Annotated in this window: 50 protein-coding genes (2 of these 50 only partly in view); 31 read left to right on the top strand and 19 right to left on the bottom strand. The window is 37.5% G+C overall.

What is annotated here, in order from left to right; all coding sequences use genetic code 11:
- The 4 genes from ACMAYL_RS03760 to ACMAYL_RS03745 all read left to right on the top strand — a co-directional run.
- On the top strand, positions 1-1,481 hold the 3' portion of the coding sequence (locus ACMAYL_RS03760) for a DUF885 domain-containing protein (RefSeq protein ID WP_412469703.1). The gene continues 262 nt to the left of window position 1, outside the view; the window shows 1,481 of its 1,743 coding nt (coding positions 263-1,743); its start codon lies off the left edge, out of view; it ends in the stop codon at positions 1,479-1,481.
- A 73-nt stretch (positions 1,482-1,554) separates the two neighbouring features.
- Positions 1,555-2,868, top strand: a complete 1,314-nt coding sequence (locus ACMAYL_RS03755; RefSeq protein WP_412470760.1) for a cytochrome-c peroxidase — start codon at positions 1,555-1,557, stop codon at positions 2,866-2,868.
- 109 nt (positions 2,869-2,977) lie between these two features.
- A complete protein-coding gene (locus tag ACMAYL_RS03750; protein ID WP_103216863.1) occupies positions 2,978-4,255 on the top strand; it encodes a hypothetical protein in 1,278 nt (425 codons plus the stop codon).
- Positions 4,255-4,686: a hypothetical protein gene (locus tag ACMAYL_RS03745; RefSeq protein ID WP_103216864.1), complete on the top strand. Its 432-nt coding sequence runs from the start codon at positions 4,255-4,257 to the stop codon at positions 4,684-4,686. The genes ACMAYL_RS03750 and ACMAYL_RS03745 overlap by 1 nt, the downstream gene beginning before the upstream one ends.
- On the opposite strand, the gene ACMAYL_RS03740 is transcribed toward ACMAYL_RS03745, so the two are convergent.
- The gene (locus ACMAYL_RS03740) at positions 4,678-5,553 is read right to left on the bottom strand and encodes an arginase family protein (RefSeq protein WP_412469701.1); all 876 of its coding nucleotides are present in this window, start codon (positions 5,551-5,553) and stop codon (positions 4,678-4,680) included. The genes ACMAYL_RS03745 and ACMAYL_RS03740 overlap by 9 nt on opposite strands.
- A gap of 23 nt (positions 5,554-5,576) precedes the next feature.
- On the opposite strand from ACMAYL_RS03740, the gene ACMAYL_RS03735 reads away from it, so the two are divergent.
- Complete coding sequence (locus ACMAYL_RS03735; RefSeq protein ID WP_412470759.1) at positions 5,577-6,920, top strand: DUF4339 domain-containing protein; 1,344 nt, start codon at positions 5,577-5,579, stop codon at positions 6,918-6,920.
- Here ACMAYL_RS03735 and ACMAYL_RS03730 read toward each other — a convergent pair.
- Positions 6,912-7,754, bottom strand: a complete 843-nt coding sequence (locus ACMAYL_RS03730; protein WP_412462763.1) for an MBL fold metallo-hydrolase — start codon at positions 7,752-7,754, stop codon at positions 6,912-6,914. The genes ACMAYL_RS03735 and ACMAYL_RS03730 overlap by 9 nt on opposite strands.
- Before the next feature lie 205 nt (positions 7,755-7,959).
- On the opposite strand from ACMAYL_RS03730, the gene sucC reads away from it, so the two are divergent.
- The 8 genes from sucC (at position 7,960) to ACMAYL_RS03690 (ending at position 14,919) form a co-directional block, all read left to right on the top strand.
- Complete coding sequence (gene sucC, locus ACMAYL_RS03725; RefSeq protein WP_103216868.1) at positions 7,960-9,132, top strand: ADP-forming succinate--CoA ligase subunit beta; 1,173 nt, start codon at positions 7,960-7,962, stop codon at positions 9,130-9,132.
- Positions 9,132-10,007, top strand: a complete 876-nt coding sequence (sucD, locus tag ACMAYL_RS03720) for a succinate--CoA ligase subunit alpha (protein ID WP_021266725.1) — start codon at positions 9,132-9,134, stop codon at positions 10,005-10,007. The genes sucC and sucD overlap by 1 nt, the downstream gene beginning before the upstream one ends.
- 42 nt (positions 10,008-10,049) lie before the next feature.
- A complete protein-coding gene (gene ndk / locus ACMAYL_RS03715) occupies positions 10,050-10,478 on the top strand; it encodes a nucleoside-diphosphate kinase (RefSeq protein WP_103216869.1) in 429 nt (142 codons plus the stop codon).
- 97 nt (positions 10,479-10,575) lie between these two features.
- Positions 10,576-11,055 carry a hypothetical protein gene (locus tag ACMAYL_RS03710; protein ID WP_103216870.1) on the top strand — a complete coding sequence of 160 codons (480 nt, stop codon included), beginning with the start codon at positions 10,576-10,578 and terminating at the stop codon, positions 11,053-11,055.
- A complete protein-coding gene (locus ACMAYL_RS03705; protein WP_393099566.1) occupies positions 11,048-12,403 on the top strand; it encodes a sensor histidine kinase in 1,356 nt (451 codons plus the stop codon). The genes ACMAYL_RS03710 and ACMAYL_RS03705 overlap by 8 nt, the downstream gene beginning before the upstream one ends.
- 60 nt (positions 12,404-12,463) lie before the next feature.
- On the top strand, positions 12,464-12,943 hold the full coding sequence (locus ACMAYL_RS03700) for a hypothetical protein (protein ID WP_412470758.1): 480 nt from the start codon (positions 12,464-12,466) through the stop codon (positions 12,941-12,943).
- Complete coding sequence (locus tag ACMAYL_RS03695; RefSeq protein WP_412469699.1) at positions 12,918-14,309, top strand: sensor histidine kinase; 1,392 nt, start codon at positions 12,918-12,920, stop codon at positions 14,307-14,309. Before ACMAYL_RS03700 ends, ACMAYL_RS03695 begins: the two co-directional genes overlap by 26 nt.
- Before the next feature lie 136 nt (positions 14,310-14,445).
- Complete coding sequence (locus tag ACMAYL_RS03690; protein WP_233189682.1) at positions 14,446-14,919, top strand: CarD family transcriptional regulator; 474 nt, start codon at positions 14,446-14,448, stop codon at positions 14,917-14,919.
- Positions 14,920-15,015: 96 nt separating this feature from the next.
- On the opposite strand, the gene ACMAYL_RS03685 is transcribed toward ACMAYL_RS03690, so the two are convergent.
- Positions 15,016-16,494 carry an N-acyl amino acid synthase FeeM domain-containing protein gene (locus ACMAYL_RS03685; RefSeq protein ID WP_412470757.1) on the bottom strand — a complete coding sequence of 493 codons (1,479 nt, stop codon included), beginning with the start codon at positions 16,492-16,494 and terminating at the stop codon, positions 15,016-15,018.
- A 31-nt stretch (positions 16,495-16,525) separates the two neighbouring features.
- On the bottom strand, positions 16,526-17,137 hold the full coding sequence (locus ACMAYL_RS03680) for a TetR/AcrR family transcriptional regulator (protein WP_412470756.1): 612 nt from the start codon (positions 17,135-17,137) through the stop codon (positions 16,526-16,528).
- Between the two features lie 134 nt (positions 17,138-17,271).
- On the opposite strand from ACMAYL_RS03680, the gene uvrB reads away from it, so the two are divergent.
- Positions 17,272-19,269, top strand: a complete 1,998-nt coding sequence (gene uvrB, locus ACMAYL_RS03675; RefSeq protein ID WP_103216877.1) for an excinuclease ABC subunit UvrB — start codon at positions 17,272-17,274, stop codon at positions 19,267-19,269.
- Here the strand turns inward: uvrB and ACMAYL_RS03670 are convergent.
- Entirely contained in the window at positions 19,232-19,744 is a 513-nt protein-coding gene (locus ACMAYL_RS03670) for a M48 family metalloprotease (RefSeq protein ID WP_103216878.1), read from the bottom strand. The two genes, uvrB and ACMAYL_RS03670, sit on opposite strands and share 38 nt — an antisense overlap.
- A 115-nt stretch (positions 19,745-19,859) precedes the next feature.
- On the opposite strand from ACMAYL_RS03670, the gene ACMAYL_RS03665 reads away from it, so the two are divergent.
- Together ACMAYL_RS03665 and ACMAYL_RS03660 are read left to right on the top strand one after the other, a co-directional pair.
- Complete coding sequence (locus ACMAYL_RS03665) at positions 19,860-20,255, top strand: hypothetical protein (protein WP_103216879.1); 396 nt, start codon at positions 19,860-19,862, stop codon at positions 20,253-20,255.
- Positions 20,233-21,372 (top strand): metallophosphoesterase, encoded by a 1,140-nt coding sequence (locus ACMAYL_RS03660; protein ID WP_412462757.1) that lies wholly within the window; start codon positions 20,233-20,235, stop codon positions 21,370-21,372. Before ACMAYL_RS03665 ends, ACMAYL_RS03660 begins: the two co-directional genes overlap by 23 nt.
- Positions 21,373-21,382: 10 nt before the next feature.
- Here the strand turns inward: ACMAYL_RS03660 and ACMAYL_RS03655 are convergent, their stop codons facing one another.
- Both ACMAYL_RS03655 and ACMAYL_RS03650 read right to left on the bottom strand, forming a co-directional pair.
- Positions 21,383-22,396, bottom strand: coding sequence for an HD domain-containing phosphohydrolase (locus ACMAYL_RS03655; RefSeq protein WP_412469696.1), 1,014 nt, complete (start codon positions 22,394-22,396; stop codon positions 21,383-21,385).
- The gene (locus ACMAYL_RS03650; protein WP_412470755.1) at positions 22,393-24,909 is read right to left on the bottom strand and encodes a cell envelope integrity protein TolA; all 2,517 of its coding nucleotides are present in this window, start codon (positions 24,907-24,909) and stop codon (positions 22,393-22,395) included. The genes ACMAYL_RS03655 and ACMAYL_RS03650 overlap by 4 nt, the downstream gene beginning before the upstream one ends.
- 287 nt (positions 24,910-25,196) lie before the next feature.
- Between ACMAYL_RS03650 and ACMAYL_RS03645 the strand changes: the two genes are divergently transcribed.
- Positions 25,197-26,030 carry a flagellin gene (locus ACMAYL_RS03645; RefSeq protein ID WP_103216883.1) on the top strand — a complete coding sequence of 278 codons (834 nt, stop codon included), beginning with the start codon at positions 25,197-25,199 and terminating at the stop codon, positions 26,028-26,030.
- Positions 26,031-26,363: 333 nt separating this feature from the next.
- On the opposite strand, the gene ACMAYL_RS03640 is transcribed toward ACMAYL_RS03645, so the two are convergent.
- Positions 26,364-26,708 carry a hypothetical protein gene (locus ACMAYL_RS03640; RefSeq protein ID WP_103216884.1) on the bottom strand — a complete coding sequence of 115 codons (345 nt, stop codon included), beginning with the start codon at positions 26,706-26,708 and terminating at the stop codon, positions 26,364-26,366.
- A gap of 89 nt (positions 26,709-26,797) precedes the next feature.
- Positions 26,798-27,205 (bottom strand): DUF523 domain-containing protein, encoded by a 408-nt coding sequence (locus ACMAYL_RS03635; protein WP_103216885.1) that lies wholly within the window; start codon positions 27,203-27,205, stop codon positions 26,798-26,800.
- Positions 27,206-27,339: 134 nt separating this feature from the next.
- Here ACMAYL_RS03635 and ACMAYL_RS03630 point away from each other — a divergent pair, with 134 nt between their 5' ends.
- Positions 27,340-28,524 carry a hypothetical protein gene (locus tag ACMAYL_RS03630; protein ID WP_103216886.1) on the top strand — a complete coding sequence of 395 codons (1,185 nt, stop codon included), beginning with the start codon at positions 27,340-27,342 and terminating at the stop codon, positions 28,522-28,524.
- Between the two features lie 35 nt (positions 28,525-28,559).
- Here ACMAYL_RS03630 and ACMAYL_RS03625 read toward each other — a convergent pair whose 3' ends face one another.
- Genes ACMAYL_RS03625 through ACMAYL_RS03590 form a run of 8 tightly spaced genes read right to left on the bottom strand, consistent with a single transcriptional unit; the run spans position 28,560 to position 35,507 of the window.
- Positions 28,560-30,050, bottom strand: coding sequence for an aldehyde dehydrogenase family protein (locus ACMAYL_RS03625; RefSeq protein ID WP_412470754.1), 1,491 nt, complete (start codon positions 30,048-30,050; stop codon positions 28,560-28,562).
- Between the two features lie 8 nt (positions 30,051-30,058).
- The gene (locus ACMAYL_RS03620) at positions 30,059-31,270 is read right to left on the bottom strand and encodes a thiolase family protein (RefSeq protein WP_412470753.1); all 1,212 of its coding nucleotides are present in this window, start codon (positions 31,268-31,270) and stop codon (positions 30,059-30,061) included.
- Entirely contained in the window at positions 31,267-31,926 is a 660-nt protein-coding gene (locus ACMAYL_RS03615) for a 3-hydroxyacyl-CoA dehydrogenase family protein (protein WP_158246785.1), read from the bottom strand. The genes ACMAYL_RS03620 and ACMAYL_RS03615 overlap by 4 nt, the downstream gene beginning before the upstream one ends.
- Positions 31,919-32,782 (bottom strand): 3-hydroxyacyl-CoA dehydrogenase NAD-binding domain-containing protein, encoded by an 864-nt coding sequence (locus ACMAYL_RS03610; RefSeq protein ID WP_103216890.1) that lies wholly within the window; start codon positions 32,780-32,782, stop codon positions 31,919-31,921. Before ACMAYL_RS03610 ends, ACMAYL_RS03615 begins: the two co-directional genes overlap by 8 nt.
- 4 nt (positions 32,783-32,786) lie before the next feature.
- Positions 32,787-33,599 (bottom strand): Phenylacetic acid catabolic protein, encoded by an 813-nt coding sequence (locus tag ACMAYL_RS03605; RefSeq protein ID WP_103216891.1) that lies wholly within the window; start codon positions 33,597-33,599, stop codon positions 32,787-32,789.
- A gap of 12 nt (positions 33,600-33,611) precedes the next feature.
- On the bottom strand, positions 33,612-34,400 hold the full coding sequence (locus ACMAYL_RS03600) for an enoyl-CoA hydratase/isomerase family protein (RefSeq protein WP_103216892.1): 789 nt from the start codon (positions 34,398-34,400) through the stop codon (positions 33,612-33,614).
- A gap of 1 nt (position 34,401) precedes the next feature.
- Entirely contained in the window at positions 34,402-35,181 is a 780-nt protein-coding gene (locus tag ACMAYL_RS03595; RefSeq protein ID WP_103216893.1) for an enoyl-CoA hydratase-related protein, read from the bottom strand.
- A 14-nt stretch (positions 35,182-35,195) separates the two neighbouring features.
- The gene (locus ACMAYL_RS03590) at positions 35,196-35,507 is read right to left on the bottom strand and encodes an EthD family reductase (protein ID WP_103216894.1); all 312 of its coding nucleotides are present in this window, start codon (positions 35,505-35,507) and stop codon (positions 35,196-35,198) included.
- A 273-nt stretch (positions 35,508-35,780) separates the two neighbouring features.
- Between ACMAYL_RS03590 and ACMAYL_RS03585 the strand changes: the two genes are divergently transcribed.
- Complete coding sequence (locus tag ACMAYL_RS03585; RefSeq protein ID WP_103216895.1) at positions 35,781-36,140, top strand: hypothetical protein; 360 nt, start codon at positions 35,781-35,783, stop codon at positions 36,138-36,140.
- Between the two features lie 7 nt (positions 36,141-36,147).
- Here the strand turns inward: ACMAYL_RS03585 and hppD are convergent, their stop codons facing one another.
- The gene (gene hppD / locus ACMAYL_RS03580) at positions 36,148-37,221 is read right to left on the bottom strand and encodes a 4-hydroxyphenylpyruvate dioxygenase (protein ID WP_103216896.1); all 1,074 of its coding nucleotides are present in this window, start codon (positions 37,219-37,221) and stop codon (positions 36,148-36,150) included.
- 93 nt (positions 37,222-37,314) lie between these two features.
- Here hppD and ACMAYL_RS03575 point away from each other — a divergent pair, with 93 nt between their 5' ends.
- The 12 genes from ACMAYL_RS03575 (at position 37,315) to ACMAYL_RS03520 (ending at position 55,814) form a co-directional block, all read left to right on the top strand.
- Positions 37,315-37,830, top strand: coding sequence for a TonB family protein (locus ACMAYL_RS03575; RefSeq protein WP_158246786.1), 516 nt, complete (start codon positions 37,315-37,317; stop codon positions 37,828-37,830).
- Positions 37,831-37,900: 70 nt separating this feature from the next.
- On the top strand, positions 37,901-41,338 hold the full coding sequence (locus ACMAYL_RS03570) for a thiamine pyrophosphate-dependent enzyme (protein WP_412470752.1): 3,438 nt from the start codon (positions 37,901-37,903) through the stop codon (positions 41,336-41,338).
- The gene (locus ACMAYL_RS03565; RefSeq protein ID WP_412470751.1) at positions 41,335-42,672 is read left to right on the top strand and encodes an NUDIX domain-containing protein; all 1,338 of its coding nucleotides are present in this window, start codon (positions 41,335-41,337) and stop codon (positions 42,670-42,672) included. Before ACMAYL_RS03570 ends, ACMAYL_RS03565 begins: the two co-directional genes overlap by 4 nt.
- A 256-nt stretch (positions 42,673-42,928) precedes the next feature.
- A complete protein-coding gene (locus ACMAYL_RS03560; protein WP_412470750.1) occupies positions 42,929-45,931 on the top strand; it encodes a hypothetical protein in 3,003 nt (1,000 codons plus the stop codon).
- A gap of 338 nt (positions 45,932-46,269) precedes the next feature.
- Positions 46,270-48,921 carry a hypothetical protein gene (locus ACMAYL_RS03555; RefSeq protein WP_412470749.1) on the top strand — a complete coding sequence of 884 codons (2,652 nt, stop codon included), beginning with the start codon at positions 46,270-46,272 and terminating at the stop codon, positions 48,919-48,921.
- A 113-nt stretch (positions 48,922-49,034) separates the two neighbouring features.
- On the top strand, positions 49,035-50,654 hold the full coding sequence (locus tag ACMAYL_RS03550; RefSeq protein WP_103216902.1) for a carboxyl transferase domain-containing protein: 1,620 nt from the start codon (positions 49,035-49,037) through the stop codon (positions 50,652-50,654).
- 22 nt (positions 50,655-50,676) lie between these two features.
- Positions 50,677-51,468 (top strand): enoyl-CoA hydratase-related protein, encoded by a 792-nt coding sequence (locus ACMAYL_RS03545; RefSeq protein WP_392991527.1) that lies wholly within the window; start codon positions 50,677-50,679, stop codon positions 51,466-51,468.
- Positions 51,469-51,475: 7 nt separating this feature from the next.
- Complete coding sequence (locus tag ACMAYL_RS03540) at positions 51,476-53,389, top strand: acetyl/propionyl/methylcrotonyl-CoA carboxylase subunit alpha (protein WP_392991529.1); 1,914 nt, start codon at positions 51,476-51,478, stop codon at positions 53,387-53,389.
- A gap of 12 nt (positions 53,390-53,401) precedes the next feature.
- Positions 53,402-54,307 (top strand): hydroxymethylglutaryl-CoA lyase, encoded by a 906-nt coding sequence (locus ACMAYL_RS03535; RefSeq protein ID WP_103216905.1) that lies wholly within the window; start codon positions 53,402-53,404, stop codon positions 54,305-54,307.
- Entirely contained in the window at positions 54,307-55,122 is an 816-nt protein-coding gene (locus ACMAYL_RS03530; protein WP_103216906.1) for an enoyl-CoA hydratase-related protein, read from the top strand. Before ACMAYL_RS03535 ends, ACMAYL_RS03530 begins: the two co-directional genes overlap by 1 nt.
- 85 nt (positions 55,123-55,207) lie before the next feature.
- The gene (locus tag ACMAYL_RS03525) at positions 55,208-55,489 is read left to right on the top strand and encodes a hypothetical protein (RefSeq protein ID WP_412470748.1); all 282 of its coding nucleotides are present in this window, start codon (positions 55,208-55,210) and stop codon (positions 55,487-55,489) included.
- Entirely contained in the window at positions 55,476-55,814 is a 339-nt protein-coding gene (locus ACMAYL_RS03520) for a hypothetical protein (RefSeq protein ID WP_412462746.1), read from the top strand. The genes ACMAYL_RS03525 and ACMAYL_RS03520 overlap by 14 nt, the downstream gene beginning before the upstream one ends.
- Here the strand turns inward: ACMAYL_RS03520 and ACMAYL_RS03515 are convergent.
- Positions 55,795-57,671: the 3' portion of an ATP-dependent helicase gene (locus ACMAYL_RS03515; RefSeq protein WP_412470747.1), read on the bottom strand. 169 nt of this gene lie beyond the right edge of the window; only the last 1,877 of its 2,046 coding nucleotides appear in the window; the start codon falls outside the window, past its right edge; it ends in the stop codon at positions 55,795-55,797. The genes ACMAYL_RS03520 and ACMAYL_RS03515 overlap by 20 nt on opposite strands.

The raw sequence follows: 57,671 nt of genomic DNA, 5'->3' as shown, positions 1-57,671 counted from the left end.
AGGAAACAGAATTAGGTAATCTTAAAGTTGACTATGAAATTCTTTTAAGTGTTATCAAGAGAATGAAGAATCGAGTTGATACTTCAAGACGCTTAGGTGTTATCGCTGCTTCTAATGTTTCAGAATCAATCTACCAATCACTTTTTGGATTAATTAATCCTCAATCTCCAAAGCAAAGAAAGCAAGCAGGAGTTGATCGCTTTAAATATTATATGTCTGAAGAAGGTAAGAATTCTTATGTTATGGGGATGCTTAGTGAAGAAAAGCGCTATCTTGCTCTTTATAAAGATAAGATTTATCCGTTTGTTGGGGAGATCACAAAGAACTTAGAAAATTCTGCTGCCTATGTTGCTGGTGTAAAGCAATTACTAGAATTAAGTGGCCGTACAGACTGGCACAAAGAATATGAATTATTTCAAAAGCAAATCCTTGAGTATGATGCATTTATAAGAAATGAAATTCTTCCACACGCAAGACAAAATCCAAATTTACCAAAAGAACTATATCAAGTTGCTCTAGGTGATGCAGGAGTTGATATTAGTGCGGATGAACTCATTAAAATTGGAAAGAAAGATTTTGATGAGCTTTATAAAGAATACCAGAATTTAGCATCTCTAATTGCGAAGAAGAATAATCTTATAAAAGACGATCCTCTTTCAGTGATTACATTCTTAAAGAAGAAGCAGGTAACAAAACTTGATGATGTTAAAAAGCTTTATGAAAATGCAGCAGATAAGTTAGAAAAAATTATTGCAGATAATGATCTTGTTTCGCTACCAAAGCAGAAATTAGTGATTCGTATGGCCGGGGATGCAGAATCGAGAGCGCAACCTGTTCCTCACTTAAATCCTCCACCATTAATTGGAAACGATGGAAGTATTAAACCTGAGTTTGTAGTACCAACGTCTTCAACAGGAAGTCTTCCTTTTGATGACTTCTCTTATGAAAGTGCTGCAACTATTCTAACTGCACACGAGGGCAGACCTGGGCATGATTTACAATTTAGTCGTATGCTTGAAGAAAAGAATTCTCTAATTCGTGCTCGTTATGCAATGAACTCTGTGAATGTTGAGGGATGGGCATTATACGCGGAAGATCTTGTTTATGATTACCTAACTTTAGAAGAGAAGTTTGCAGGCCTTGAAATGAGGCTTTGGCGTATCGCTCGTTATTTTCTAGACCCTAGTGTTCAATTAGGCTTGGCAACTGAAGCTGATGTTGTGGAGGTTTTTCATAATAAGCTAGGGGTTTCAAAGCAGATGGCCGCCCTTGAGTTTCAGCGATATGCGTTTAGATCTCCGGGGCAAGCTACTGCTTACTACCACGGATTAAAAAAGATTAGAGGACTAAAGGCGTTGATTGAAAAGAATTACGGAAAAGTTAAGCTTAAGTGCTTTAATGACACGCTTTTATCTTTTGGACTCATGCCACACGATTTAATTCTTCTTTTTAAAGATAAGTTTAAGTCGTGCAAGATTTAGGAAGTTTAAAGTTTGACGTATCAAACACTCTTTTCTAGTATTTTGAAAATTAATTTTTTGGGACACACACAAAATGAAAAAATTATTTATCCTCACAATGGTTCTGGGCGCGTTTGCGGCCCAGGGCGATCAACTTGATATTAAGCTAAAGCGCTATATTGAGCGTTTTTCTATGAAGGCCGTTGAGAAGCCAACAGGAAAGAATCCACAAATTTTTAAATTAGGAAAAGAGCTCTTTAATGAGAAAGAGATTTCTGGAAATCGCAATATTAGCTGTGCCGATTGCCATATGCCTGAATTTGGCAGTGGTGATAAGCTTCCTGTGGGAATTGGTGAAGGTGGAAAGTGGCAAGCAGGTGAGCGCTTAATTGCTAAAGGCCATGCTATTCCACGAAATTCACAACCTCTTTATAACTTAGGTGATAAGAATATCGAATTTATGTTCTGGGATGGAAGAGTTCACTATCGTAAAGATTGGGATGTTTACACAACTCCAGTTGAAGCCTTAAATGGTGATTATCCTGAACGATGGGATATTACTGAAAATCTTGGAAGTGCCCTTGCTGCGCAAGCTCTTTTTCCAATTACTTCTCATGAAGAAATGAGAGGAGTTAAGGGAAGCAATGACATTGCCAACGCCGTAAATGAAGAAGCAGTTTGGAAGATCGTTATGGGAAGACTTTTAAAGATGCCTAAGTATCAAAAGTTGTTCAAAGAAGCCTATCCAAGGACTCCAAAAGCTGAACTTAATATTGGCCACTTTGGTCAGGCCATTGCCCATTTTGAAACACATGAATTTGCAGTATATGAAACGGCGTGGGATGAGTACTTAAATGGTAATCGCTTTGCTCTTAATCAAAAGGCCAAGCGTGGTGCAGTTGTATTCTTTGAAACTGGAAGCTGTATTGGATGTCATACAGGGACACTTCTTGGTGCGAATATGTTTGCAGCAGTAGCTTCGCCGCAGATAGGGCCAGGTAAGAATGATCCGAGAAGAAATGATGAAGGGCGATTTCTTGTAACCAAGCGAGAAAGTGATCGCTATAAATTTAGAGTTCCGCCTTTAAGAAATATTGCATTAACCGCTCCTTACTTTCATTCGGGCGCATATGGGAGCCTTGAGGAAGTTGTTGAACATTACCGAACAGGTGTTACGGCAATTGATCAATATGACAGCTCTTGGTTACTAAGCACTTTTAAGAAGAATTTTGGAAAGAATCTGTTTGTTGAAACAAATCAATATATGCTCTTTAAAAAGAAAGATGCAGCAGACATGATCCTTAAAGATCAATTGATTCGTATCAATGACTCGCAAAAAAGCGATTTAGTCTACTTTTTGAAGTACGGATTAACTGATAAGAAAGATCTCCAGAGAATTATGCCTTAAATAATTGGTAGCGAAATTTGTATAAACAAGCAGATTTCGCCCATATTTCATTAATATCTTCGCAACGTGTTACAATAACTATTGTCGCGTTAAACTTATGGGGAAGTTGATGAAAAAGTTGATTTTATTTTTAAGCATAGTCGCAATTTCAAGCACTTATGCTCTTGTAACAGATGAGAATTACGAAGGAGTGACGGATGTTCAATTCGATGTTGTCCGTTCATTTGATATTCTTGATCCTGAAACAGGTTACTCCCACCGAATTGATGCCCCAAAGAGAGGAAGTGATAAGAGTATAAAGGTTCGTATTGTTGGTCAAAATAATTGGGCCTATCGAATTAAACTTGAAGTCGACGGAGTTGAGCAAGATAAGACTTATCATGTAACGAAACGATATCTTAAAGAGGCCCTTGATATGGCAACGGCCTACAACTATATCCGCTTAAACCGTACTATTGATGAAGTAGGGAATCCTCCAATTGAGCCTTGTGAAGGTAGTGATATTTTATCTGAAAACCGTCCTGTTTATGTTGGCGAAATTTTTGAAGAGCCTAAGAATATTATTACAAGTAATCAAAAGTGGAAGGCCGGTTGCGAGGTCTTAGAAAACCGTAATTCATTAACTTCAAGCGATAGCAATACTAAGTCAAAGCTTGGACAATGTATTAGGAGTATCCAAAACTCAATTACACGTCAGGGTTCTTTAAAAAATCGTGGGCAAATATTTAAAAACCTCTACCGTTATTTAAGACCGGAAGAGCAGCACTTTGCCGCTATGATCTTTACTGCTCAAGGTGAAGCTGGAATCCTTGTTCGTGATATCAATGGTGGTGAAAGACACCCTGAAGAAATGATGATGATCATGAAGGTTATTGATAATCGTGTTCGTAACTCGAATGAAGATGCATCTCGTGCTGGTAAAGAAGGTAGTACGACTGCTCTCGATATTGCTTTAGATCCATGGCAATTCTCGATGTATAACCATAATGAAGATAATTGGAGACAAATGATGCTTCCTGGTCGAAATCAAGAGTTTGATACGGCCATTGATGCTTATATGAAATTTGGAACGGCCAATTTTAAGCCAAAGCCAGATGTTGATCATGTTTACCATTACCATGCAAACTGGATGCTTCCAACGAATGATGCTTGGGGAGATAACTTTAGAGCAAATCAAGATAATTGGGAGTTAAATGTTCAAGTTGATGGAAATCTTCTAAGACAGCCAAACCCAATGTATAATGAAAACAATGCAAGTGATCGTAAGAAGATTGCGAAAAGTTGGAAAAGACAACGCCATATTTTTTATAAACCAATCGATACAGATGGAAAGATCGTTGATGGCGACGATTGGCATTGGACTGTAAAGAAACCGTTTAGGTCATAATGAAAAAGATACTATTAATTACAACATTTCTATTTCAAACAATTGTTAGCGCTGGTGTTAGTGACTGGTCAATTGTAAATATTAAAGGTGACTTCTGGCTTAAGAAAAAAGATTCGAAAACACTTAAGGCAAAAATCACAAAACGTACTGGAAAAAGTAAAGTTACTGAGACTAAGTCTGTTGGTGATAATTATGAATTGATAATTTATTACGCAGGTTCAGCGGGTACTTTCCAGTTAATAGATATTTACTACGCTGTCATCTTTGATAAGAAGAAAAATCAATTTATTGGAGACTACCCTTGGGAATATAAAGCTCAAGAGGGATCTAAGAAAGTTGATAATCCAAAATGGGATATTTCAAAGAAGGTCATTAAAATCAATGACCCACAAACTGACTTGAAGAAAACTATCCAATTAAGATCAAACTAAGAAATCATAAATGAGTGAGGCGAGGGCGCGTGCGTCCTTTGCCGATAACTCGTCAAATAACGGATTGTATTCGTAAATTCCTAAAATCTGTTTTTTACTCGCTGTATACTCTTTATATTGAGAAACAAGCTTTCTTAAAAACTCAAGAGGGATTCCGTCGTGATTTACAGCGCTCACACTTTGCATATCACTAGCTGCAATAGCGTCTGCATCGATACTAAAGAGAATATCACCATCATGTGTTTCGTAGATCTCTTTCATAAAGCTAGTGTCGCTAAAAGTAAGAGATAACTCTTTGAGCTTTTTCGTATCGATAATATCCATCTTCATACCTTCATAATTTTGAGGCACGTTTGCATATTGATGAATTCCAATTTGCAAAATTTTGACTTCTTTCTGATTGGCCACTTGGCGAAATGGAGTCCCTGAATGATAGACATCATCACTTCTTGTATCAAGGTGGGCATCAATATTGATTAGAAGTGGATTCTTTAGTTCAACACCCATGGCAAGAGGATAGACATGGTCGTGGCCTCCACCAAGGTGAACTAATTTCTTTGCTTTTATCTTCTTTATTTTCTCGATTGATTGGGCCTGCATTTTATCAAAGTCCAACTGTCCTTGGTTGGCGATACTTATTATCCCAAGCTCACTGAGGCTATTATGATCGGCAAATTTCTTTAGCTGAGAAAGGATTACTTTTGGCCCGTGAGAGGCGCCGCGGCGGCCACCGTTTCTCACAACACCAAGGTCGTTCTCACTTAGTAGAAGAGCTTGCTGTGAATTAAAGTCATCAATTTTAAAGCGAGTGGCAATAGATTGTGATTTTCTTTTGTTAAGATTGTCATCTATTTCTTTCCAGCCCATGTAACTTCCTTTAAAGTATAACTATGCAAAAAAATTGGTATATTAATCAGTCCGGCAAAAATAAGGGACCATTCAACGCTCAAGATATTATCGACTTTTATGATAAAGGTCTAATTAAATCCTATCAACTTTGCTGGCGCAAAGGGGCCAAGAATTGGAAGCCTGTCTTTGCAGTCATTCAAGTTGCCCGTAATGAGGCCCAATCTTATTATGAGTCTAAGGTTTTAGATGAAGATCATGATCTTCCTGAGATTCCTATACACGAAGCGAAGTTCTTTGATGACTACAATGAGGATGATACTCCACCTCCTTTAGAGGAAGAGATTGAAGATGAGGACGATTTCGAACGTGAGTTAGAAGATAGTAGCGAGAAACTTGATGTCGCAGCAGACATTAAGTTACCTAGTAAGTTTCCAATTTATACAACAGTTATTGCAAGTTTTATCATCACAGTTGTTGTGGTTATCAGTTTCTACATGGCCGCAGGCCCTAGAGTGAAAGAAGTTGAGTTAAAAAATATCTCTATTAGTGCACTAAATGAATTTAAGAAGCCTGTTAGTGCAAATGATGTACATTTAATTGTTAATAAGGATATGTCTGCTCTTTATATAAAGCTTCCATTTAAAAGGAGAGTAAGTGTTGAGCTCATTCTTCATCGAAAACCTGATGAGCTACATCGTGGGGATGTTCTTGTAAAGGCCCATAATATTGGTGAAGGCGGAATTATTGAGTTTAAGGATCTAACATTAGAGGAAGGACAAAACTTCATACCTGGTTCTTATGCTGTAACTTTCATTTACGATTATCTTGGACTATTGGATAATATTAAGAGCAAATTTGGGACTGGTTCAAACCGTGAAGTTTTAGAAAAGAAAGTATTCCTTGTTCCTGAAACACGTGAAAAATATATTGCACAAATTACAAAAGTTGAGAAAAAGAAGACTGTTGCTTCAAAAAAGAATATTGCTGCAATTAATGAAAAGCTTAGAACACTAGAGGCCCTCATTTCTTCGATGTCAATTCACTATCGTCTTTCTCTTAGTCAGGTTAGTGGATGGTTGGCCCATAAAGAATTTAAGCAACGATATGCAAAGAATATTGCACCTTTGTTACAGAGTATTATTTTATCGAATTATGATCTTAATGATGCAAGACTTTCTAGTGAAGAGAGGAAACTTGAAAATGAAATACACTCTTTGGGTAAAGATATAAGTGCTTGGAGTGTGAAGCTTACTGATAAGCTGTCTCGCTATGGAATGCTAAATAAGAAAAAGCGTCTCTACCTAAGAAAGTTTATGGATGATGACCGCGTGATTTTTCAGTCTTCAAAGAATGATATTCAAGCAGAAATTCAAAAGCTACTCTAAGTCTACTGGAATATACTTTCCGCGCTCATTTTGCGTAATCTTTGCACTGGCATATTTAGGGTCATGTTCAAAAATTACGCGAAGATCTTTTTCTACAATCATCTTTAGAAATTCAATCTTATCAACAGTCGTCTGCCCAGGAGCAATGTCATAGCCCATTACCCAAGGCACGTGAACGTGATTTGATGTTGGGATTAGATCGGCAAGATAGATATATTCATTTGTATATGGGTGTATAAGGTGAGGAGTATGGCCATAAGAGCACTTAAAACGAAGGCTATCATTACTTAATTTTAAAATTTCACCTTCTTTTCCAGTGAGCCAGTGAACACGTCCAGCTTTATCAAACCTTTCAATTGTTTCTTTAAAGTATTGCTTATGAAAAGAGCCACTATCTCTTAACGTTGGATTAAGTGCATATTCCCAGTGATCTTTGTGAAGGTGAATCGTAGCGTTTGGAAAGACCGGTGCAAATTCACCATTTTCATCTTTATATACCATCCCACCAACATGGTCGAAGTGTAGGTGAGAGATCACAAGGTCTGTCACATCTGCACAATCAATTCCCTTGTCGGCAAGTGCCTTCTTTAAAGGAGAGTGTTCTTGGCGAACATCGAATTGCTCATCAAACTTTTCACCGTGATAATCGCCAATTCCCGTATCTGTTATAATGATGCGATCTTGGTCCTTGATGATCCAAAGTCTTAGGTCGAGGTCAATGCGGTTGTCATTATCCGCAGGATGAACCTTGTTCCATAATGGTTTTGGAATAATGCCGAACATGGCACCACCGTCTAATCTAAATTTACCAGGGCTAATAAGTATGTTTTCCATGTCATAATTGTGCGAAAGTTTAGAAATTGCTACAAGACTGTAAGCGTTATATTGTGAATAAATCTTCAGTTCTAAATCTTAATCATTTAATGCACAAAAAACTTGGGGAAAATGACACGACTCACCTAGAAAGATATGGTCTTGCCCTCTATTATAAGCCAGTAAAATCATGAATATTTCATAGACAAAAAACTTAGGAGTTTTAATGAACGTACATGAGTACCAGGCCAAGGGTTTAATGAGAGATATGGGCCTGAAGGTTCTTAGAGGTGAAGTAGCGAAGACTGTTGATGAAGCAGTTGCTGCTGCAGAAAAATTAGGTGGAAATATTTGGGTTGTTAAGGCTCAAATTCACGCAGGTGGGCGTGGTAAAGCAGGTGGTGTTAAGCTTGCAAAGTCAATCGAAGAAGTTCGCTTACACGCTGACGATATTCTAGGTAAGACTCTTGTTACTCACCAAACTGGTCCAGAAGGAAAGAAAGTACACACACTATTCATCGAAGAAGGATGTGACATCGAGCATGAGTACTATGCTGGTGTTGTTCTAGACCGTGCAACTGGTAAAGTTACAATGATGGCCTCTGAAGAAGGTGGAGTTGAAATTGAAGAAGTTGCTCACAATACTCCAGAGAAAATTATTAAAGTAGCAATCGATCCAGCAGCTGGGTTCACTCCATTTGTTGCTAGAAAGCTTGCATACGGAATTGGTCTTAAGACAAAAGAAGAAGTGAAGGAAGCTTCAATTTTCTTTAAAGGTCTTTACGATCTATACATGAAGTATGACTGTTCAATTGCAGAGATCAACCCATTAGTAAAAACTAAGCAAGGTGATATCTTAGCACTAGACGCAAAGTTAAACTTTGATTCAAACGCTCTTTTCAAGCATCCAGAGGTTCAAGAACTAAGAGATCCAACTGAAGAAAGTGATAAAGAACTTGCAGCAAGTGAATTTGGTGCAGCATATATTGAGCTTGATGGAAATATTGGTTGTCTAGTAAACGGTGCAGGTCTTGCAATGGGGACAATGGACATCATTAAGCTACACGGTGGTGAGCCAGCTAACTTCCTTGACGTTGGTGGATCAGCAACAAAAGAAACTGTTCAAAAAGCATTCTCTCTAATTCTTCAAGATGAGAACGTAAAAGCAATTCTAGTTAATATCTTTGGTGGGATCATGAAATGTGACATTATCGCTGAAGGTGTTGTTGCAGCTGCAAAAGAACTAGAACTTACAGTTCCATTAGTAGTACGTCTAGAAGGAACAAACGTTGCTCTAGGTAAGAAAATATTAAATGAATCAGATCTTGCAATTATCGCTGCTGAAGATCTAGCTGATGCTGCAAAGAAAGCAGTTGAAGCAGCAAAAGGGGAGGCGTAATGGCCATTCTTATTAATCGTGATACAAAACTAATCACTGTTGGTTTTACAGGTAAGCAAGGTACTTTCCATTCACTACAATCAAGAGATTACGGTACTAACTTTGTTGGTGGTGTAACTCCAGGTAAAGGTGGAACAGTTCACGAAGGTTTCCCTGTTTTCAATACAATCAAAGAAGCTATGAATAAGACGGAAGCGAATGCGGCCATGATTATGGTTCCACCTCCGTTCGCAGCTGACTCAATCCTTGAAGCAATCGATGCAGAAATGCCACTTATCATTGCTATCACTGAAGGGATTCCTATCCTAGATATGGTTAAGGTAAAAGCAGCTCTTAAAGGTTCAAAATCAAGACTAATTGGTCCTAACTGTCCAGGTGTTATCACTCCAGGTGAGTGTAAGATCGGAATTATGCCAGGTCACATCCACATGCCAGGTCGTGTTGGTGTTATCTCTCGTTCAGGAACTCTTACTTATGAAGCTGTTTACCAATTAACTCAAAGAGATATCGGACAATCAACTTGTGTTGGTATCGGTGGTGACCCAGTAAACGGAACTAACTTCATCGACGTACTAGAGCTTTTCGAAAAAGATCCAGATACAGATGCTGTTATCATGATCGGTGAGATCGGTGGTTCTGCAGAAACAGATGCAGGTCGTTGGATTCAAAAGAACATGAGTAAACCAGTTGTTTCTTTCATCGCTGGTGCTTCAGCGCCTCCAGGTAAGAGAATGGGGCACGCAGGTGCAATCATCTCTGGTGGTGATGACACTGCTGAAGCTAAGTTTAGAATTCTTGAAGAGTGTGGTGTAACTGTATCACGTTCTCCAGCTGAACTTGGTGAGACAATGGAGAAGGTTTTAAAGAACCTTTAATTAAAGAATTTAGGAAATTTTCCGCAAGATAATTTTAAGGAGATTAAAATGGAAAGAACTTTTAGTATCGTTAAGCCAAACGCGCTTCTTGATAACAACATCGGTAACATCATTAAGAGATTTGAAGAAGAAGGTCTAAGAATCGCTGCTCTTAAACTTACTCACCTTTCAAAAGAGAAAGCTGAAGGTTTCTATATTGAGCACAAAGATAGACCATTCTTTGGTGAGCTTGTTGCTTTCATGACTTCTGCGCCAGTTGTACTTATGTGCCTAGAAGGTGAAAATGCAGTTGAAAGAAACAGAGAAATCATGGGTGCTACTAACCCAGCTGAAGCTGCTGAAAATACTCTAAGAAAGCTATATGCTAAGTCAATCGGTGAAAACGCTGTTCACGGTTCTGACTCTCTAGCTTCTGCAGAAAGAGAACTTGCTTATTTCTTCGAAAAAGATGAAATTTGTCCACGTTTCTAATTATCTTTTTATCTTAAAAGTATAATGAGAGAAGGCCTTGTCTATGACAAGGCCTTTTTTATGTTTATAAAGAGAATTTGTCGTGTTAAGTTTACGTATGAAAACTCTTGTACTGTCTTTAGCATTATTCGGGATTTCGGCATTTGCTCAGATCCCAAGACAAAAAATTAAAATAATGAATCAACGACTTCATAAAGAGCTTAAAGTTGTAAAAGTTGATTATTTTACAAATATTCCAAGTGAAGAATTCTACTTCGTCGATCCGTATCAAAAGAATAAAAAGAATAAAGCGTTGGCATTCTCTCTTGAGAATCTTTTCAAGCACTTTGCTCCAGATGCAAAGTCAGTAAAGCTAACGGCCATTAATCTTTATCAAGTTATTATCCAAAGAAATACTGAGAGGGCCAAAACAACTTACGTCATGTATAAGCAAGATGGAAATTGGATGGAAAACTCTGACTTAGGTCCTTTAAGGGTTATCAGAAAAGGTTTAGGTATAATTCCGAATGATAAAATTACCAAAGAAGGAATAGATTGGATTTGGATGATTAATGAGATTTCTTTCATCTATGAATAAATTTTCGAATAAACACTTATTTTACAGTTTCATCGTAATTTTTATATTTGTTATCGCTGCAGGAGTAGGGGCCGGTCTTCGTATCTTTGATAAAGATGAGCCTAAGCTGTTTAATGCTCGTGTTATTTCGAGATTGTATTTTCAAGTGGTCGCAAGTATTCATGCCACTTCCCAGAACCTTGAAGAATTTAAAAAGAGTCCAAGTTCTGAAGCCCTTGAGTCCGCTTTCCTTAGGGCCGATGCAATCCTTGGTCATACAATGGCCTATAGGAGTGAAATCTACTCTCTTGCTGAATATGATACAGAGTCGTTTCTGAAATATCTCTCTGAAGTCGACCGTAGCTTTAATACTGCTAGACAAAAGATTGAAGCACTCCTTTTTAAGGTTGAGTCAAATGTGGGATATTCTTATGTTGCTAGTGACTTGAATAAAATTGATGAAGTTCTAATCATCTTAGAGCGCTTGAATAATCTAACATTAAAGCTAGAGAGTGAGTCATGGCTGTTGTCTGCAAATGTATTTGGGGATGCTGCAGGTTCATTTGAATTTAATCGAATTGTTTTTCTCACTTCTTTAATTGGTCTATTTATTTGTCTGACCGGCTTTCTGATCATGCTTATTTTAAAGAGTAGGAGTGATGAAGAGCTAAAAGAAAAAAATGTTGAGCTGCTTAATAATTATCGACTCGCAAACCTAGGTGAGTTTGCCGCTAATGTTGCTCATGAGATCAATAATCCACTCACGGTTTTATTGTGGAGCGTAAAAAGAATTGAAAAAGTTAATAACAGCGATGGGGAAATGAAAAGCTTGGCGATGATTAGAGGTCAGGCCGAGAGGATTGATCAGATCATTAAGGGGATAAAGCTTCTTTCTCAAAATTCTAATCACTTAAATAATAGCCCAATAGATATTGAAGAACTCTTTGAACACCTGCGAGAGATTATTATTCATAAATGTGTCGCTAATAATATTGTTTTGAATATTGAAGGGAGTTGCTCAGGAAGTAAGGTCTGGGGGAAAGAGGTTCAACTTCTTCAAGTTTTCACAAACTTTATTGTTAACTCTATTGATGCAATGGAGGGAATGAATAATAAGAAAATTTCGATTAAGTATAAAACTAATCTTGAAGATCAGTTACTTATTCATATTATCGATACCGGTAGGGGGATTGATCTTAAAGATCAGAAGAAGCTTTTTGCTTATATGTACACGAGTAAGCCTGGTACAGGTATGGGAATCGGACTTGCTCTTAGTTCACAGATCATTGAGTCTCTTAACGGCCATATCAAATACCTAAATAATGAGGAAAATACGACTTTTGAAATCATGTTGCCGCTTTATCGCTAATTAGTTTCTATTTTTCTTTTATACTTGGTCAAATCGACTTAATCGTGATAAAAATTATTTATGAGAATTTTGCTACTAATCGCTACGTTTTTTAGTATTAGCGTGATTGCTAAAGTACCTAGACAAAAAATTGCAATCTTAAATCAAAAACTTCATACCGAAGACAAGGTTGTGAAGGTTGATTACTTCACTAAAATCCCAAGTGTTGAGTTTGATTTTTTTGATCCATATCAACAGCACAAGAAGATAAAGGTAACAGCTTTCTCTCTTGAGAGTCTGTTTGTTTATTTTGCGCCTACAGCTACGTCCGTGAAACTTAAGGCCATTAATCTTTATAAAGTTCATATTAAAAGAAATGTTGAACGTTCTAAAACGACTTATATTATGTATAAGCAGGATGGGAAGTGGCTTGAAAATTCAGAGCTTGGCCCTATGAGAATTATTAGAAAAGACTTAGGGGTTATTTCAAAAGATAAGATTACTGAAGAAGGAGCTGACTGGATTTGGATGATAAATGAGATCGAATTTGTCTATGAGTAAGCTTTCTAATAAGCATTTATTCTATAGCTTCTTAATTATTCTCGTTTTGATGCTTTCTGCTGGATTTGGAGCAGGGCTTCGAATTTTTGATAAGGAAGAGCACAGACTTTTTAACTCAAGAGTTGTTGCTAGACTTTATTTTCATGTGGCCTACGCTATTCATGACACTCATAAAAAACTTATAAAATTTAAAGATTCACCAACAATTGATAATCTCGAAGATGCCTATTTAAGAATTGATGCTAGCTTTGGACAAATTAGTGCACTAAAGAGTGAAGCTTTTATTTTAGATGAGTATGAAACGAAATCATTTCAAGACTACCTGAAGGTTGCAAATGAAATCCTCACGTCTGCTCGTGGTATTATTGAGACAGTTCTTACGAGGGCCGAGAGTGTAGATGGCTATCAATTTACGGAAAATGACTTTAAGGAGATTGCTCGCTCAATTCTAATTCTAGAGCGACTCAGTGACTTGAACTTAGAGCTTGAAAGTGAGTTTTGGCAAATCTCTGCCTATGTCTATGGCGATATCACCAAATCTTTTGACTTTAAGCGTGCTGTTTACCTAGCTTCTCTTACCGGTTTAACTATCTGCCTTATTGGTTTCCTCGTCATCCTTGTTTTAAAAATTCGAAGTGATGAGAGGCTTGAAGAAAAGAATGTTGAGCTTGTTAATAATTATCGTCTGGCAAATCTAGGTGAGTTTGCGGCCAATGTCGCTCATGAAATTAATAATCCTCTTACTGTACTTCTGTGGAGTGTGAAAAGACTAGAGAAGAACACTGCTGATGAAGAAGAGAAGAAAAAGTTTAATATGATTAAGAATCAGGCCCAAAGGATTGATCAAATTATTAAAGGGATCAAGCTTTTATCTAAGAACTCTAATCATCTAAACAATAGTGCAATTAATGTAGATAAGCTCTTTGATCAGCTACAAGAGCTTGTTATTCATAAATGTAGTGCAAATAATATTGCTTTGAATATTGAAGGTGACTGTAAAGGTTGTCAGATTTGGGGAAAGGAAGTTCAGATTCTTCAGGTACTCACAAATTTTGTTTCCAATTCTGTTGATGCAATTGAAGAGATGGAAAGAGGGCGAATTACGATTCGCTATAAATCTAATAGTGAAAACCAATTGATCATACATATTGTTGATACAGGTAAAGGGATTGATCTTAAGGATCAGAAGAAGCTCTTTGCATATATGTATACAACTAAGCCAGAAGCCGGTATGGGCATTGGTTTGGCCCTTAGTACTCAGATCGTTGAGTCGATGAATGGCCACATTAAATATCTTAATAAAGAGGAGAATACGACTTTTGAGATCATGCTTCCTCTTTATCGTAACTCAGCTAAATATAAGTAGTTGAAATTATTGGGTCGTTTCTCTACAACGAACTGTCTAAAATTCAAAGATCATATGTAAATCTTACAAGGCTCATTGAGGCTGATGCTGCGTCGTAGTATATTCAATGGGAGAGAAAATACCCTTGGAGGTAGAAATGTTTAACATTGGAGATTACGCAGTTTGCCCTGGCCACGGTGTGGGACAAATTGTGGACATCGAAGATCGCGAGGTAGGAGGACAAAGTCTTTCATTCTACATCATTAAAGTTGTAGCTAATGGAATGACTGTAATGGTTCCTACGAATTCCAAAGATGGAATTAGAGTACTCGTCGACGAAAAAGAGATCAGTGAAGTTTACGAGCTTCTTAATGATCATGATGTAACAGTTGATAATTCAACTTGGAACCGTCGTTACAGAGACTATATGGAAAAAGTGAAGACTGGTTCACTTATTGAGATTGCTGATGTCCTTAGATCACTTTTCTTATTAAAGAATAAGAAGAATCTTTCGTTCGGTGAAAAGAAAATGCTTGAGCAGTGTAGAGACCTAATTGTTCAAGAGATTTCAATCAAGAACGGGGCAGAGAAAACTGAAGTAAAAAATCAAATTGAGAGCTGTTTTAATTAATAGCTTTATAAGTTCAAGGTTCTTTTGAACTTATTCTCTTGTGTTGTGTGTGTGAAATAAGCGTTTGTGGGGTAACTTGCAAGCGCTTTATTTTTTTCAAAGACTTTCAAAATATCTTTTTTCAACATTTTCGAGTAACTCTTTTGGTGTAACTTCCATAATGTACTCAGTGTTTCCTTCGTAATTGATTCGCTCGTGAATTGGTTTAAAGCCCCAGCGCTTAAATGAACGGGCCCTAATTTTATCCGCTTCTATGACAATGCGATCAAGGCCCTCTACTTTCTGTGCCGCAAATGTAACGGCCGCTATTAAGTCATTTGCATTGAAAATGGAATCATTCCCATCTACTGCAAAACGTCCAATTTCGGCTATTATTTCACCTCTTTGTCTTTCTACCTCATGGCCAGTAAAGATCTCAAGAGGAAGCTTCTGATTTACTTCTTTTGAAAGAGTAATTGAAATTGTTCCCGAAATATCGATCGAATCTTTTTCTCTAGATAGGTAGCGAATACCAGAATCATCATGACCTTTAAATGAATATTTTATCTGAGAGTTTCGAGCTGCTGCAAGAACGATTGTACGACTTTCTAATTGCTCCGTTATTTCTTTAAGCTTATCTAAGTCTTGGTCTTCGATATTTAGACGATTCTTATATTCATTAAAAAGAAAGTCTCTTACGGTACTGACTAGTTCAGGACGTGATTCATAGTCTCTGATAGCATCAATCATATGAAAGGATGCCTTCACTTCATTATCATCCATATAGGTAAAGCTTTGAATCTTTTTGATCCTTCTTTGAGGTGAGAGAAAGTTTTGATTGTAGTTTAAGCTATTTAAAAAGTTCGCAAACATCGTTTGGTAACTTATTTCTTCACTCTCATTTGCAGAAATATTAAAGATAGAGTTGCTCGTTGAGCTCGAGTTATCAAAATGTACAAGAGTTCTTGTTCTTCCTTGAGAGTCTACATGAACTGGCTCGTGTAACTTATAAGGGTTATCTCCAAGTTGTGCATATGGGACGTAATCTAATTCTCCACGGTAGAATTTGATAAGAGTATTGATTCGTTGATATTCACCTAGAAGATAATCTGTTATTTCTTTTTCATCTTTCTTATGAGCTTCATAAATAATAGTGCTGATATCATTTTGATACTTATAAAGTTTTGAAATATTATTCTCATATTGCTTTTGATGATAGTCGCTCAGTTGTGAAAGGGGAGTTACCGCCTTTACTTTATCGGCATTAATAAGATGCTGCTGATTAAGAGGAACTTTTAAATTCCCTCTTAAAGTAGTGAAAACTAAGTGGCCATCTTCTATCTTACGATCTAGTCCTGAACGATGAATATAAGAAAGGTTGATCCCCTTATACTTATCTTTCAGATAAGTCATGATTTGTGCAACCTTTGTGTCATACTTAGGATCCGCTCCAAAATTAACAAATTCAGAAATGGCCTCGAGACAGGAATTTGGCCTATTTACACTTGCAATTGAGCGGCGTGCAACCTCGTCTTTACTAAGAATAAAGCTAAGAATTACTAGAATGGAAAATACACAAGATATTAGAATCTTCACCAATAGCTATTCGGAAATTTTACGCTATTCTTTAGTCGTTTAGTCGGTTAATTATCGTCTCAAGCCTTTTTGTGTAGGCTTCAACTTCTTTTTTTGGATCAATTACATTATAAAGGCTTAATATCTGGATGATAGCACCTGTTAGAAATTCATGAATGGCCTGACCAGCAAGCTCAGGGTTTAGGTCTGTTGCGAGCTGCCCATCTTTTTGAGCGCTACGAACGAGGTCGATTATCCTCTGTCTACCGGTGTGAATGAGGTTGGCAGCAGTTTGTGAAACCTTCTTGTCGATAGAAGCGCGATAGTAAAGATAGAGAATCGTTTTGGCCTCATTGGGACGGTCAATGAGCCATTGGAAATTAGCAAGACAATGCTTTTTTAGTTTAGTTAAAGAAGTATCTTCTTCGCAAATTGTGCTTATTACTCTAGCGTGGTTCTTTGTAACGATAAAGTCGAGAACTCCAAGAAAGAGTTGAGACTTATTTTTAAAGTAGTGAAAAACTGCAGACTGGCTAACTCCAAGTGTATTTGCAATCTTTTGAAAAGATGCACCATCAATACCTTTGTGCGCCATCTGATCGATTGCTGTCTCAATGATCGCGATCTTTCTTTTTTCACCTTTAGGTGTTTCACCTACACTCATAATAAACCCTAATAACAATTCGAATTTTTACTATCATATAAACTTTCTATCGAGTTTACAAAAACTAACTTGGTTATATTAATGATAACTCAATTTCGCTGTTTTAAACTATGATAATAAGATAAAATAGGCATATGAGTGAAAATGTATTTAATTTAAAATCGAAGTTTAAGCCTTGTGGAGATCAGCCTGAGGCGATTAAAACAATTGTAGAGAAGCTTACAAGCGGCACTAAGGAACAAACACTTCTTGGTGTAACAGGTTCTGGAAAAACTTTTACCATGGCCAACGTTATCCAAAAGCTAGGAAAGAAAACTCTTATTCTCGCCCATAACAAGACTCTTGCTGCTCAACTCTATGCAGAGTTTCGTGAATTCTTTCCCGATAATGCTGTTGAATACTTTGTTTCATATTATGACTATTACCAACCAGAAGCCTATGTTCCTGGAAGTGACACTTATATTGAAAAAGACTCATCAGTAAATGATGAGATCGATAAACTTCGCCACTCGGCAACTCGTTCACTACTGGAAAGAGATGATGTGATTATCATCTCATCTGTTAGTTGTATTTACGGGATTGGTTCCCCTGATGAGTATGCGAATATGAGAGAGACTCTCTTTGTTGGAGATGAAAAAGATCGCGACGAATTTTTAAAGTCACTTGTTGCAATTCAATATGAAAGAAATGATATCGACTTTGTTCGTGGATGCTTTCGCGTTCGTGGTGATATCGTTGAAATCTTTCCGGCCCACGAGGATTCAAATGTTGTACGAGTTGAGTTCTTCGATGATGAGATTGAGAGTATTACAATTGTTGATCCTTTAAGAGGAACAAAGATACAAGCACTACAGAAGGTGACAATCTATCCAAAGTCTCACTATGTTGTTGGAGAGGAGAGAATGGAGCATGCTTTAGAGACTATTAAAGTTGAGCTTCGTGAAAGACTACAGGAATTAGAAAAACAAAATAAACTGGTAGAAAAGCAAAGACTTGAACAAAGAACACTTCTTGATATCGAAATGCTTGAAGAGATGGGCTTTTGTTCTGGTATTGAAAACTACTCGCGCCATATGACAGGAAGTGAGCCTGGTGATCCTCCTCCGACTCTCATTGATTTTTTTAGAAAAGACTTTCTTATGATTATTGATGAGTCCCATATTACTGTTCCTCAGGTTGGAGGGATGTATAGGGGAGATAGAGCAAGGAAGTTAAATCTTGTGGATTATGGCTTTAGACTTCCATCAGCACTCGATAACCGTCCTCTAAACTTTGAAGAATTTAAGACAAAGTTAGACGATATTCTTTATGTCTCAGCGACTCCTGGAAATTATGAGTTAGAGAGAACTCACGGTGAGTTTGTTGAACAAATCATTAGACCAACTGGCCTTCTCGATCCAATTATCGAAGTTAGGGATGCTACCAATCAGGTTGATGACCTCCTTGTTGAAGTAAGAAAAATCATAGAAAAAGGTCAAAGAGTTTTAATCACAACACTAACGAAGAAGTTAGCTGAAGAGCTAACTAATTTCTATCATGGTAGTGGAATTAAAGTGAAGTATCTTCATAGTGATATCGATACAATTGAGCGAGTTGAAATCATTCGCGATCTTAGACTTGGGGAATTTGATGTTCTTGTTGGTATTAACTTATTAAGGGAAGGACTTGATATACCTGAGGTTTCTCTTGTCGCAATTTTAGATGCAGACAAGGAAGGCTTCTTAAGATCTGAGAGATCACTCGTTCAGACAATTGGACGTGCCGCTCGAAATAGTGATGGTAAGGTTCTTATGTATGCGTATCAAACGACAAAATCGATGGAGCGAGCAATAGGTGAAACGAAAAGGCGTCGTGCTATTCAGATGGAGTATAATGAGGCCAATGGAATCACTCCTCAAACTATTTTGAAAGAGGTATCTGGTGGTGTTATCGAGACTCTTCGAGGAAATAAGAAGAAAGGTAAGAAGAGTGGACCTAAAGAAGTCTCGATGTCTCCTGAAGAAATTAAGAAGCGTATCGCTGAGCTTAAGCTAGAGATGAAAGAAGCTTCAAAGGATCTTCGATTTGAAGATGCAGCTAAAATAAGAGATGAAATTAAGTTCTTAAACGAATCATTTCTAGTCTTTGGCTAACTTCCGTTGTAATTGGCATACCCTTTAAGAAATTAAATAGTCCAAGAGCATGGCCATGACGAATAGAGAACTCATCTGCTTCAATTTGTTTTGTCATCTCTCCAATTTGTGACCTCATCGTAAAATGACGATAGTAGAGGTGACCTAATTCATGGAAGATAACTGCTTGGGCCATTTCGTTATCTGCTGAACGAATCAATTTTAGTAATTGAGGGTAAATAAGAACAAATGTTTTATCTCCATGTGAAGGAATAACACTTGAGTACATTCCTTGGCTTTCGAGAAAAACTAATTGTCCATATGAGGCCAAGCTCTCACATTCTTCTTCATCGAGTTGTCCAAGTATATCTTGAAAGAATCTAAAAATATGTGGATTTGAAACGATCCAGTGGTGTGCTGGATCAGAAAAGTCCACTAATGGTAGGTTTTGTTCTTCAGTATTCTTTGTAAATGTTTTCTTTATTGCGTTTATCATACAAGATTCATCGGTATGAATCTTAAATGACATCACTTTCAGCGTGTAAATGATGATTACTAGGTAAGCTTTGCCAGCTATAATCTATAAAATATTAAATAGTTACAATATAAATATGAATAATAAACGATTAAGCTTCTTTCTTTTCTCAATTTTTTTTAGCTTCTTTTTAACAAAAGAAGTATTTGCACAACAGAGAATGGAGAGGGCCGAGGCATTTATAGTTACGGCCATGCCTAGTTATTACAAGGTAATTTCCCCTGCAAAAATGAGAAATGGGAGAGTTGCAGTTATTGTTCAAAATAAAACCCTTACTCCGATTCGCGGCAAGTTTGTTGATGAGTTTGATAAGAATTTAAAATTTATTACAGTAAAGTCAGACATGGAAGTAAGTGTTGAATTTGATTTTAATACCAAGAAAAGATTTTTCTTCGTTCCACTAGATCCTGCTTTTCAAAAAATCGTCTTGAATATAGGTAAATCGGCATATGAGATTCCTTCGCAAAAATAATTCAAAGAAAACCATTATTGTAATCTCTGATGTTCATCTCGGAGCAGGCGAGTATGTTGATGGTGTAAGAAACTATCTTGAAGATTTTCACTACGATGAAGAACTTGTGGATTTTCTCGAATATTTTAGTAAAGAAGAATATTCAAATAAAGAAGTTGAATTAATTATTAATGGAGACTTCTTTGATCTTTTGGCCGTTCCTTATATCAAGGTATATGATGACGAATTTTGGTCTGAAGAGTCTTCATTAAAAAAATTAAAAATGATTCTTGAGGCCCATAAAGAAGTTATGCAGGCCCTTAATGATTTTTTGAAAACAAAGAATAAGAAAATTACTTTCATTATAGGTAATCACGATGCGGAGCTTGTTTTTAAATCACTACAGGAGCTTGTTTTATCTTACTTTGACGAAAATATACGATCAAAATTTGAAATACGTCACCTAAATGATGAGTATCGTCCTGCTGATCGAGTTGTTCTTAAGCATGGCCACGAGTATGAGATTGCTCATACCTTTGATGAAGAGCATTGTATTATCGAAGATGAGTCTGGTAAGCGCTATTTTAATCCTCCGTGGGGATCTTATTACGTCACAAGAGTAATCAATAAGTTTAAAGAGGAGCGAGATCACGTAAATGCTGTAAGACCTATCAATAAGTTCTTAATTAATGGACTTATTTACGATACATTCTTCACGCTGCGCTTTATGCTCGCAAACGTTATCTATTTCATCATGGTTCGTTCAATTTATCTTTTTAAGATAAGTGATAATTTTGGTGATTGGTTAAAACTATTCTTTAAGGAATTAGCACTCTTTCAAGATTACGAATCTCTGACTTTCGATTATCTACAGCAAGCAGAAGATACAGATGTGCTAATTGTTGGTCATACGCATGAGCCGATTTGTCGTACCTATTCTAATGGTAAGACATTTATAAATACTGGAACATGGACTCGTATGTATAATCTCGATTTTGGAAAGGGAACTGGAACGACTCAGTTAACTTTCGCTAAGATTGAAGTTATGGATAATAAAAATGATAATGAAACGAGTATTCAGGCGAATCTTCACACTTGGATGGGAAGAAATACACTTCCGTACGGAACATTTAATTAATAACTAATAATTAAAGAGATAGTATGCTTGTTACATGAGGCTTTATACGGCCGCTGTAATTGACATTGAGTCCTCTAACTCCTGCTCCAGCATCAATCATATAAACAACACTACTTAGAGATGTTTTTTCTCCGGTAATCAGTCCGTAGCTAAATTCCATGATGTGAGAGACAAACTCAAGGATCTCACTGCTTAAGCCAAGGCCTGCTTGTGATATTTGATCGGGCATTCCTGAACCATCATATTTTTCATGATGAGTATCAATGAGTTTCTTACACTCTTCACTTAACTTAATACCGCTTTGATCAATAAACATACGACTAAATTTAACATGTTTGTAATATTGCTCTCTTTGATCGTGAGTGATTTCAGTTTGATTGCCATGAATGATATTAGGCGATATTTGAGTAAGGCCAATATTTGCTAGGAATGAAGCACATACTAGGTCTGCAAGATCTTGTGGGTTATCAATCATCATTTTCTTCGCAAAGAAATAACTGAGAGCGACGATTCTATTTGTCAGATTATCTTTATTCATATGCACACCTGCAAAGTGACGTGCAAGAGATACAGTGTGGCTTATATCAATTGAAAAAAGCATGATTTCTTTTTGGGCCCTAAGTATGATAGGTAGAAAGTCATCCTTATCGATTGCTTTTGAGACCATACTGCGAAGAGGGGGAAGTGCGATATGTTCGCTTATCCTTTGTTCCTCAATAATGTCTTCGTACTCTTTTAAAATTTCAATCTTCTGCTTTGTTTCTTCAATAACTCTTGGTTCAATCTTATCGAGTTCTCCAACTGTGGCCAAATAAGTCATTCTCTGGGAAAGCTTTACTGCGATCTTACCTTTATTACTATCTTCAATATAACGTAGTAGTTCATAACTATCATTTGTTAATGGAGTATTGGCCTTTAGTGATAAATTATATGTTTTATCTTTCAAGTTGTAGACATAGAGTGAAAAAGGAAAAGTTTTAATGTCTTTTAGTGAACTTAATTTGATAAAGAAATATGCCCTCATTTCTTACCTCCAAAGATTCCTTTAAAGAGACCACTAACAGATTCTGTAATGGATGAGCTCTTTTTTGATTCAATCTTCTTAGATGCTCGATCTTCTCCACTAAGGTAGCTTCCCTTGATTACTTGTAGACATTGTTCGACTCTTTTTGGATTTTCATTTGATCTTGCAATTTCACCCTTGGAAGTCAGAAATAGAATGAAGTTATGGTATTTTCCATTTTCTATGATTGGTATGTGATAGTAGAGCAGCTCACTTTGAAATGTTGTATCATTCCAACTAGGTTTTCTCTTTGCTTTTAAAACATTCTTTATGGCCTCGAAGCGATCATCAACATCTTCATTACCTAGAATACACTCATTTTGAATATTATAAATGACGACAGTTCCAATGCAAAAAGTATTTATATATTCATTTGTGAAGCTTTTTACTGCGTCACCATCAATAACAAAATTCATCGCCTCGATAAAAAAGTTCATATCTTTTGGATCTGGAATAAAGATTGCGCCTAGGGCATCTTCAATTTCTTGTTCATTTTTCAGCCTCTCTGCTTCAGCATCGGCCAGTGCCTTTGCTTGTTGTGCTTCAAGTGCTCTTTTTCTTTCTTCTTCCTGCTTTTTTCTTGCATCTTCTTGTTGTTGCTGAATCTTTAATTGTTCTGCTAGACGATTTGCTTCTTCTCTTTTTTTAGCAGCAAGCACATCCTGAGATTCGGAGAATTTTATTTCTAATTCTTCTTTCGAACCACCTTCGTATTCAGGTTGTTTATCAAGGTTTGAGTAATCAATAGTTTGCTCGCCAAGATCACCCTTCTTTTCGTATTCAATAGTTGGTCCAGGAGGTCTTGTTACTTCTTCGTTTTCGGCCTTGTTATCTAAATTAAGATCTAAATTATGTACATTATCATACTTTTTATTTTTCTCTTTAGAGTGCGCATCGAGAGAAGCAAATAGATCTTCATTGTCTCTATTATTTGTCTGATTATCACGAGAACCATTATTCTTACTCATTGCCAGATCGGCACTGTCTTTCGATTTACCTTGGAGACCTTTCTCGTTATCAATAAGTTCATCATTAGATGAAGACTGTATTCCTTGTTGATCTCTTCCCTTAGAAGTGGTCTTATTTGACTGTAGCTCTTCTAATGTTTTCAATAAGTCATCATCAAAATCGTCATCACTATAATCAGTATCGCTTTGTGTAGGAGTAAGCTTTCCACTAAGATTTGGTCTGCTCGTTTTGCTATCATTTAAGTTTGATTTTTTTATATTATCAAGACTTGCAAAGAGGTCTTCGTCGGTATCTTTTTCATTTTCTACATTATCTAATGTTGCGGAGATGCTACCTTTAAGTGAACCATCTTTCTCATTCGATTTATTTGTCGCATTTTTAACTTTATCGAGACTTGCAAAGAGGTCTTCGTCAGTATCTTTTTCGTCTTCAATATCATCAAGAGTAGGAGATAGCTTACCTTGAAGGCTTCCACCAAGGTCATCGGCTTTATTTGCTGATTTTTTGACAGTATCAAGACTCTTGAAAAGATCGTCTTCGAAATCATCGTCTTCAATGTCATCTAATGTTGGAGATAAACTCCCCTTAAGTTGTCCACTTTGTTGGCCTGAGTTTTGTGAACTCTTTTTTACACTATCAAGACTTTTAAAAAGGTCCTCATCAAAGTCGTCTTTATCTTCATCATAGTCATCTAAAGTAGGGGATACTTGTCCTTTTAGACTTCCTCCTAGATCCTTATTTGATTTACTTGATTGCTGTTCAAGGCTTTTAAAGAGATCCTCTTCAAAATTTATCTCAGGAGTGTTGTCGGCTTTATTATTCTTTTCTAATGAGCCTTTAAGATGGCCACCTTCTTGATTATTTTGCTTTTGGTGTGCACTTAAGTCTTTTAATGACATTCCTTGTTCTTTAATTTCGTCATCATCACTATAATCTGCATATGTACTATCATCAAAGACATCCTTATTAGCTTTTTGAGGAGCTGCCTTTGAAACATTTCCCTTTAAGTGCCCACCATTATTATTTCTTTCGGCCTCTTTCTTATCTTCATAATTTCTTTCTTCGAGTGCTGCTTTATCTTCACCACTTCGAAACTCCATTTCTGCTGTTTCTTCGGCCTTCTTTAAAGATCTTAATATAAGATTTACTTTATACTCTAACGTTTTTGCAGGAACAGGTTCTTGTATATACTCTGTTAATCCAATCTTTCTAAACTTTTCTAGAGTTTTAGGAGGCACAGCTTTCGAGTTAATCAGAAGCACTTTTACATTATTTTTATGAATGAATTTTCTTAGCGGTTGAATACATTGAGCTGTCTTTTTAGGACTACAGGCAATCGTTAAAGACTGGCCGATAGTTGGGATTAGTTGATTATATTCCTCGGGACTTTCAACTTCATATATTTCGATACCCTCTGCTTCTGCAGATGCCTCAATAGACTCTTTTAGCTTCTTTACTGCTTCAGTAAGAGGCTCAAGAAAAATGAGCGGTTTCCCTTCTTCCATATAGCTTATTATCGGTAAATCATTTAATTTATTTATGTACTTATCATTATAGAGTCCAAAAAAATTAATGATTTTCGAAACTTTCCTTAATTTTAGAAAATGTAAAAAAAAATCTAAAATAATTTAATATTTTCCTAAAGCTTTCATTTTCACCTCCGAGAAGATTCATGTTAGGTCAGAAGACTTAATTAAAAAGTTAATAAAATTCACAAGAGCAGTATGCTCATTGTTCCAATGGTCGGGACAACCCTGAGTACGGGGGGGAAATAGATCACGGAGGTATCACAATGGGTATGCGTATTAACACAAATGTAACGTCTTTAGCTGCACAAAGATCATTAGGTCTAAGCAACAACGCTCAATCAAAATCTTTAGAAAAACTTTCATCTGGTACAAGAATTGTACGTTCAGCTGACGATGCTGCAGGTCTTGCGATTTCTGAGAAATTAAAAGGGCAAATTAGATCAACTAATCAAGCAGAAAGAAACGCGAATGACGGTATTTCAATGATTCAAATCGCAGAAGGTGGTCTGAATGAAGTATCAAACATCTTAGTAAGACTAAGAGAACTATCTGTTCAATCAGCATCGGACACAGTAGGTGACACTGAGAGACAATTTACTGATCTTGAGTATCAAAACCTTAAGCAAGAGATCCAAAGAATTTCAGAAGTTACTGAGTTTAACGGAAAGAAACTTCTAACTGGTGCTGGTGATAAGTTTGATATCCAAATCGGTATTAATAATGATGATTTCCAAGATAGAATTCAATTCGATACGAATGTACTGAACTCTTCTCTGGAAAACCTAGGTGTAGCAGACCTTGAAGTTGGCTCGAAAGAGGGTGCTCAATCTGCTCTTGCAAACCTAGACTCTGCAATCGAAAGTATTGCAGGACAAAGAGCTGAGCTAGGTGCTAAGCAAAATAGATTAAATTCTACAATTAACAACCTACAGATCAGTTCAGAAAACTTAAGTGCTGCTAACTCTCGTATCAGAGACACTGACTATGCAGCTGAGACAGCGAAGAAAGCTAAGAATGATATTCTTGTTAACGCTGGTTCTTCAGTACTTGCTCAGTCTAACTCTCAAGGTGCTGCAGCTCTAAAACTAATTGGTTAATTAAAACCACTATAATTACTGCAAAAGGATTGCCCCGCGAATGCGGGGCTTTTTTGTTTGCGTGCATCCGCAGGAGCGGATGACGCAATTCAACCCAGAGGCGACCACGATGGGAGCCTTCGGGTACGGTCTTTGCATCAAACTAAAATTTCTTCGATAGTTACTGAATTGCTTATGTAAGAAGAGTCCGCAGGAGCGGATGACGCAATTCAACCCAGAGGCGACCACGATGGGAGCCTTCGGGTACGGTCTTTGCATCAAACTAAAATTTCTTCGATAGTTACTGAATTGCTTATGTAAGTAGAGTCCGCAGAAGCACAAACCACAGTTTAACTAATGCGTAAACTCAGATTGCATTTCAGTATTGATTAAAAGCTCAACACCAAGGCCATCTAGAGCATCGAGAACTTCATCAAATTGGTCTTTTACGATAGTAATAGTCTCATTATTAAAATTTTCATTTAAATGATTTTGTAATAGGGCAAGATAATTTGCCGCTTCAATACTTCCAAGAGAAATTGAATCATTGATGAGATGATTAAATTTCATATTAATGATTGATTGAAAGTTATCCCAGTCTTCTGGATTCACTTTTAAGTATTCAAGCTGATGACTAAGGTGCTTCATTCGACCTTGTAAATTTCTTGCTTGAAATTTCTTTAGTTCTAATTCATTCATCTAGACCCTCCTAGTGTTCTAGTAGGTCTATCTTAATTGATTTATTAATTGAGATGTTACAGCTTTGTTAGATGTGTGAAAACTTTGGATTAGTCGATGGCCTCAACTTGAATACCGTTCTCTTTTAGCTTCTTGGTAAATTCGCCATCACCTTCAATTAGGTTTCCTGAAAAATTCCCATCGTAAACAAGTCCAGCACCACACATTGGTGATTTTGATTTTAGCAGTGCCTTTGTGCATGAGTTTTCTAGTGCAATTTCTAGAGATCTTTGGGCCCCAAGCTCGTAGTTGATGCTGACATCATTTCCATCGATTGTGATGAGCTTTCCATCGACATTCTCTGCGGGTGGCCTTGGAGTGGGAAGGCCTCCTAGTTCTTCAGGACAGACAGCAATGGCCTTGCCTTGAGCAACGAGGTCACTTATAAGTTGTTGTTTTTTATGCTCTCCGTCATATCGACATTTTTTGCCGGCCAAGCACGCGCTTACGATCATCATATTTAACAAGAATACGTTAAAATCGTCGATTTTGCCACTGTGTGTCGAGGATTCTTGAATAATTTACAATATCATATTTGGGTATCCTATTTATGGTAAAAAATCGGACTAAATGAAGTTTTTGGAGACGAACTTTGCTTAAGGCAATAACACTTTCAATCATCTCACTACTTGTTCTGTGTTCATGTGGAACTCCAGGTGGAGAAGATGGTGCTAAAAAGAATGTTACGAGACAGACCTCGAAATTAGAGACCTCAACAAAGGTTAAATTTGACTGTTTCGAAGAGGGTCAGTGTACTGACTCATTTGTGCTATTTATTAATAGTTCAAGTGAGTTTCCTAAGTATTGTACTGGCTATATGGCCGATGAGCAGCACATGGTTGTTCCTTCTCATTGTGTGACCGATGCCAGCTGTAGTTCAATTGCAGCAAAAACAACAAACGGCCGCGTCTATCAATGTGGTGAAATTCTAGAAGATCAATCTCAATTCAACGAACAAAATACTTACAACGGAAACTTTACAACTATTAGACTCAAGGAGGCCATTCCTGGAGACTATGCCGCTGTTTCTGAAAATAAGATGAGTGATTTTAGCTATTATCAACTTTGGTTCGTTAAAAAGAAACTTGATAATACAGGTTATGAACTTAACCGTATGAGATACAACTGCCGTAAAACAAATAATAATGTTTTATTCCCAAATAATAACAAAGAGTCTTCTGCCGTTGCGATGAAAAATTGTAATATTCGTGATGATTCTATGGGGGCCGGTGTCGTTGATACGAGAACTGGTGATGTTCTTGGCCTTGTGCACGGATCAGTTAATGAGGATAAAACATTTAGGCGCTTCATGCATGGTAGAAAGGGGTCAACCCTTACGATCGCAACACCAATTAAGTGTGTGATTAAGAAATTTAATATCGCAAATTACAACTCTGATGACACTCAATATTGTGATGAACCAGTCTTTCGCCCAGGAACGGCACAGCACTCTCAAAAATTATCTCAACTTTTTAGATTTAATAATCGCAATATTAGCTATGTCTTTACGAGGTTAGCTGGAATAGGAGAGGACTTTCTTAAGTATCGTGAGTACTTTGCTTTAAGTTATGAAAGTGTTCCTTATCAATACCCAAGGGTGAGAATTTGTGAATTTCAACCTTTCTTAAATCGTAGTTACGAAATCTACGGACGTGATTTTATCACAACATGTATTGATTCTAATCTGGATATTGTGTTTAAAGAAAGTCACTTTGAAAAATCATTCTCGATTTACGATGACTTTGGAGATATTGCACTAAAAGTTTTATACAAATAAAAAAAAGGCCTTCGTTATGAAGGCCTTTTCTTTATCTAAAATAGGGCATCAAACCACATTTTACCTTCGCGTGTATTACAATCAGATTCCCATAGGTGTTTAACTTCAAGGTAGGCCTTGATTCCCTCTTCACCCATTTCTCGTCCAACACCAGATTGTTTAAATCCACCAAATGGCATTCCTGGATTTAATAAGTGATACTCATTTATCCAAATTGTACCGGCTTCAATTTCTTTGGCAATATTAAGCGCACGCTCTTCATTCTTTGACCATACAGCTCCTGCAAGTCCATAGATTGAGTTATTTGCTAGCTTGATCGCTTCTTCTTCCGTGCTGAATTTAGTAATACCTACAACTGGCCCAAAGATCTCTTCATGCCAAATTGTATTGTCTGGTGTGATTTCAAAAGCTGTCGGCTGAATATAGTAACCTTTGGCAAAGTCACCTTCAGTAATACGCTCACCACCATAGATCAGCTTTGCACCTTCTTCTTTTGTCTTATTAATATAACCCATGATTGTGTTAAATTGTTTCTCTGAAACCACTGGTCCAAATCCTGTTGTCTTCTCTGGAGTTGCACCAATTGCTACTTTTGCAATTCTTTCTTTGAACTTTGTCATGAACTCATCATAGATTCCATCTTGAACAAGTAGGCGAGTTCCCGAGTCACAAGCTTGACCTGAGTGATATAGGAATGCGTAAAGAGCGCCATCAACAGCGATATCAAGATCAGCATCGTCTAAAACGATATTTGCCGATTTTCCACCAAGCTCCATTGTCGTATTCTTAATTTCACTTGCACTTTGCTTTAAGATTTCACGCCCAACGGCCGTTGATCCTGTAAATGCTACTTTTGCGATATCCTTGTGATTAACAAGATATTGTCCTTCTTTTGCTCCACCCGTAACGATATTGACAACACCTTTAGGCACGCCTGCTTCAATTAGAACTTCTGCTAGCATCATTGCTGTCACTGGAGTTTCAACTGCTGATTTTAGAACTGTCGTACATCCTGTCGCTAAGATTGGACCAATTTTCCAACCGGCCATAACAAGAGGGAAGTTCCATGGAATAATTTGTGCACAAACACCAACAGGCTCATAGCGACGAGTATTTTTAGAAAAGCCCGCTCTTGTTGCTTTTTCATCTAATTGTTCAAACTTAAAATTTGTCGCAACCTTACTCATTACCTTAAAGAAACTTGCTGTGTTGTGAAGATCAGCGGCAGCTTTTCTAAAAGTTGAACCACTGTCTTTGATTTCTTGTTCAATGAACTCACGCTTTCTTTCTTTTAGAAGCTCTGAAACTTTAAGTAGGATTTCTCCTCTTTGGGCCGCAGTCATTTCACGCCATTCTTTATTATAGAAGGCGTTCTTTGCTGCTTGTACTGCATCTTCAAGATCCTGTGTCGAAGGAATGTGAACCTTCGCTACAAATTCACCATTTGATGGGTCGATTGAATCAACCATTTCACCCGATGACGAAGGGCGGATTTCTCCATTGATATATAATTTTACTTCATTCATATTTACTCCTATTTACAATTTTCCACGCTTAGAGAGACACCTTGACCAACACCAACACACATTGAAGCTAGACCTTGCTTAAGATTTGCATTGTCTTTCATGATATGAGTAAGTGTTGTCACAATTCTAGCACCAGAACATCCAAGAGGGTGTCCTAGAGAGATTGCTCCACCACGTAAATTTATTTTTGATTCATCAAGGCCAAGCTCGCGAATACAACCAAGTGATTGAGAAGCGAAGGCCTCATTTAGTTCTACAACATCAAAGTCAGAAATCTTCTTTCCAAATTTTTCCATTAATCTTTGAGTTGAAGCGACAGGGCCAAGGCCCATGATATTTGGGTGGATTCCGCGAACACCTGCTCCTGTTAATTTCACTAGAGGAGTTAAGTTGTGGCGTTTTAAGAACTCTTCACTAACAAGTGCCACACATGCTGCACCATCATTCATCATTGAAGAGTTTCCGGCCGTTACTGAACCATCCTTTTTAAATACTGCTCTAAGTCCTGCTAGGGCCTCTAGAGTTGTTGATGGACGAGGACCTTCATCTTTTGAAACAGTAATTGTTTCTTTTCTCATCGCTATTTCAACAGGAAGAACTTCATCGTTAAATTCTCCGTTCTCCCATGCTTTACAAGCTTTTTGGTGGGATGCAAGTGCGAATTTATCTTGGTCTTCACGAGAAATTCCAATTTTCGCCACAACTTCTTCAGCTGTCTCTCCCATGCCAAGTAAAGGAAACATCTCCTTCATCTTCTTATTTGGAAATCGCCAACCAAATGTTGTATCAAACATTTGAGAATCACGCCCAAATGGAGTTGATCCTTTAGAGATAACAAGAGGTGCTCTTGTCATACTCTCAGCACCACCAATAAGAAGGCAATCGGCCATTCCTAAATTAATGCGCGACCAACCATCAATAATTGCATCGAGTGATGATGCACAAAGACGGTTAAGTGTTACACCTGGAACTTCGTAAGGAAGGCCTCCTAAGAGAGCAGACATACGAGCAAGGTTTCTGTTATCTTCACCGGCCTGATTTGCACAGCCAACGATAATATCGTCAATTTCCTTCATGTCAAAATCAAAGCTTTGAGAGAAGTCACGAAAAAGTGTCGCTAGCATATCATCAACTCTTAGATGAGAAAGGCTTCCACCAAGTTTTCCAATAGGTGTTCTTTTTGCGTAGACAAGGTACGCATCTCTATATTTAAGTGTCATAAATTCATCCTAAGTAGGCGAGACGGACGATAACGTGCATCTCCTGTGATTTCACGTAATTCTTCTAGCAGAATTAAGATTTTTTCAATTCCAATTTTATCGGCCCATTCAAATGGACCTAGTGGATAGTTCACACCAAACTTCATTGCCTTATCAATATCCGAATTTGAAGCCAAGGCTTCTTCTTTAGCAAAGTATGCTTCATTAATAATTTGTGAAATAACTCTAGGGTATGTGAATCCAATTCCAATGTGATTGACGATTTCAAGATCAAAACCGAGTTTTTTGAAGACATCAAATGCAGCTTCTTCAATAGAATCATCTTTCATATAGAATTCAAAACAGCTTTTTGGAGAGTAGAAGGCCGCTGCTACAGCGCCAAGTACATTTTCGTATTGACCAATTAAATACTCGCCCCAGTTGACCGTTAGATCTGAAACGATTGGGCCATCAAAGACAATATCTAAGTGTTCGTATAGGTCCATCTTTGAGTTGCGATCAAAACAAGTAAGATCAACAATTAAATCAGTCTCATCAAAATCAACACCATCTAGTGTGTTGATGCTATACGGATCAACAACAATTGAAGGATATTCACTTCCAAGAACATTTTTGTACAGAGGGTGGTTATCACTTACTAAAATAGTTTTATTCATAACGATAGAACCCCTCTTTAACTTTGCGTCCAATACGGCCACTATCAACCATTTCACGTTGAATCTTGTGTGGCCTAAAACGTGGTTCATAATAGTATGACGCCCACACAGATTGAGTGACATCATAGTTGACATCAATTCCGATAAGATCCATTAACTCAAATGGGCCCATTCTAAATCCACCTACATTTTTCATGACACGATCAATTTCTGCGACCTGCTCTTGATTATAGTTTTCTAGGCGGTGAAAGCTCTCGCCGTAAAAATTTCTGGCAACACGATTAACGATAAAACCAGGAGAATCCTTGCATAATGCAGGCTTTTTTCCATAGCGCTCAAACCAGTCATAAAGGGCATGGGCCTGATCTTTACTACTCCATGGTGTTTCAATAATTTCAACTAACTTCATTAAAGTTGCAGGATTGAAGAAGTGTAGACCTAAGAATTTTTCTTTACGAGGTTTTGATAAGTCTTTTGCCATTTTAGTAATTGGAATAGATGAAGTATTAGATGCAAAGATCGTTTTTTCACTCATGATCTCATCAAGACGAGCAAAAACTTTTTTCTTAATATCTAAGTTTTCAACAATGGCCTCAATCACAAGGTCGTGATCGATTTGGTGCTCATTCATCTCAACGATATTTAAATTCTTTTTAAAAGCCGTGATTTCAGCGGAGTCAAATTTACCTTTGCTTTCAAGTTTGTCCCACGAAGAGGTGATAAGATCACCACTTGCTTGGGCCATTTCAAGGTGCTGGTCTACTAATTCAACCTTCACACCGTGTTGGCAAAACCATTGGGCGATTCCTCGCCCCATAGTTCCTGCACCAATAACTAGTACACTATTTATATTCATTCAATTATTGCCTTTGTGGTTGTGCATCTTCGTCGTAGATAGGAAGAACTAGGCCCGCTTGTTCACAAAGCTCTTCTACTTCTTTTACGAAAACATCGCGAACAACAGCATTTGTTCTCTTCTTAAGTCCTAACTTAACATATAGGTCATTTGAGCGACCTTTTGTTGAACCAAATACGTTCATAACTCTTGGCCACCAGATATTTAGTCTTTCTTGTAGGAATTCTTTGTTGTCACCTTCGGCAAGGATTTTGATCCATTTGTCACCGTGAGCAAGGTGCATGATTTCTTCTTTATAGATTCCTTCGATTCCTTTTTTCCAAGGAAGGTAGCTTGAATCAAGAGTGTCTTCTAGTTGGTGGCCAGCAGCTCTATCCATTAGGAAGTTAAATAGAATAAAGTCTTCCCAGAAATTGATACCGTAGTAGAAGATATTTACACGGTAGTCATCTTTTAATCTTTGGAATCCAATTTGTGCTTCGTCTTCTGGCATTTTGAATCCAAGTTCTGACTTTTCGATATGTGAGTCAACATCTTCACCAAGACCTTTTAGAAGTCTGTAACAAACTGAAGCATGTCTCATTTCATCTTTAACGATTTGAGCAACAACAACTTTTTCTTGCATCGTTGGTGCCTTTTCAATCCATGGTGCATATCCAAGCGCCCCAGAATATTCTGAATCGTGTTGCATCCATAGAAGGTTTCTTAGGGCCTTCTTGTATAGTGGAGGAAGCTCATCTCCCTTATCAAATTTCTTACCATTTTGAATGTCTTCAAATAATTGTAGTTCTTCTTGAGTGTATTCTCTTGCTGCCATATGGCCTCCTTCTTATTTTCCTAAAAATTTTGCTTGTCTCTTTTCAAAGAATGCCGTTAGGCCTTCTTTATAATCTTCACTATTTCCCAAGAATCTTTGGTAAGCTGTTTCGCGCTCCATCGATTCTTTTGAAGTGCTATCAATTGCAACATTGATATTCTCTTTTATCGCTTTTACTGAAAGAGGTGCCATGGCATTAATTTGCCCGGCCCATGCTTTTGCATCTGTTAATGCTTCTTCACTTACTTTATTAATAAGTCCTGCACTCTCTAATTGCTCACTTGTTAAAGGAGCGTTAAAAAGGAAGTATTCCATTGCTTTTTTAGGGCCAAGTGCTTGAGTGAACATATGAGTTGATCCAGCATCTGGGCAAAGACCTAGTTTTGAAAAACCTGAAACAAACTTTATTCCTGGTTTTGCTACGATTAAGTCGCATGCAAGTGCTACGGAAACACCGGCTCCTGCAACGACACCTTCAACTGCAGCAATTACTAGTTTCTTAGATGACTTAATTGCATTAACCAGTGGGTTCCACTCAGTTTCAAGTGTTACACCAAGATCAACTGGTTTTTCTCCAGCTTGCACTGTGCGATCATTTAAATCTTGTCCAGTGCAAAATCCTTTGCCTTTTGAAGCAAGGATAATACAGCCAACTTCACTGTCGCGGTTTAGATCTCTGATGGCCTTGATGATTTCAAGTTTTGCTTCACGAGAAAGTGCGCCGTAAACTTCTTCACGGTTAATTGTGATCATACCTGTGAAGGCTTCTTTTTCGATAATAATATTCTTAAATTCAGACATTCTAATTTCCTTTGTACTCTGGTGAGCGCTTTTCTAAGAAGGCACGCATACCTTCTTTCTGGTCACTACTTGCAAAAGTTAAATAGAAATTGCGTCTTTCAAAATCAACACCATCACTAAGTGACATTTCAAAGGCCTTGTTTACAGATTCTTTGATTAACTTAATTGCAACTGGTGCCTTATTTGCGATTTCTTTTGCCGTTTCAAAAGTTTCTTGAAGTAGAGTCGTGCTAGGGACAACCTTTGCAACTAGGCCCCAGTCAAGTGCTTGGTTTGCACCAAACATTTCACCTGTCATACAAAGCATCATTGCCTTCGACTTTCCTAGAGCTCGTGTTAGGCGTTGTGTTCCACCTGCACCAGGAGTTGTCCCAATGCTAATTTCTGGTTGGCCAAATTTTGCGCTATCTCCAGCAATAATGAAATCACAGTGCATTGCTAACTCACATCCACCACCTAGAGCGTAACCATTTACGGCCGCAATGATTGGCTTTGTTATTTGAGCAAGCTGTTGCCATGAGCGGAAGCGGTTGTCATTGATTTGATCAATTGGAGTCGCTTCAACCATTTGTGCAATATCTGCACCAGCAGCAAATGCGCGTTCATCACCAGTAAGGATGATGACACGAACTTGTGGGTTATCATCAAGTTCGAAAAGCTTATCAACTAACTCTCGCATTAGGTCTGTTGAAAGAGCATTTAAAACCTTTGGGCGATTAAGCTTAACTAGGGCGATATGCTCGTGGTCGTTATATGGAAATTCACAAAGTATATTACTCATTAAAGCTTTCCTTATTAAAGAGTGATTACTTCTTCTTTAGCGAAGTGAATTGAAACAATCTCTTTAGCGAAATTAAATAGATCTTTTCCACACGCCATATTTTCTTCAGAACTCATTCCTACTTTAAAGTCATCTTTATTTTCAAAAACCATTTCTGCGATTACATGTAGATCACTTGCTCCACGAGGAGTCCCTGTGATGCGATTTAAGCGAAGCTCTTTCATACTTGGAACTTTCTTTACAAGTGGAGTATGAACTTGCGCATAGTGCTTTTCCCATGCATCGATATCGTTTGGAATTTTATAAATGGCGATTAACTTGTACATAAGTATCCTTTCTTTGAAGTTGTGTCGTGTTGTTTAAATTTTAGTTAATTAAACCAATATTGTAGGGATATGAGGGGCCCTTTGAATAGGCTAGTTGAGTCATTTTTTGACGTATTATCAGTAGTTTAGATAAAGGAAATCAATATATTAGTTTAATCTAATGGAAAATATCAGTTTCCAATGACGCTACGTGAAATACTTTCAATAATAAACATTGCCTTTAGCTTTTCGTCTATATTGCCGCATCTTAAAAATTTAATCCCGGAGTGGAAAATGAAAATATTAACAAAAGTAATTCTAGTATTAATGGCGCTGCAAGTGTCATTTGCTCTAGAAGTTTCACCAAGAGATGTGCGTGCGCACGTAATTGAATCTTTTCGCCCTTTTCATGAGGCCCATATCGTAATCAATACAGAGCGAGAAGATATTATCATTTCTAAAGAAGTTATTTGTTCAAACTTCTTATTCGAGTGCTCTGATAAGTCAGAGTATGAAGTCCTTCAAGGATTTGTAGATGTGATTAACTCAATTCGCGATCGTGCTTATAAAGCTTGGTCAGATATGACAATTGATAAAAGATGCTTTGCCTCGAAGTCTTATGAGAAACAAAGCATCTTCAATTGTATTAAGTAATTAAATTCTAATCCAGGTATCCTCTTGCGATTTGGTCCCTTTCAATAGCATCAAAGAGGGCCTGGAAATTTCCTTCACCAAAACCGTTGTGATTTTTTCTTTGAATAAATTCAAAAAATAGCGGACCAACATAAGTGTCAGTAAAGTTTTGGATTAGGTATCCTTCCTCATCACCATCAACTAGAAGTTGACGATCTTCGAGCTCTACTAGATCTTCTGTAACATTAATTCCACGCCCAGCAATACCTTCGTAGTATGAATGTGGGATATCAAGAAATTTAATATCTCTTTCTCTTAAGTCTTTAACAGTTGTAAGAATATCACCGCAAGTTAAAGCAATGTGCTGAACTCCAGCACCGTTGTGACGATCAAGAAACTCTTGTATTTGATCCTTTCCACCAGCTTCTTTTGGCTCATTAATTGGAATAATGACTTCACCTTTTGGAAGTTGAACAACTTCTGAGTTAAGTCCAGTTTTTGAACCTTTAATATCGAAGTAGCGAGTTACTTTGAAACCATAAACACGGTCATAGAACTCAACCCATTTCTTCATTTCACCTTTTGGAACGTTATTCGTTAAGTGGTCAATACGAGCAACACGTGAACCTAGAGGGCGCGCTTTTGGATCTTCTTCAAGTTTCGTAAACCCTGGACGAAAGAATGTGCGAGGTCTTTCAATGAACTCATTGGCAACATCACCAAAGCCTTTAATGCGAGCACTTTTGTAGATACCATGCTCATTTTCAGTGATAACAACTTCTTGAAGTGACTCAGCACCACGCTCAATTGCTGTCTTATAAGCATGCTCACAATCTTCAACTAAGAATGAGATTGTTGAAACACCTTCACCGTGAGCCTTGAAGTAATCTTGCGCATGGCCACCTTTTTGTGCCGTTAAAAGAAATCTAACTTGTCCCTGAGTGAATAGCTCTTTGCTTTCACTTTGCTTTTCATATGTTTTAGAAAAACCAAATGTGTAGAATAAATCTTTTGTGGCCGTATCAAGTGAATCACATGTGAATTCGAGATGATCAATGGCCAGGACCCCAAGAGGGTTTTCTGGAGAAATTTTTGAGTTCATAAAAACTTCCTTCTTTATATTAGCTGTTTGATTTGTGTATGAAAGATACTAACGATTTTTCCCAAATGGAGCAAGATGCATTATGATATGTGCATGAAGCATCGTTTATGGTTTTTCTTTTTTGCACTAAGTCTAGTGACTCATGCTGTTATATTCTTTTCAAATATAAGAAAAGGTGAGCAGCAGATGAGGCGCGAGCGCATTGGTATTGATGTCCAGATTAAGGCCCATGCTATAAAACAAGAAAAGCAAAATAAAAAAGAAGTTGAAAAGATTGAACAAAAGCCACGAAAAAGTGTTCAGGCCAAAGAGGAGTCCTCTAAGTCTGAGCAGCAACAGGTTGTGACAAATAATACATTTGAGAACCAAATAGTTCATTTCGAGGCCCCTATTTATCCGCGATCTGCCAGAAGAGCTGCGATTGGTGGCTCCGTGACTATCTCCCTTATTGTTGGTGTTGACGGGAAAGTTGTGGATGTCAAAATTTTAAAACCTGCTGATTACACAGCTTTCAATGAAGCAGTACTAAGTGTTGCAAAACAATGGCAATTCAAGCCTCAGAAGATTCAAAATACATATACTAAAAAAATCGTGTTTACTATTGAGTAATGACGCTTTGGTTCGTCAAAAAACATAATAAAAATTCTATACTTGCACCTCAATTAAATTTAGAGGAATTATGAGTCAATATAGAATTCTCAATGGGAATGAGCTAATCATTCAAGGTGCTCTTGAAGCTGGTTTTAATCTTTATACTGGATATCCAGGATCACCGTTAGCAGATTATTTTAATATCTTATATAGCAAGAAAAAAGAGTTTCACGAAAAAGGTATCCGTGTTGTTATTGCAAACTCGGAGGCCAATGCAGCAGCTATGGCCAGTGGAGTAAAACAAGCGGGACGTGACTGTATTGTTGCCATGAAATCAATGGGACTTCATGTTGCAAGTGATGCTTTATCCGTTGGTAACTTTGCCAATCCTGCAAGACCTAAGATAGTCGATGGAAAGGAAGTTTATCCTGCTACTGTTATTTGTGTTGGCGATGACCCTTGGTCGATGTCCACTTCAACTGCAGCTGATTCAAGATATCTTTTTAAGCATCTTCATATGTCTTTTCTAGAACCTTCAAATCCTAAAGAGTTAAAAGACTGGATTGCTAAGGCAAAAGAAATTTCTTCTAAAACAAGTTTATATCAAGGATTACTTCTAACGACTTTTCTTGCTGAAGGTGGTGGAAGAGTTGAGTGCTTTGACGAGGCCCCTATTGATGGCAATTTAATCGATATCGATCCTTCAACTTTTGATCTTCAAAAAAATGTAATGGTTCCACCAAATTCTCTACTTGCTGATGTGAGTATGATTAAAGAGCGCTTTCCAAAACTTCAAAGTGTACTTAAAGAGATGGCCCTTGATCAAGTTTTTGGAAATGTTAACGCTGATATTGGTTTTATCTCAAGCGGTGTAATTTTCGAAACCCTTAAGCAATGCCTAGAAGAAGGTGAGTATCTTGATCACTTCTCTTTATATAAAGTTGCTTCTTCATTTCCACTTGTTGATGACATCTTAGTACCTTACTTAAAGGGCTTGAAGAAGCTTGTTGTGGTTGAAGAAAAGCGAGGTTTCTTAGAGGGGGAGATTCGCTCTCTTTGTCAGAAACATGGACTTATTCTTGATATCGTAGGAAAGGACTTTAAAGATGGTGATGGCTTTCCTGCATTTGGTGGGCTTAGCTATGAAATCATCAGTGAAAAACTTGAAACACTGAAAGACTATCTTGAAGTTGGCCAATGTAAATCATTGGCATTCGAAGAAAGAAATTTCGGAGAGATTCTTCCAAAGAGACTTCCTACCTTTTGTCCAGGTTGTCCTCACCGTGAGACTCTTTCTCTTTTAAAAGACCTTCGTCGCTGGCTTAAGGCCCAAGATATTGACCTTATCACTCATGGTGACGTTGGTTGCTATTCACTTTCATTTTTACCGCCATTTGGAGAAATGCATAATTTATCAGCAATGGGGCAAGGTGGTGCTCTTGGTGCGGGGATGGATCTTTTCACAAAGAACCCTTCTGTTGTCTTGATGGGTGACTCAACTTTCTTTCACTCTGGCCTAACTGATATTTCAAACTCAGTTCAAGCTGATCACGATATTACTTACATTCTTTTAGATAATGATAATACGGCCATGACAGGACATCAGATGACTCCTGCATCACAAATTAATGTTGAGGGAAGTAAGAGACCTAAGCAAGATATGCTAAACATCGTGCAAAATCTTGGTGTTAAGGTGGCCAAGGAAGTTAACCCTTCTGATCGCTACTTTTACCAAAACCTTATGCGTGAATTTGTTGTACAAAAAGGCGTTAAGGTTATTATTTCAAATAAAGAATGTTCTCTTACTTACCAAGCAAAGGTAAGAGCTAAAGAGAGAGGACAAATTAAAGATAAGGGTGTGCTAGCGCAAAAGACTTTTTATCAAATTAATACTTCGGCCTGTGAAGACTGCCGTATTTGTATTGAAGAGACAGGTTGTCCTGGCCTAACTCAGGTTATGGATGCATATGGTACTAAGATGGCAATTGACCCTACTATTTGTGTGGCCGATAGTTATTGTACAAAAATGAAGGCGTGTCCAAGTTTTGAAAAAGTTGTGGTCAAAGGTTATCACCCAACAATGTATCGTGACAGTGATCTTTCTCACTTAACATATGATCTGAAAGAATTTGAAACGAAGAAAACATTTGATGCAATTGCTAGTGGTGACACTTGGCGAATGGTTGTAACTGGTGTCGGTGGATCGGGGATTACAACGATCTCTAAAATTATTGCAAATGCATGTGTTGAAATGGCCGGCCGTGATGATCTGGATTTTAAATTTATGGATCAAAAGGGCCTTGCTCAAAGAAATGGAAATGTAACGGGACATATGTCAATTTGTCATAAAGATAAATCAATGGGGGCCGTAACTCCTCGTGGTGGTTCTGATGTACTTTTAAGTCCTGACCTTTTAGATGGTATTGGGCAACTGGGATTTTTAAAGACTGAGAATGCTGTTGCAATTTTTGATGATTCGTATCAAGTGCCTCTTTCAATTCTTCTTGATAAGGGGGAGAGTGAAGAAAGTTTAACTAGAGCTAAGCTTATTGAAAAAGTTAGAAGTAAAGGTGATGACAGAATTATTCTGGTTCCTCTTAAGAAGTGGTGTGACCTCTTCTTTGGTAAAGCGGTCTATGCTTCAAGTATGATTCTCGGTTATGCATTTCAATTAGGTCTTGTTCCATTTGGTGAAGATGATCTTCTTGGGGCCTTAAAGAAGTCGATGAAGCCTGCTGAAATTGAAAATAATATCGCTTCGTTTAAGCTTGGACGAGAAATGGCGTCTCTTGGAACTGAAGCTTTTGAAGCTAAGTATAAGAATCTTGTCGTAAAGAACAAGGACCCTCTCGATTTAGCAATCGAGTCCGTAAGGGAGTCACTACTTCCTTGGCATAATTCTACTTATATTATTAATAAATTTAGACAACATCTTGATCAAGCAATTGTTGATATTAACTGGATGAGTCGCAAGGACTTAATTCAGATCATTCACGATCAGTATATTTATAATCGCGGTAAAGAGACGACTGAGTTTATTTCTGGGGCCAGAGCAGTGGGAACTATTGTTGATGAAGAAAATAAAGTTCTTGCTACACGTGTTCTTGCTAAGACATTTATCGTTAAAGATGAAGTCATGGTTGCTCACTTAATGCTTTCACCATTTTTAAAACAAATGGAAGAGAGTATCTATAGCTTCCTTGGAAAGTCTTATACTAAAGAGAGAATTAACCGTCCTTCATTTGATATCTTTGGAAAGAAGATTGAATTTGATATTTCGCCAAAAGATTGGCAATTAAAAATTATGAGACACTTTAGAATCTTACGTTCTGTGCTGCCTGCTTGGCATGCAAAAGAAAGAGAGATTGGTTCTAAGGTAAGAAATTACTTATTTAACGGTATTCAAAAAATTGAAGCTAAGAATAGTCAATATCACGCTCTTAAGCTTCTCGATAATATTAAAGGTTACAGAGAAGTTCGCTATACTAATGCGCAAAGAGTATTTAAAGAGTTGGAGATCAATTGAAGCAATCAGTTTCAGCAATATTTATCTGTGAGGACCAAGTCCTTATCATGAAGAGACAAAACTATCTGAGAGCATTTCCCGGCTATTCTTCTTTTCCTGGAGGAAAAGTTGATGAAGAGGATGTGCTCAATGGTGGAGATGATTACCTTCTCTTTGCTCTAAAAAGAGAGATCCAAGAGGAGCTTCATATAAATATTGATGAACTATTAAAGTCAGGTCACATACTTGATGTTAAGCAATACGCTTTAGCAGTCACTCCTGACTTTAATCCACATCGATTTGAGAATTATTACTTCAAGGTTTTTATTAAAGATAAGAGTGCCCTTGAAGAAATTAATTTTCACTTTGACGAGGGAGAAATTGCCAAGGCAACGTGGATGAATTGTCACGAGGCCTTTACTGAATATAAGAAAGGACATCTCTTAGTTGTTCCTCCTATGATTACAATTCTTAAAGACCTTGATCGTGATATTAATTCTGTCGATTTCCTCGATGCTAACTTGAAGTATGATGGAGATTTGCAGGTTCCAATGATTGAGCCTTTATTTGGCCTACGTCAATATATGCCTCTTTCACATACTTTTCCTCCAGCAAATCGTACGAATTGTTTTGTCATTGGAGATGATAATGGAAAGAAAATTGTTATTGATCCATCTCCTAAGAATGAAGAAGAACTAGAAAAGCTAATTTATGGCCTAAAGGAACATGATCTTAGTGAGATATTTCTTACTCATCACCATCCTGATCATCACGAGTTTAGTCGTGAATTAGCAAAGATACTAAAACTACCTTTTTCTATGTCCGAAGGTACTTATGAACATCTTTTAGGAGACTTTGGGCAGGATTATTTTGATGGCCATGAAGTAAAGTTCTATGAAGATGGCGATATTGTGACAACGTCATGTGGCCATGAAGTAAAGCTAGTTATGACTGGTGGCCATGCTTTTGGTCAGAGCTCTCTTTTAAGAGCTGACGGGGCATGGATGATTGTTTCTGATCTAATCCAAACGATTGGAACAGTTACAATAAGTGGGCGAGGCTCTGATATGAGAGAATATTTTCACTCTCTTACTAATGTAATCAATCTAGATCCACAAGTTGTAATGCCTTCACATGGAATTTGTCTTGGTGGAACAAATAAAATTAAGCAAACTCTTGATCATCGAATCGAAAGAGAAAACCAAATCCGTGCTTGCATGGAAGAAGGCAAGAGTCGTGAAGAGATTTTTCAATCAATATATCCTGATCTTCCTGATAGACTACACAAGTATGCTTATGCGACGATTGACTCTCACTTAAATAAATTGGAAGAGTTTGGGCCAGGACTTTGCTAAAAAGCAAATTTTATTGGCACAATTAATTGCACAGTTTTTGGTGAATAGTAATTTTACAATTGAAAATTATTCTTTGATATCAGCTAGTTAAAGTCGGTCTAAAAATTATCTTGCACCTAATTTATTAAAATTATTCACTCACACCCTTTCTCAAGTGAAAATGATAGAGGGGAGTGGTCAACTTTATTGTCGGTTAAGTAAAGAAATAAAACTTATTAACCGATAAATTAAGAAGATTAATCTATGTGAGGAAGAAATGAAAGTTGTTAAATCATCGATTATCCTATTATTCACGATTAACTCAAGCTTTGCTAATGGACAATCAGGTCTTATTAGTGGAGTGGCTGATCAAAGTGGTGACATGCTTGGCGCTGCGGTTGGTAATGCGGTTGTGAATGCAAGTGGGCAATTCAATGCTGTGGACCCTGTTCAACAAGTCCTTGTTCAACAAGTCTATAACATCGCTGAAACGAATAATGATTTTGAGAAGTCGATTCGTCTTAAGCGTCTACAGCTTAGAGAGCTTGAAGGTGGGGATGGAATTAGAAGTAAAGTTCCTCCGATGTTTTACAGTGCAAGCTTCCTTCAAACTGGTCTTATGAGTCGTATTGAAGATCCAATGGACGACTTTAGTTATGATAATCTAATCGAATTGAATTATGACGATGGTGACAAATCACTAAAGGGATTATCGAATTCTCCTTTCATTTTTAAGCAAAAAGTACAATATCCACATAGTTCTGCAGTGGCCGTTGGAGGCAATCCTTGGAATAATGCGACTGCTTTTCGCTTTGATGAAGCCTACAGGCCTTGTACTGGTGATGATTCAATTTCTGAGAATCGTCTAGGGACGAATGGTGAGTTCCTTGAGTCATTTATGTTTAAGCTTGATAGCCGTTTTAAAGGCTGTTCTGATGACTATTTAACAATAGATGAAGATCCATTTAGTATAACACCAAAAGTTGACCCTCAAAAATTCTGTAATTGCGCAAATAAGATAACTCATTCTGATGAACAAGAAGAAGAGCTAGGTCAGAAGGATGTTATTGATAACTTCTCTGATAAAATTTATGAAAAAGTTGTCGCTCACAGAGTCAAAGAATTTAAAGACTTCTTAGAGAGCGCAAGAGTTCGTTTTGATGAATTTGACAAGCACAGCTATGTGAATGACCCGTATAGTTGCTCTGGGCAGAATATTGAAAACCTAAGTAATAAGCTTAAGTCTTGTTTTGCAGGAAGGCTTGGTGATGCTATTGATAAGAAACTGGAACTTGATTCTTCGGATGATATGATTGGCCTACACTTTATGACAACGATTCCAGCTCTTGGTAACTCGTCTAGACAGTCTCGCGCTAAGAATCGCTTCGAGCAAATCTTTGAAGACATTGATAAAAATGTTAGTGGACAAAGACAGATGTTCACAACTGATGAAGAAAAGCTAAAAGAATTCGCAAATATTTTTATCTTAGAATATAGCCAGCATAAAAGAGGACCTTTAGGGTTTCCTCGTTCATATGTGGCACGCTTAAATAAGTATATCTATAGTGATCCTGTTATGTATGGAGCTTATCAAGATTTTAGAAAGCAGGAACTTGATGTAACGGATAAAACATTAAGAGCAAAGGCCAATTTAGAAAATAAAAGTTATGGTTGGGGAAGCTCTTTTGTCGATAATATGTATATCTCTCAAGTTCAGGAAGATATGCTAATGTTACAATTTGCAACATCAATTTCCAGTCAAACATTACCACGACTACTTGATGGTTCTTCAAAGGCATCTCTATCTGAAATCTCAAACGCTCTAAATGCTCTTGAAACGAAAAATGATCAAGGCGCTAAAGTGATGGGAGATATGTATAACGTAATTAGAAATCAGCACGAAGATGAATTAAGAGCAACATGTCGTCAAAAAATTGAGGCCCTTGAAAAGGATTGTAACAGTAGTCCTAAAGAGATTATGTCTTCTCTTTCTTTAGAAGAATTCGTTGCGATTAATGATACAAATAGTGAAGACGTTTCTTTGAATTCAAGAAAGTATTGTCTTGCCCTAGATATGGGTGTTACCAATGAGAATGCGGCCAAGCTTGCTAGCTCTGTTGTTTCGGACTCACAAAAAGTCTTAGAGCAAATTAAAGGCTCATATGATCCAACGACTGGCCTTGGGACTAATAAAGTAAAGAGTGACGACGATTCAAAATTAGATGGAGGCCTCGGAGGCTTTGTTGAAAGAGCTAATACTGCTGGTGATATTATTAATAATGGACAAGACTCAGGTGTCGCAAATGATGGAAGTTCAAGCGAGTATAACTTTGATGAAGCGGCTCAATTTTTAGAAAGCTATAATAGTTCAAACTCTTCATTACCATCTAATAGTTTTGCAAGTTCGAATGTTATTGATAACAGCTCTCTGCAATCAATGATTCAAAATCCGTCAACATCTGTTAAGTCTCTTGAAGATGTGAAAACAAGAGTTGAGGATGAAGCCGAGGCAATTGCGAAAGAGCTTGAAGAGAACCGAAACTCTACAGCTGTTTCTACTGATGAAGCGAGTCAGAGTGCGGAGCTTAGAGCTGAGCTTGCTGCACTTAAAGCACAAATAGCAGAGCTTAATACTGCTATAACTGCAAAGTCTGAAAAACCTATTGATGAAGATGATCCTGAAAGAGAAAAGCGTATTGCAGCTCAAAGAAATAAAGTAATGTCTAATATAGCTGCAAGTAGTGGTTTTGGTGGAGGTCGTCGAGATGCGGCACCTGCAGGAAATACTAGAGCTGTACAGCAGGCGTCTAGTGGATCGAGTATTCCTTCAAATCTTTCTGCTGGAGCTGGAGGCAGTTCTTCATCGGCCGGTACAGGAATTAGTGCGATCAATCGACTAGGTGCAACTGGTGGACTAGGACTTACAGCAGGCTCTTCTTCACGTGCTTCTTCAGGAGCAGTAGCAGGTGATAATATTGCTAAAAGTGATCAACGCTTAGTTGCAAAAGCTATCGCTGAAGGGAATAACAGTGTTGTTCTTGCCGATGGCCGTGTCTATTATATTGGTCATGATGAAGATGGAAATGTGATTCTTTCTGAAACAGCAGAAGAAGTATTAGCTGGTGTGACGAGTCCTGAGCAAGAAGGACCTCAACTTCCTACTCCTAAGGCCGAAGACGGTCCTAAGCGTGAAATTGCTTCTGAAGGTGAAGAAGTAAAAGTTCCTGGCGAGGATAGTATTTATACTAAGTTCTTAAATGCCGCAGAAATCAACGAATAGAATTATCAATAAATTCACATATAGAAAAGACCAGCAATAGCTGGTCTTTTTTATTTTTTTTACTTTTTTTTGAAAATAGAAAGTGTTGAAACGACGACTATTATTGGCGCAAGGAGATTTTGTTGTTTAGTCGCTATTTATTTATTTTTAAACAGTTGTACACGTGAATTCAGGGAGTTTGCTCACCTCATAATTAAGTTATTTGTAGTGTGTTTAGAAAATATATTTTTAGCGTCCATAATATATTGAAGAAAGGAAGGTGAACAATAAATTTTGGTCACTTAAGAGAATTCTTAATGCCACCGATAGACAAATTGGATCAGGTATCCGGGACGGAAATGAAATTAATTAAAATATTTATTACTACGACATTGTTTACACTACAGAACACTACTCAAGCAGCCGCTATCCTAGGAGTCGCTGGAGGTTCGTTTTCTACACCACTTCAACAAAACTTACTAATGTTAAGTGAAGTCGATACGGTTATTGCTGATGCTGGTATCTATCTTCTTGAACAGGTAGATCACAACGAAAATACATTCAATGAGATTAGAAAGAATCGTATCCTTGGTACAAGTGATCCATTTGTGGAAATGGAGAAGTCTCTTGCAAAGTCTGGCTGTGTTGGTGATCGTAAGAGTTCATCTCCAGCTGATAATCAAATTGATCAAGTGACAAAAATGGAAATCAGTATGTCTCGTTATGGTAATGCATGTCGAGACACTTTATATAGTGTTGACCTTCAAGAAGGTGCTAAAGAGAAAATTAATGTTGAACAATACTGTGGTTGTGTAAGTAACGTTACAGCTACTGTAACTCAAGAACAGGTATTAGTACCTAATTCAGATGAAGCATATAAGAGTAAGTTTCACTCTGCGATTGTGGCCAGCAGAGTTTATAATCTTTTTGATCTCATTAGAGACAATGCTGGACGATTAGAACGTTATCGTCACAAACTAGCTATTAGAGATAAAAACTTTGATCGATTTACTTGTACAAAAAGTGATATTGATAAAATTAGTCAAAAAATTGAGTCTTGTTTAAGCCCTCAAGTTAGAAATGCTATTGATAAGAAACTTGGTTATAATTTGGATAATCTTATCAAAACAAGTACTGAAGGTGAGGCAAAGCAGCGCCTAAATCATGTTTTCACAAAATCTAATACAGAAATCGATGATTATTTTGATGAGAAAATTGCAGCTGAGAATGTTGCCCTCGATGGTAATGGCGGTAGTAAAAGAAACCAATTCATTGATCTTTTCATTGTAAGATTCAATGAACAAAGAATTAGTGGTGAAGGATATTCGAAGTATTATAAAGATGATCTTAAAGCTTATGTTTATAATAACAAAATCTTTAGTCGTGAATTTTATAGTTTTAGAGAAAGAGAAATTGCAAAGTCAGATAAGTTAAGTCGCTCCCTTTATTATCAAACTGATGGTAAAGAAGGTCGCCTTGATTATGCTAATCAAGTCTTTACTGCAGAAGAAGAGGATCAATTTCTAATTCAATACGTATCCTTCTTTGGTTCAAAATTTATGAAATCAATGGTTCGTGACGCAGATGATTTTGAGCAAGTAACTAAGGCCTTAAAAGAAATTAAAAATCAAGGTGTTGATACTAAGAGCTTTATCTTTGATTCTCTTATGAATCACTTAACAGATTTGAAAGAAGAAGTAATTAGTGAGTGTGAGAGTCGTATTGAAGAACTTGAGTATACTTGTGATCCTTCAAATTTTGATGATGTAATGAAAAGTGTATCTGCAGTTGAATTTACTGAGGCGAATGAGTCATTTGGTGGAAATGATATTGAAACAGCAGAGTTCTATTGTTCAGCTTTTAATAAAGGAGAGATCCCACAAACTATTGCGGGTGGGTATGGTAACTTTACTTCAACTTATGACCCTGCACTCGTTTTTGATGAAGTTCGTGGAAGTCACGGACAGCAAATTGCTTCAGTTAGAGAGTCCTATGAGAAGGGTGGCCTAGCAAATGCGTTTAATAATAATTCTAAATCAAATTCGAATATAGAAAATGTATCTGCAGATGCTATCGATGATGGAGCCTTTTCTCAAACGGCAGAGTACCTAAATAAGAAGTATACAAATACACATAATACTGGGATGGCACAAAGCTCGCAAATGGCTACGATGGGACAGGCCCAAGTTGCTCAGGTGCAAACAAATACTGCTTCTCAAGTAAATGAAACAAAACATGAAAGAGTCGAGAGAGAGATCGAAAATCAAGTTGAGAAAATAGAAAATCAGCTTGCATCAAGTGTTAATGACGATCAAGAAGCGCAAGAGCTTAGAAAGCAACTTAAAGAGTTAAAAGAACAACTGGCCAATGTTGCAAAAAATGCACTTGCAGTTAATGAAGAAAGCGCAAAGAGAAAAGAAAGAAGTATTGCTAGTGAGCAAAATTTTGCTGATGAGCGAGCATTAGGTCACTTTGGTAGTAGTTCTTCTGCATATTCTCACTCTGGTGCAGCTCCATCTAGTGTAAGAGGAGGGGCCTCTGTTGGTTCAACTTCTGGCCGTGGTGGTGGAGCATCAATAGCAGGTGCTGGGACTTCTGGATCAGCATCTTCAATCTCAGCTGCCCTTGGCGCAGCAGATATGGTATCAGGACTTAGTTTATCTAGTAATACACGATCAGATGTACTATCGGTATCAGATAATCGAATAGGAAAGCAAGATCGTAAGCTAGTTGCTGATGCAATTTCAAAAGGTAGCAATCGCGTTGTCCTAGCAGATGGTCAGACATACTTCATTGGCCATGATGATGATGGGAACGTCATCCTTTCACAATCAAAAGATGCACTATTTGAGGTAGCAATGCTTCCTGAATTAGAGGGGCCCCAGTTAGAAGCAGATCAGATTAAAAAACTGGATAACGCAGGTCGCTCAATTGCCTCGGAGGCTTCAGAAGTAAGTTCTGAGGATAGTATCTACTCTCAATTTCTCAATGCAGCAGAAATATCAGAATAATTTCTTAGAATAAGCCGATGCAAGGCGCGTTATAACGTGCCTTGCCTTGTCAAAATCCCTCATAAATAGATAAAATTGCTCAGTTTTTATTACAAAAGTTAGAGGCAATTTCTATGACAATTTCAGGGACGCTACCTATCGTTTCTAAGGTCGATCGATCAAGTGATGACTTTAGAGAGAATTTCAATTTTCATTTTTCAAATGTAGAAGAATTAAGAAACAAAGTTAAACATGCTCATATGGGTGGAGGAGAAAAATCTGTTTCTCGTCACCACTCTCGTGGAAAATTATTACCACGTGAGCGTATTGATAAAATCCTCGATGCAGGATCTCCATTTATCGAGCTATCTTCACTTGCCGCAAACGGCATGTACGGCATGGATATTCCAAGTGCTGGTATTGTTACGGGGATTGGTAAGGTTCACGGTGTTTGGTGCATGTTTGTTGCAAACGATGCCACAGTTAAAGGTGGTACTTACTTTCCAATGACAGTTAAGAAACACTTAAGAGCGCAAGAGGTGGCACGTGAGAATCGCCTGCCATGTGTTTATCTTGTGGACTCTGGTGGAGCATTCTTACCAATGCAAGATGAAGTATTTCCAGATAAAGAACACTTTGGAAGAATCTTTTTTAATCAGGCCCAAATGTCTGCCCAAGGGATTCCACAAATTGCTGTTGTTCTTGGTTCATGTACTGCTGGTGGAGCTTACGTTCCTGCGATGGCGGATGAATCAATTATTGTAAAAGATAATGGGACGATCTTTTTAGGAGGACCTCCTCTAGTAAAAGCTGCAACAGGTGAAGAAGTTGATGCTCAAACTCTTGGTGGGGCAAAGGTTCACACTAGTGAGTCTGGTGTTGCTGACCACTTCGCTGAAGACGAAGACGACGCTCTTGCAATTACAAGATCAATTCTTGAAAATATAAACTTTGAGCAAAACGAAGACGACTTCAATTTTGAAATGCCAAAGTATGATGCCGAAGATATTTACGGAATTCTTCCTCGTGATACGAAGAAGCCATTTGATATTAGAGAGATCATTGCTTGCCTTGTTGATGGTTCACGCTTTCATGAGTTTAAAGAGAAATACGGGCCAACACTGGTTTGTGGTTTCGCAAAGATTTGTGGAGAAAGAGTAGGGATCGTAGCTAATAACGGTATTCTCTTTTCTGAATCGGCAATTAAAGGTTCTCACTTTATTCAGCTTTGCGGACAAAGAAATATTCCATTAGTTTTCCTACAAAATATTACTGGTTTCATGGTTGGTTCTAAATATGAAGCTGAAGGAATTGCAAAGCATGGTGCTAAAATGGTTACGGCCGTTTCAACTGTTAATGTTCCAAAGTTTACAGTTGTGATTGGTGGATCTTTTGGTGCTGGTAACTACGGTATGTGTGGTCGTGCTTATTCTCCTCGTTTCTTATGGATGTGGCCTAATGCTCGTATCTCAGTAATGGGTGGTGAGCAAGCAGCAGGTGTACTTGCAACTGTTCGTCAAGACGGGCTTGTTGCAAAAGGTGAAAAGCCGATGACGGCCGAAGAAGAAGCGAAGTTTAAACAACCTATCTTAGATAAATACGAAAATGAAGGAAGCGCATATTATTCAACAGCAAGACTGTGGGATGATGGTGTGATTGAACCTCATAAAACTCGTGATATCTTAGGTGCGGCAATTAAAGCAAGCAAACAGGCTCCAATTGAAGAGACTAAGTTTGGTGTCTTTAGAATGTAGTGAAATAGAAGAAGGATTTTTTATGACAGGATATACAAAAGAGATAAAAACAGGTGAAGAAAGTGGGATTTGTTTTATCACACTAAATCGCCCAGAAGTACATAATGCATTCAATGATGAGATGATTGCAGCACTTACAGAAGAGTTCCTAGCACTTGAAAATGATGATAGCGTCCGCGTTGTTGTTCTTACTGGTGCCGGAAAATCGTTTTGCGCAGGAGCTGATCTAAATTGGATGAAAAAAATGAAAGACTATTCAATGGAAGAAAATATTGCGGACTCTAAAAAGTTAGCGGGACTATTTCATGCCATTAACAATCTTTCTAAGCCAGTCATTGGCCGAGTAAATGGAGCTGCCCTTGGTGGTGGAGTTGGTCTTGTTGCTTGTTGTGACTTTGTCATTGCAAGTGAGAGTGCAAAATTTGGTCTTACGGAAGTTAATCTTGGACTTGTTCCTGCGGTAATTTCTCCATTTGTTATGGCAAAAATTGGAGAGTCAAATGCTCGCCACCTATTTCTTACTGGTGAGAGATTTGATGGAGAACGTGCTCTACAAATTGGCCTTATTCATAGAGTTTCTCTTGATCGCTACTATGATGCAGATATCGTCAATATGGCAAAAGAACTCATTAAAGTTGCACCAAATGCACAGAGAGTTGCAAAGAAGTTAATTTTTGGTGTTAAAGAGCGTCTTGGAAATGATGAAGCAACAATGAATTTCACTTGTGAAGTTATTGCTAAGCAGAGAATTTCTGATGAAGGTCAGGAAGGTATGACAGCATTACTTGAAAAAAGAAAACCAAACTGGAAGTAAGTTATATATGGCAACTATAAAGAAAATTGAGAAAGTATTAATCGCCAACCGCGCTGAGATTGCACTAAGAGTTATCAAAACTTGTCGCACTCTTGGAATTAAAACAGTAACTCTTTACACTTTTGAAGAAAGAAATCTTCCTCAAAGAGAATTTGCAGATGAGACTTATTACTTAGAAGGAAAACTTCTTAGTGAAACATATCTGAATATGGATAAGATCATTCAAATTGCAAAAGATAGTGGATGTGATGCAATTCACCCTGGTTATGGTTTCTTATCTGAAAACGCAATATTTGCTCAGAAAGTAACTGATGCAGGTCTTGTGTTTATTGGACCAACTCCTGAGCATATTGTTCTTATGGGAGATAAGAAAGGGTCTAAAGACAAGATGATTGAAATCGGTGTGCCTGTTATTCCAGGATACAATGGTGAAAATCAAGAACCTGAATTCTTAAAGTCTGAAGCTGATAAAATGGGCTATCCTGTACTGATTAAAGCATCTGCCGGTGGTGGTGGAAAAGGGATGAGAGTTGTTAATGACTCGAAAGACTTTCTTGCTGAACTTGAAAGTTGTAAGCGAGAGGCCCTAAGCTCATTTGGTTCCGATATTGTCTTGATTGAAAAATTCATAACAAGTCCACGCCATATTGAAATTCAAGTAATGAGTGATACTCACGGGAATCACTTTCACTTTTTTGAAAGAGAATGTTCAATTCAAAGACGTCACCAAAAAATTATTGAAGAGTCTCCTTCTATGGCCCTAAGTGATGAGCTTCGTAAAAAGATGACTGATGCAGCTGTTAAGATTACAACGGCCATCGATTATCATGGTGCTGGTACTGTTGAATTAATTCTTGACGGTGAAAACTTCTATTTTCTTGAAATGAATACAAGATTACAGGTTGAGCACCCTGTCACTGAAATGGTAACAGGATATGATCTTGTCGAATTACAGCTTATGGCAGCAAGTGGTGAGAGATTTGAGTTTACTCAAGATGATATTAAGCAAGTCGGGCACGCTATTGAATGTCGTATCTATGCAGAAGATCCTGATAATGACTTTATGCCAGCAATTGGTCGCCTTGAATATATTGGGGATGCAATTGAGGGGATTCGTCTAGACACTGGTTATAAGAATGGAAACTCAATCACTGTTAACTTTGACCCAATGATTGCAAAAGTTATTACTTGGGGAGCTGAAAGAAATGAAGCTGTAGGAACAATGATTGCAGGTCTTAATCACCTTCCATTTGAAGGTTTAACAACAAATAATGACTATCTCGTAAGAATTTTAAAGCATGAGGCATTCCTTGCTGGTAACACTTATACTCACTTTGTAAAAACTTATGAAGCAGATCTTGCACCTGCTGAAGTTTATGCAGAAGAGATTGCTGCTGCTCTTGCTCACGATTTCTTAAAAGATGATATCATGTTTGATTCTTTTAGAATGAGCGGTGACCAAGGTGAAAAGAGAATTTATGACTTTGGAGAAAATACTTTTGAAGCTTTCTTCAAGTTCTCAGGTGTGAGTACTCTTGTTGTACGTTTTGAAGGCTTTACTTGTACTGTTGATATTGAAGAAGATGCTCTTTGGATTAACGAAGTTCCATTCCATATCTTAACGCAAAAGAATGCCTATATTGTAAATAGTAAGCGTGTTGAACTTTCACGAAGTGTTGCGAAGCGCTCTGGGGCTGCTACAGGTGAGGCCCATGAAATGAGCTCGCCAATGCCTGGGAAAATTCTTAAGGTTCTTGTTCAAGCAGGACAAGAAGTTAAAATTGGTGATGCTCTAGTTGTTATGGAGGCCATGAAAATGGAACATACTGTAAAGGCATCTCGTGATGGTAAGATTGATGCTATACTAGTTCAAGAAGGCCAAACAATTGATGGTGGAGTTGACCTCGTAGAATTAAACTAATTCGGATTAACTATGACTAAAAAAATTAAGATTGTTGAAGTTGGACCTCGCGACGGATTACAAAATGAAAAAAGTTTTGTCGCCACAGAAGATAAGCTCGAGTTTATCAAGCTTTTAAGTGAGACAGGACTTTCAACAATTGAAGTAACAAGCTTTGTTCGTCCTGATAAGATTCCTCAAATGCAGGATGCAGCAGAGCTGTATCCTCAGGTATTAAAAATCACTGAAGATAAGGGGATTGCGACTCCTTGTTTAGTACCCAACTTAAAGGGACTAGAGCTTGCAAAGAGTCTTGGGGTGAAAGAGATTAGTATGTTTACTGCAACATCGAATACTTTCAACCAGAAGAATATCAATGCAACTATTGAAGAGGCCCATGCAAGACAGATTGAAGTGGCAAAGGCCGCTCTTGATGAAGGAATGAAAGTTAGAGGTTATCTTTCAACAGTTTTTGGTTGCCCTTATGAAAAAGAAATAAAAGATAAATCAATCGTTGATGGAATCCAAAGATTATTAGATCTAGGGTGTTACGAAATATCATTAGGGGATACTATTGGTGTCGCTAACCCTAACCAAGTGCGAAGAATTACAAAACTAATTAAAGATCACTTTGGTTTAAAACAGATGGCAATGCACTTTCACGATACAGAGGGAATGGCCCTCGCTAATATCTACGCTTCTTTAGAAGAGGGGATTGAGGTTTTTGATTCATCTGCAGCAGGTCTTGGCGGTTGTCCATATGCAAAAGGTGCAAGTGGGAATGTGGCAACAGATGACGTTGTTAATCTCTTACATAAACTTGGTTTTGATACAGGCGTGGATATGGATAAACTCCATGATGCTAGCTCTTTTATTATTTCTAAAATCGGTCACACTGCACCGTCTAAGTTTTTTCAAGCTTATAAAGGAAGGAAGTAATGTCTATTTACGGCTACGAATTTGAACACTTAAAAATTGAAAAGAAAGACGCAACCCTTTGGGTAAGTCTTGATAATACTAAGATGGCAAATGCTATCACTAATAAAATGATTGCTTCTCTTACTGAAGTTTTAACATTCGCTGATGGTGATCCAGATATTCGCGTGATCGTTCTTAGAGGCGAAGGCGACAACTTCTGTGCCGGTGGTGATATTAAAGCAATGATTGCTCGCAAAGGAATGTTTGCAGGTGAATCTTTTGAGCTCAGAAATCGTTACTCTCGTGGAATTCAAAATATTCCTCGAGTTATCGAAAGACTTCAAAAACCAATTATTGCAATGGTTCACGGTGGTGCAATTGGAGCTGGATGTGATCTTGTAGCGATGTGTGATCTTGCCGTCGCAAGCGATGATGCGAAATTTGGTGAGACTTTCTGTAAGCTCTCTCTCGTTCCTGGAGATGGTGGGCCATTCTTTTTAACTCGAAAAGTTGGTTACACAAAAGCAATGGAGATGTACTTAACGGGTCGTATTTATACTGCTAAAGAGGCCATGCAAATGGGCCTTGTTAATAATATCGTAACAGGTGAGGACCTTGAGCTTGCTGTATCTGCTTTTGCAAATGAAATAGCTGCTAATGCTCCAGTTGCAGTACAATTGACAAAGACAGCAATGAAGCGTGCTGCGCACGATGATCTTGAGTCTCATCTCAATTTAATGAGTGCATACCAAGGAATTGCGCAAAGAACGAATGATCACTTTGAGGGACTTTCAGCTCTAAAAGAGAAGAGAAACCCAGACTTCAAGGGAAATTAATATTAATATAATCGTAATGGGCCTTTTTGCCTTCTTTCTTTCGTCTTGCTCTAGCACCCTCTATAGTGGAGATGGTGAGAGGCTTTTGCATATTTCAAAACATGCAAATCGAGAGGCCATTACGTTAAAAGCAAATCACGAAATTCAAAATATGTTTTATGGATCACTACCAAAACAGCATCATGTAAAACTAGGTAATGATTTCTTTCGTCGTCGAAGTGAGTATGTTTCACGTGTTGAAATTCAAGAGATTGAATCTCCACTTGATCAATTTATAAAATTTTTAAGTTTTGGCCTTTTTTCCAAAAAGCAAATTGAAGTTAAGGCGGCCACTGATATTGGAGAGAATGAGTATGAAGTTTACTAGATTTGTCATTCTCCCTTTTATACTGTTCATTACTTCTTGTGCATCAAGTGGAGTTAAGCTCAATAGTCAATTTTGTGCTTCTCCAAATGGTATTTGGGCAAAAGCAGACGATAAGCTTGATTATCGTGTTTCAAAAAATATTTCTGGCTTTGGTATTGAAGAGCGTAGAATTAGAGATATTTTTAAGCAAAGAAGTTATGATTGTCGCAAGGTAAGTAAGATGCGTGTGACGATTAAACAGGGATTTTTTGAAACACTACTTAGCCTTATCCCAGGTTACTCTTCCAATACTGTTATCATTGATTTTAATCTAGAAGATTCATAAGTCCTGAAAAGAAATCTTTCTTATAGGCGTCGACTTCTTCTTGAGTTTCAAGGTGACCGAAGTTTTGACGGTCTTGTTTAACAAAGTATTTTTTTGCATCATCAGTGCATAGAAAGCGTGAGTGATGGCGTGTTAGCATATTGCCGTATATTTTTCTTTGCTTACACACTGTCATGATAAGCTTTTCTTGAGCGCGAGTAATCCCTACATAACAAAGTCTACGCTCTTCTGCGTCTCCTTCGCCATTAACAATTGTTTTCTTGTGCGGAAGGATTTCTTCTTCGACTCCAACCATATAAACTTGTTTAAACTCAAGCCCCTTTGATGAGTGAAGAGTCATCATCGTAACTTCATTCTTTCTTACATCATCATCTTCGTCTTCATCTTTTGTATCCTGAGAATCTTGAAGCATAAGCTTTTCCATGAATTTATCTAGGGTAGCTTGTTCCTTAAAATTCTCTGTAAAACGCGCCGCTGATTCTATGAAGAAGTGAATATCGTCTTTTTTACGTGAAGCCTGCTTAACTTGGTCATAGCATTTGTCGATATATTCAAAATACTTTAGATCATCCGTAAGACTTGTGATTGCCTGACTAAGAGGTAGTCTTCCAAAATACTCTTTTGCACTTTCAATAAAATTAATAAATGTTGTAATCTTATCTGCTCGTGTACCCGCAAGTTCAGGTGCATTTTTCATTGCACTAAACAGATCGATCTGATGGGCCTCACTTTCTTCTAGAAATTTCTCTAAAGTCTTCATTCCGATTCCACGATTTGGAACATTTAGAATTCTTCGAAGCGCCATTTGATCGGCAGGATTTTTAATGACCGAAAGATAGGCCATGATATCTTTTACTTCTTTTTTCTCGTAAAATTTTTGGCCACCGATAATTGTATAGGGAACCTGAGAAAGTCTTAGCTGCTCTTCAATTGGTGCTGCTTGTGTATTTGAACGGTAAAGAATTGCGATGTCACCTAAATGCCCACCTTTAGATTGGTGAGAGATAATATCTTCAACAATGATTTCCGCCTCATGTTCAGTATCTTCAAGCTCCCAAAGGATAGGCTTGTGATCACTTGGTTTATCTGACCACAGTGTCTTGTCTCGACGATCTGTATTTTCTTGAATAACAGCGTTAGCAAGTTTTAGGATCGGTGAGATTGAGCGATAATTCTGCTCTAGCTTGATAACTTTTGCACGAGAGTAATCTCTTTCAAAGCCAATGATATTTGAAATATCGGCACCTCGAAACGAATAGATTGCTTGATCATCGTCACCAACAACACACAGATTATCGTGGGCACAAGTTAAGTGGCGAATAAGTCTAAATTGAAGTGGATTTGTATCTTGGTACTCATCAACCATAATGTACTTAAATCCATTTGAATATTCTAAAGCGATTTCGGGATTCTCATCAAAGAGCCTAACTGTTAGAAGAAGAATATCATCAAAGTCGATGGCATTATAAAATTTAAGCTTCTCTTGATAAAATTCGTAGAGAAAATTAACTGCGTGATCATAAGGATCTTCTCCATCAAAGAATGGCGAATCAGCAAAGTCCTCAGGCTTAATCCCTTCGTTTTTAAGCTTTCCAATCTTAGACTGAATAACTTCTTTCTTAAATGAGCCCTTGTTATCGTGATAAAGTCTAAGACCTTCACGTATGATACTCATTTGATCTGTTTGGTCGTAGATCGAGAAGTTCTTATGGTAACCCAAATGAGTAATTTCTTTCTTAAGAATTTTCAGTCCTAGTGAGTGAAAAGTCGCTAAAGTCATTCCTTTAGATTTATTCTTTCCAAGCAGGCCGTGAACTCTTTCTTTCATTTCCTTTGCGGCCTTATTTGTAAATGAAA

This window comes from Halobacteriovorax sp. RT-2-4 (assembly GCF_047085445.1).
In the GTDB taxonomy this organism is placed as follows: Bacteria; Bdellovibrionota; Bacteriovoracia; order Bacteriovoracales; family Bacteriovoracaceae; genus Halobacteriovorax_A.
Note: the sequence above shows the minus strand (reverse complement) of the source record. Positions and strands in the feature narration are given on the sequence as shown.

Bases quoted from the DNA above. Each gene is read 5' to 3' on its own strand.
- ACMAYL_RS03640 (WP_103216884.1), bottom strand. From the start codon at position 26,708: ATGAATGAATTAGAACTAAAGAAATTTCAAGCAAGAAATTTACAAGGT.
- ACMAYL_RS03665 (WP_103216879.1), top strand. From the start codon at position 19,860: ATGAATAATAAACGATTAAGCTTCTTTCTTTTCTCAATTTTTTTTAGC.
- ACMAYL_RS03730 (WP_412462763.1), bottom strand. From the start codon at position 7,754: ATGGAAAACATACTTATTAGCCCTGGTAAATTTAGATTAGACGGTGGT.
- ACMAYL_RS03670 (WP_103216878.1), bottom strand. From the start codon at position 19,744: ATGATAAACGCAATAAAGAAAACATTTACAAAGAATACTGAAGAACAA.
- ACMAYL_RS03605 (WP_103216891.1), bottom strand. From the start codon at position 33,599: ATGGCAGCAAGAGAATACACTCAAGAAGAACTACAATTATTTGAAGAC.
- ACMAYL_RS03750 (WP_103216863.1), top strand. From the start codon at position 2,978: ATGAAAAAGTTGATTTTATTTTTAAGCATAGTCGCAATTTCAAGCACT.
- ACMAYL_RS03660 (WP_412462757.1), top strand. From the start codon at position 20,233: ATGAGATTCCTTCGCAAAAATAATTCAAAGAAAACCATTATTGTAATC.
- ACMAYL_RS03700 (WP_412470758.1), top strand. From the start codon at position 12,464: ATGAGAATTTTGCTACTAATCGCTACGTTTTTTAGTATTAGCGTGATT.
- ACMAYL_RS03545 (WP_392991527.1), top strand. From the start codon at position 50,677: ATGACAGGATATACAAAAGAGATAAAAACAGGTGAAGAAAGTGGGATT.
- ACMAYL_RS03570 (WP_412470752.1), top strand. From the start codon at position 37,901: ATGAGTCAATATAGAATTCTCAATGGGAATGAGCTAATCATTCAAGGT.
- ACMAYL_RS03740 (WP_412469701.1), bottom strand. From the start codon at position 5,553: ATGGGCTGGAAAGAAATAGATGACAATCTTAACAAAAGAAAATCACAA.
- ACMAYL_RS03540 (WP_392991529.1), top strand. From the start codon at position 51,476: ATGGCAACTATAAAGAAAATTGAGAAAGTATTAATCGCCAACCGCGCT.
- ACMAYL_RS03550 (WP_103216902.1), top strand. From the start codon at position 49,035: ATGACAATTTCAGGGACGCTACCTATCGTTTCTAAGGTCGATCGATCA.
- uvrB (WP_103216877.1), top strand. From the start codon at position 17,272: ATGAGTGAAAATGTATTTAATTTAAAATCGAAGTTTAAGCCTTGTGGA.
- ACMAYL_RS03575 (WP_158246786.1), top strand. From the start codon at position 37,315: ATGAAGCATCGTTTATGGTTTTTCTTTTTTGCACTAAGTCTAGTGACT.
- ACMAYL_RS03595 (WP_103216893.1), bottom strand. From the start codon at position 35,181: ATGAGTAATATACTTTGTGAATTTCCATATAACGACCACGAGCATATC.
- ACMAYL_RS03635 (WP_103216885.1), bottom strand. From the start codon at position 27,205: ATGATGATCGTAAGCGCGTGCTTGGCCGGCAAAAAATGTCGATATGAC.
- ACMAYL_RS03655 (WP_412469696.1), bottom strand. From the start codon at position 22,396: ATGAGGGCATATTTCTTTATCAAATTAAGTTCACTAAAAGACATTAAA.
- ACMAYL_RS03650 (WP_412470755.1), bottom strand. From the start codon at position 24,909: ATGGAAGAAGGGAAACCGCTCATTTTTCTTGAGCCTCTTACTGAAGCA.
- ACMAYL_RS03615 (WP_158246785.1), bottom strand. From the start codon at position 31,926: ATGAATAAAACTATTTTAGTAAGTGATAACCACCCTCTGTACAAAAAT.
- ACMAYL_RS03645 (WP_103216883.1), top strand. From the start codon at position 25,197: ATGGGTATGCGTATTAACACAAATGTAACGTCTTTAGCTGCACAAAGA.
- ACMAYL_RS03530 (WP_103216906.1), top strand. From the start codon at position 54,307: ATGTCTATTTACGGCTACGAATTTGAACACTTAAAAATTGAAAAGAAA.
- ACMAYL_RS03745 (WP_103216864.1), top strand. From the start codon at position 4,255: ATGAAAAAGATACTATTAATTACAACATTTCTATTTCAAACAATTGTT.
- ACMAYL_RS03585 (WP_103216895.1), top strand. From the start codon at position 35,781: ATGAAAATATTAACAAAAGTAATTCTAGTATTAATGGCGCTGCAAGTG.
- ACMAYL_RS03755 (WP_412470760.1), top strand. From the start codon at position 1,555: ATGAAAAAATTATTTATCCTCACAATGGTTCTGGGCGCGTTTGCGGCC.
- ACMAYL_RS03610 (WP_103216890.1), bottom strand. From the start codon at position 32,782: ATGAATATAAATAGTGTACTAGTTATTGGTGCAGGAACTATGGGGCGA.
- ACMAYL_RS03710 (WP_103216870.1), top strand. From the start codon at position 10,576: ATGAAAACTCTTGTACTGTCTTTAGCATTATTCGGGATTTCGGCATTT.
- ACMAYL_RS03695 (WP_412469699.1), top strand. From the start codon at position 12,918: ATGAGATCGAATTTGTCTATGAGTAAGCTTTCTAATAAGCATTTATTC.
- ACMAYL_RS03560 (WP_412470750.1), top strand. From the start codon at position 42,929: ATGAAAGTTGTTAAATCATCGATTATCCTATTATTCACGATTAACTCA.
- ACMAYL_RS03620 (WP_412470753.1), bottom strand. From the start codon at position 31,270: ATGACACTTAAATATAGAGATGCGTACCTTGTCTACGCAAAAAGAACA.
- ACMAYL_RS03520 (WP_412462746.1), top strand. From the start codon at position 55,476: ATGAAGTTTACTAGATTTGTCATTCTCCCTTTTATACTGTTCATTACT.
- ACMAYL_RS03690 (WP_233189682.1), top strand. From the start codon at position 14,446: ATGTTTAACATTGGAGATTACGCAGTTTGCCCTGGCCACGGTGTGGGA.
- sucC (WP_103216868.1), top strand. From the start codon at position 7,960: ATGAACGTACATGAGTACCAGGCCAAGGGTTTAATGAGAGATATGGGC.
- ACMAYL_RS03735 (WP_412470759.1), top strand. From the start codon at position 5,577: ATGCAAAAAAATTGGTATATTAATCAGTCCGGCAAAAATAAGGGACCA.
- ACMAYL_RS03680 (WP_412470756.1), bottom strand. From the start codon at position 17,137: ATGAGTGTAGGTGAAACACCTAAAGGTGAAAAAAGAAAGATCGCGATC.
- sucD (WP_021266725.1), top strand. From the start codon at position 9,132: ATGGCCATTCTTATTAATCGTGATACAAAACTAATCACTGTTGGTTTT.
- ACMAYL_RS03625 (WP_412470754.1), bottom strand. From the start codon at position 30,050: ATGAATGAAGTAAAATTATATATCAATGGAGAAATCCGCCCTTCGTCA.
- hppD (WP_103216896.1), bottom strand. From the start codon at position 37,221: ATGAACTCAAAAATTTCTCCAGAAAACCCTCTTGGGGTCCTGGCCATT.
- ACMAYL_RS03705 (WP_393099566.1), top strand. From the start codon at position 11,048: ATGAATAAATTTTCGAATAAACACTTATTTTACAGTTTCATCGTAATT.
- ACMAYL_RS03590 (WP_103216894.1), bottom strand. From the start codon at position 35,507: ATGTACAAGTTAATCGCCATTTATAAAATTCCAAACGATATCGATGCA.
- ACMAYL_RS03600 (WP_103216892.1), bottom strand. From the start codon at position 34,400: ATGTCTGAATTTAAGAATATTATTATCGAAAAAGAAGCCTTCACAGGT.
- ACMAYL_RS03535 (WP_103216905.1), top strand. From the start codon at position 53,402: ATGACTAAAAAAATTAAGATTGTTGAAGTTGGACCTCGCGACGGATTA.
- ACMAYL_RS03555 (WP_412470749.1), top strand. From the start codon at position 46,270: ATGAAATTAATTAAAATATTTATTACTACGACATTGTTTACACTACAG.